51 protein-coding genes, 1 pseudogene and 1 riboswitch (1 of these 53 only partly in view) are annotated in these 56,076 nt (G+C 73.2%); of the genes and pseudogenes, 25 read left to right on the top strand and 27 right to left on the bottom strand.

Going from position 1 to position 56,076, the window contains the following annotated elements:
• Positions 1 to 12: the end of an aminopeptidase P family protein gene (locus tag BBH68_RS10590; protein ID WP_076972240.1), read on the top strand. 1,092 nt of this gene lie to the left of the window's left edge; 12 of the gene's 1,104 nt are visible here — the last part of the coding sequence; its start codon lies beyond the left edge, outside the window; the stop codon is at positions 10 to 12.
• Positions 13 to 309: 297 nt separating this feature from the next.
• Here the strand turns inward: BBH68_RS10590 and BBH68_RS10585 are convergent, their stop codons facing one another.
• On the bottom strand, positions 310 to 1,320 hold the full coding sequence (locus BBH68_RS10585) for a zinc-binding dehydrogenase (RefSeq protein WP_065961052.1): 1,011 nt from the start codon (positions 1,318 to 1,320) through the stop codon (positions 310 to 312).
• Positions 1,321 to 1,430: 110 nt separating this feature from the next.
• The gene (locus BBH68_RS10580; protein ID WP_065961051.1) at positions 1,431 to 2,597 is read right to left on the bottom strand and encodes an NAD(P)-binding protein; all 1,167 of its coding nucleotides are present in this window, start codon (positions 2,595 to 2,597) and stop codon (positions 1,431 to 1,433) included.
• Positions 2,598 to 2,769: 172 nt separating this feature from the next.
• Between BBH68_RS10580 and BBH68_RS10575 the strand changes: the two genes are divergently transcribed.
• Positions 2,770 to 3,507: a pentapeptide repeat-containing protein gene (locus BBH68_RS10575; protein WP_245737990.1), complete on the top strand. Its 738-nt coding sequence runs from the start codon at positions 2,770 to 2,772 to the stop codon at positions 3,505 to 3,507.
• Between the two features lie 163 nt (positions 3,508 to 3,670).
• On the opposite strand, the gene BBH68_RS10570 is transcribed toward BBH68_RS10575, so the two are convergent.
• From BBH68_RS10570 to BBH68_RS10550, 5 genes are all read right to left on the bottom strand, one after another.
• Complete coding sequence (locus tag BBH68_RS10570; protein ID WP_065961049.1) at positions 3,671 to 4,168, bottom strand: hypothetical protein; 498 nt, start codon at positions 4,166 to 4,168, stop codon at positions 3,671 to 3,673.
• Positions 4,169 to 4,759: 591 nt separating this feature from the next.
• Positions 4,760 to 5,398, bottom strand: coding sequence for an MBL fold metallo-hydrolase (locus BBH68_RS10565; protein ID WP_065961048.1), 639 nt, complete (start codon positions 5,396 to 5,398; stop codon positions 4,760 to 4,762).
• A complete protein-coding gene (locus BBH68_RS10560; protein WP_065961046.1) occupies positions 5,398 to 6,483 on the bottom strand; it encodes an S-(hydroxymethyl)mycothiol dehydrogenase in 1,086 nt (361 codons plus the stop codon). Before BBH68_RS10560 ends, BBH68_RS10565 begins: the two co-directional genes overlap by 1 nt.
• Before the next feature lie 94 nt (positions 6,484 to 6,577).
• Positions 6,578 to 8,191, bottom strand: coding sequence for a M4 family metallopeptidase (locus BBH68_RS10555; protein WP_065961045.1), 1,614 nt, complete (start codon positions 8,189 to 8,191; stop codon positions 6,578 to 6,580).
• Positions 8,192 to 8,548: 357 nt separating this feature from the next.
• Complete coding sequence (locus BBH68_RS10550; RefSeq protein WP_065961043.1) at positions 8,549 to 9,466, bottom strand: helix-turn-helix transcriptional regulator; 918 nt, start codon at positions 9,464 to 9,466, stop codon at positions 8,549 to 8,551.
• Between the two features lie 207 nt (positions 9,467 to 9,673).
• Between BBH68_RS10550 and BBH68_RS10545 the strand changes: the two genes are divergently transcribed.
• From BBH68_RS10545 to BBH68_RS10525, 5 genes are all read left to right on the top strand, one after another.
• The gene (locus BBH68_RS10545) at positions 9,674 to 10,435 is read left to right on the top strand and encodes an SDR family oxidoreductase (protein ID WP_065961042.1); all 762 of its coding nucleotides are present in this window, start codon (positions 9,674 to 9,676) and stop codon (positions 10,433 to 10,435) included.
• Positions 10,436 to 10,594: 159 nt separating this feature from the next.
• The gene (locus BBH68_RS10540) at positions 10,595 to 11,122 is read left to right on the top strand and encodes a DinB family protein (protein WP_065961040.1); all 528 of its coding nucleotides are present in this window, start codon (positions 10,595 to 10,597) and stop codon (positions 11,120 to 11,122) included.
• Between the two features lie 112 nt (positions 11,123 to 11,234).
• Positions 11,235 to 11,816: a Uma2 family endonuclease gene (locus BBH68_RS10535; protein WP_065961061.1), complete on the top strand. Its 582-nt coding sequence runs from the start codon at positions 11,235 to 11,237 to the stop codon at positions 11,814 to 11,816.
• 125 nt (positions 11,817 to 11,941) lie between these two features.
• On the top strand, positions 11,942 to 12,793 hold the full coding sequence (locus tag BBH68_RS10530; RefSeq protein ID WP_065961039.1) for a helix-turn-helix domain-containing protein: 852 nt from the start codon (positions 11,942 to 11,944) through the stop codon (positions 12,791 to 12,793).
• Positions 12,772 to 12,987, top strand: coding sequence for a DUF397 domain-containing protein (locus tag BBH68_RS10525; protein ID WP_065961038.1), 216 nt, complete (start codon positions 12,772 to 12,774; stop codon positions 12,985 to 12,987). Before BBH68_RS10530 ends, BBH68_RS10525 begins: the two co-directional genes overlap by 22 nt.
• A gap of 60 nt (positions 12,988 to 13,047) precedes the next feature.
• Here the strand turns inward: BBH68_RS10525 and BBH68_RS10520 are convergent, their stop codons facing one another.
• The gene (locus BBH68_RS10520) at positions 13,048 to 13,623 is read right to left on the bottom strand and encodes a TerD family protein (RefSeq protein WP_065961036.1); all 576 of its coding nucleotides are present in this window, start codon (positions 13,621 to 13,623) and stop codon (positions 13,048 to 13,050) included.
• 197 nt (positions 13,624 to 13,820) lie between these two features.
• On the opposite strand from BBH68_RS10520, the gene arfB reads away from it, so the two are divergent.
• Both arfB and BBH68_RS10510 read left to right on the top strand, forming a co-directional pair.
• Positions 13,821 to 14,249 (top strand): alternative ribosome rescue aminoacyl-tRNA hydrolase ArfB, encoded by a 429-nt coding sequence (gene arfB, locus BBH68_RS10515; RefSeq protein ID WP_065961035.1) that lies wholly within the window; start codon positions 13,821 to 13,823, stop codon positions 14,247 to 14,249.
• A 271-nt stretch (positions 14,250 to 14,520) separates the two neighbouring features.
• Positions 14,521 to 15,708: a serine hydrolase domain-containing protein gene (locus BBH68_RS10510; RefSeq protein ID WP_065961034.1), complete on the top strand. Its 1,188-nt coding sequence runs from the start codon at positions 14,521 to 14,523 to the stop codon at positions 15,706 to 15,708.
• A gap of 76 nt (positions 15,709 to 15,784) precedes the next feature.
• Here BBH68_RS10510 and BBH68_RS10505 read toward each other — a convergent pair whose 3' ends face one another.
• Positions 15,785 to 16,141, bottom strand: coding sequence for an arsenate reductase family protein (locus tag BBH68_RS10505; protein WP_065961032.1), 357 nt, complete (start codon positions 16,139 to 16,141; stop codon positions 15,785 to 15,787).
• 81 nt (positions 16,142 to 16,222) lie between these two features.
• Positions 16,223 to 16,723, bottom strand: coding sequence for a flavin reductase family protein (locus BBH68_RS10500; protein ID WP_065961031.1), 501 nt, complete (start codon positions 16,721 to 16,723; stop codon positions 16,223 to 16,225).
• Between the two features lie 392 nt (positions 16,724 to 17,115).
• Between BBH68_RS10500 and cdgB the strand changes: the two genes are divergently transcribed.
• Both cdgB and BBH68_RS10490 read left to right on the top strand, forming a co-directional pair.
• Positions 17,116 to 18,879: a diguanylate cyclase CdgB gene (gene cdgB / locus BBH68_RS10495; RefSeq protein WP_065961030.1), complete on the top strand. Its 1,764-nt coding sequence runs from the start codon at positions 17,116 to 17,118 to the stop codon at positions 18,877 to 18,879.
• A 198-nt stretch (positions 18,880 to 19,077) separates the two neighbouring features.
• Positions 19,078 to 20,052, top strand: a complete 975-nt coding sequence (locus BBH68_RS10490) for a carbohydrate-binding protein (protein ID WP_065961028.1) — start codon at positions 19,078 to 19,080, stop codon at positions 20,050 to 20,052.
• 73 nt (positions 20,053 to 20,125) lie between these two features.
• Here the strand turns inward: BBH68_RS10490 and BBH68_RS10485 are convergent, their stop codons facing one another.
• From BBH68_RS10485 to BBH68_RS10475, 3 genes are all read right to left on the bottom strand, one after another.
• A complete protein-coding gene (locus BBH68_RS10485) occupies positions 20,126 to 21,055 on the bottom strand; it encodes a 1-phosphofructokinase family hexose kinase (protein WP_065961027.1) in 930 nt (309 codons plus the stop codon).
• Between the two features lie 227 nt (positions 21,056 to 21,282).
• A complete protein-coding gene (nagA, locus tag BBH68_RS10480) occupies positions 21,283 to 22,557 on the bottom strand; it encodes an N-acetylglucosamine-6-phosphate deacetylase (RefSeq protein ID WP_065961026.1) in 1,275 nt (424 codons plus the stop codon).
• On the bottom strand, positions 22,557 to 23,489 hold the full coding sequence (locus BBH68_RS10475) for an ROK family protein (RefSeq protein ID WP_065961024.1): 933 nt from the start codon (positions 23,487 to 23,489) through the stop codon (positions 22,557 to 22,559). Before BBH68_RS10475 ends, nagA begins: the two co-directional genes overlap by 1 nt.
• A 214-nt stretch (positions 23,490 to 23,703) precedes the next feature.
• Between BBH68_RS10475 and BBH68_RS10470 the strand changes: the two genes are divergently transcribed.
• From BBH68_RS10470 to otsB, 3 genes are all read left to right on the top strand, one after another.
• Positions 23,704 to 24,984 carry an extracellular solute-binding protein gene (locus tag BBH68_RS10470; protein ID WP_065961023.1) on the top strand — a complete coding sequence of 427 codons (1,281 nt, stop codon included), beginning with the start codon at positions 23,704 to 23,706 and terminating at the stop codon, positions 24,982 to 24,984.
• Between the two features lie 2 nt (positions 24,985 to 24,986).
• Positions 24,987 to 25,295: a DUF3263 domain-containing protein gene (locus BBH68_RS10465; protein ID WP_425428803.1), complete on the top strand. Its 309-nt coding sequence runs from the start codon at positions 24,987 to 24,989 to the stop codon at positions 25,293 to 25,295.
• Positions 25,296 to 25,387: 92 nt separating this feature from the next.
• Positions 25,388 to 26,230, top strand: a complete 843-nt coding sequence (otsB, locus tag BBH68_RS10460) for a trehalose-phosphatase (protein ID WP_065961020.1) — start codon at positions 25,388 to 25,390, stop codon at positions 26,228 to 26,230.
• Between the two features lie 80 nt (positions 26,231 to 26,310).
• Here the strand turns inward: otsB and BBH68_RS10455 are convergent, their stop codons facing one another.
• Together BBH68_RS10455 and BBH68_RS10450 are read right to left on the bottom strand one after the other, a co-directional pair.
• Positions 26,311 to 27,771, bottom strand: coding sequence for an alpha,alpha-trehalose-phosphate synthase (UDP-forming) (locus BBH68_RS10455; protein WP_065961018.1), 1,461 nt, complete (start codon positions 27,769 to 27,771; stop codon positions 26,311 to 26,313).
• A 219-nt stretch (positions 27,772 to 27,990) separates the two neighbouring features.
• Positions 27,991 to 28,965, bottom strand: coding sequence for a glucosyl-3-phosphoglycerate synthase (locus BBH68_RS10450; RefSeq protein WP_065961016.1), 975 nt, complete (start codon positions 28,963 to 28,965; stop codon positions 27,991 to 27,993).
• Positions 28,966 to 29,148: 183 nt separating this feature from the next.
• Positions 29,149 to 29,292: riboswitch (SAM riboswitch) on the top strand.
• Between the two features lie 18 nt (positions 29,293 to 29,310).
• Between BBH68_RS10450 and thrC the strand changes: the two genes are divergently transcribed.
• The 4 genes from thrC to groL all read left to right on the top strand — a co-directional run bounded on the left by thrC (position 29,311) and on the right by groL (position 33,604).
• Positions 29,311 to 30,633, top strand: a complete 1,323-nt coding sequence (thrC, locus tag BBH68_RS10445; protein WP_065961015.1) for a threonine synthase — start codon at positions 29,311 to 29,313, stop codon at positions 30,631 to 30,633.
• 49 nt (positions 30,634 to 30,682) lie between these two features.
• Positions 30,683 to 30,961 (top strand): MoaD/ThiS family protein, encoded by a 279-nt coding sequence (locus tag BBH68_RS10440; protein ID WP_065961012.1) that lies wholly within the window; start codon positions 30,683 to 30,685, stop codon positions 30,959 to 30,961.
• Between the two features lie 442 nt (positions 30,962 to 31,403).
• Positions 31,404 to 31,610, top strand: a complete 207-nt coding sequence (locus BBH68_RS10435) for a cold-shock protein (RefSeq protein WP_009716982.1) — start codon at positions 31,404 to 31,406, stop codon at positions 31,608 to 31,610.
• A 368-nt stretch (positions 31,611 to 31,978) separates the two neighbouring features.
• A complete protein-coding gene (groL, locus tag BBH68_RS10430; protein ID WP_065961011.1) occupies positions 31,979 to 33,604 on the top strand; it encodes a chaperonin GroEL in 1,626 nt (541 codons plus the stop codon).
• Between the two features lie 103 nt (positions 33,605 to 33,707).
• On the opposite strand, the gene murQ is transcribed toward groL, so the two are convergent.
• Both murQ and BBH68_RS10420 read right to left on the bottom strand, forming a co-directional pair.
• Positions 33,708 to 34,643 (bottom strand): N-acetylmuramic acid 6-phosphate etherase, encoded by a 936-nt coding sequence (gene murQ / locus BBH68_RS10425; protein WP_065961009.1) that lies wholly within the window; start codon positions 34,641 to 34,643, stop codon positions 33,708 to 33,710.
• Positions 34,644 to 34,707: 64 nt separating this feature from the next.
• Positions 34,708 to 35,637, bottom strand: a complete 930-nt coding sequence (locus BBH68_RS10420) for a MurR/RpiR family transcriptional regulator (protein WP_065961008.1) — start codon at positions 35,635 to 35,637, stop codon at positions 34,708 to 34,710.
• A gap of 96 nt (positions 35,638 to 35,733) precedes the next feature.
• Between BBH68_RS10420 and BBH68_RS10415 the strand changes: the two genes are divergently transcribed.
• Complete coding sequence (locus tag BBH68_RS10415) at positions 35,734 to 36,087, top strand: hypothetical protein (protein WP_079150909.1); 354 nt, start codon at positions 35,734 to 35,736, stop codon at positions 36,085 to 36,087.
• 95 nt (positions 36,088 to 36,182) lie between these two features.
• On the opposite strand, the gene BBH68_RS10410 is transcribed toward BBH68_RS10415, so the two are convergent.
• Entirely contained in the window at positions 36,183 to 37,166 is a 984-nt protein-coding gene (locus BBH68_RS10410) for a GlxA family transcriptional regulator (RefSeq protein WP_065961001.1), read from the bottom strand.
• A 98-nt stretch (positions 37,167 to 37,264) separates the two neighbouring features.
• Between BBH68_RS10410 and BBH68_RS10405 the strand changes: the two genes are divergently transcribed.
• Positions 37,265 to 37,687 carry a cupin domain-containing protein gene (locus BBH68_RS10405; protein WP_065961056.1) on the top strand — a complete coding sequence of 141 codons (423 nt, stop codon included), beginning with the start codon at positions 37,265 to 37,267 and terminating at the stop codon, positions 37,685 to 37,687.
• A gap of 89 nt (positions 37,688 to 37,776) precedes the next feature.
• On the opposite strand, the gene BBH68_RS10400 is transcribed toward BBH68_RS10405, so the two are convergent.
• From BBH68_RS10400 to BBH68_RS10390, 3 genes are all read right to left on the bottom strand, one after another.
• Entirely contained in the window at positions 37,777 to 39,006 is a 1,230-nt protein-coding gene (locus BBH68_RS10400) for a Cmx/CmrA family chloramphenicol efflux MFS transporter (protein ID WP_065961000.1), read from the bottom strand.
• Between the two features lie 451 nt (positions 39,007 to 39,457).
• Positions 39,458 to 39,973 (bottom strand): GNAT family N-acetyltransferase, encoded by a 516-nt coding sequence (locus BBH68_RS10395; RefSeq protein ID WP_065960998.1) that lies wholly within the window; start codon positions 39,971 to 39,973, stop codon positions 39,458 to 39,460.
• A 268-nt stretch (positions 39,974 to 40,241) separates the two neighbouring features.
• Complete coding sequence (locus tag BBH68_RS10390) at positions 40,242 to 40,979, bottom strand: phosphatase PAP2 family protein (protein ID WP_065960996.1); 738 nt, start codon at positions 40,977 to 40,979, stop codon at positions 40,242 to 40,244.
• A gap of 321 nt (positions 40,980 to 41,300) precedes the next feature.
• Here BBH68_RS10390 and BBH68_RS10385 point away from each other — a divergent pair, with 321 nt between their 5' ends.
• Positions 41,301 to 42,827, top strand: coding sequence for a serine/threonine-protein kinase (locus tag BBH68_RS10385; protein ID WP_425428802.1), 1,527 nt, complete (start codon positions 41,301 to 41,303; stop codon positions 42,825 to 42,827).
• A gap of 42 nt (positions 42,828 to 42,869) precedes the next feature.
• Here the strand turns inward: BBH68_RS10385 and BBH68_RS10375 are convergent, their stop codons facing one another.
• Entirely contained in the window at positions 42,870 to 43,535 is a 666-nt protein-coding gene (locus BBH68_RS10375) for an HD domain-containing protein (RefSeq protein WP_065960992.1), read from the bottom strand.
• A gap of 58 nt (positions 43,536 to 43,593) precedes the next feature.
• On the opposite strand from BBH68_RS10375, the gene BBH68_RS39130 reads away from it, so the two are divergent.
• A complete protein-coding gene (locus BBH68_RS39130) occupies positions 43,594 to 44,337 on the top strand; it encodes a copper homeostasis protein CutC (RefSeq protein WP_076972235.1) in 744 nt (247 codons plus the stop codon).
• Positions 44,338 to 44,712: 375 nt separating this feature from the next.
• Here the strand turns inward: BBH68_RS39130 and BBH68_RS39125 are convergent.
• Positions 44,713 to 45,693: pseudogene (locus BBH68_RS39125) on the bottom strand (MFS transporter); the annotation flags it as partial.
• 98 nt (positions 45,694 to 45,791) lie between these two features.
• Here BBH68_RS39125 and BBH68_RS10370 point away from each other — a divergent pair.
• Positions 45,792 to 46,109: an ArsR/SmtB family transcription factor gene (locus BBH68_RS10370; protein ID WP_245737988.1), complete on the top strand. Its 318-nt coding sequence runs from the start codon at positions 45,792 to 45,794 to the stop codon at positions 46,107 to 46,109.
• A 67-nt stretch (positions 46,110 to 46,176) separates the two neighbouring features.
• Here BBH68_RS10370 and BBH68_RS10365 read toward each other — a convergent pair whose 3' ends face one another.
• Entirely contained in the window at positions 46,177 to 48,264 is a 2,088-nt protein-coding gene (locus BBH68_RS10365) for a HelD family protein (RefSeq protein ID WP_065960991.1), read from the bottom strand.
• Between the two features lie 225 nt (positions 48,265 to 48,489).
• Positions 48,490 to 48,987 (bottom strand): FBP domain-containing protein, encoded by a 498-nt coding sequence (locus BBH68_RS10360; protein WP_065960990.1) that lies wholly within the window; start codon positions 48,985 to 48,987, stop codon positions 48,490 to 48,492.
• Positions 48,988 to 49,127: 140 nt separating this feature from the next.
• On the opposite strand from BBH68_RS10360, the gene BBH68_RS10355 reads away from it, so the two are divergent.
• A complete protein-coding gene (locus tag BBH68_RS10355; protein WP_065960987.1) occupies positions 49,128 to 49,703 on the top strand; it encodes a TetR/AcrR family transcriptional regulator in 576 nt (191 codons plus the stop codon).
• 4 nt (positions 49,704 to 49,707) lie between these two features.
• On the opposite strand, the gene BBH68_RS10350 is transcribed toward BBH68_RS10355, so the two are convergent.
• Both BBH68_RS10350 and BBH68_RS10345 read right to left on the bottom strand, forming a co-directional pair.
• Positions 49,708 to 51,357, bottom strand: coding sequence for a DNA repair helicase XPB (locus BBH68_RS10350; protein ID WP_065960986.1), 1,650 nt, complete (start codon positions 51,355 to 51,357; stop codon positions 49,708 to 49,710).
• 81 nt (positions 51,358 to 51,438) lie between these two features.
• Entirely contained in the window at positions 51,439 to 54,426 is a 2,988-nt protein-coding gene (locus BBH68_RS10345; RefSeq protein WP_065960985.1) for a helicase C-terminal domain-containing protein, read from the bottom strand.
• A gap of 146 nt (positions 54,427 to 54,572) precedes the next feature.
• On the opposite strand from BBH68_RS10345, the gene BBH68_RS10340 reads away from it, so the two are divergent.
• Entirely contained in the window at positions 54,573 to 55,883 is a 1,311-nt protein-coding gene (locus BBH68_RS10340) for a hypothetical protein (protein WP_065960983.1), read from the top strand.
• The last annotated feature ends 193 nt before the right edge of the window (positions 55,884 to 56,076 follow it).

Genomic DNA, 56,076 nt, shown 5'->3' with positions numbered 1-56,076 from the left:
GTGGTGGCCTGAGGAACCCCGGCCCCGGCTCCGGCTCCGGCTCCGGCCCCGGCCCCGGCTCCGGCTCCGGCCCCGGCGCCGGCCCAGGCACCGGCCCAGGCCCCGGCACCGGCCCTCGACCCTGGCCCTCGGCACCGGCGCCGGCCCCGGTCTCAGCCCCGAACCCCGGCCCCCAGCCCCCGGCCCCCGGCCCCCGGCCCCGGCCCTGCCCAGGCCGGGCCGGCCCCGCTCTCCCCTCGTGGAGCGGGACCGGCCCGGTGGTGGAGGTTGGTTTTCGGGACTTCGGGACTTCGGGGCCGTACGGGGCGGTTATGGCACCAGGACGACCTTGCCCATGGTGGCGCGCGTCTCCAGGGCCCGGTGGGCGGCCGCCGCCTCGGACAGCGGGAAGCGGTGCACCGCCGGGACCAGGCGGCCGGCCGCGGCCTCGGCCATCGAGCGCTCCTCCAGGGTGCGGATCGGGTCCGGCCCGCCGGCCTTCTCCAGCATCACCGGGCCGAGCACGGACCGGGACGTGATGCCGCGCGCCGTCAGCTCCTCCTCGCTGAACTCCAGCGGGCCACCGCCGCCGGCCAGCAGCCCGCCCGAGGACCAGCCGTAGACCAGGTGACGGCCGCCGGGACCGAGCAGGTCCACGCCGGCCCGGCCGGGCTCGCCGCCGACCCCGTCGAACAGCACGGTCGCGGCCCGGCCGCCGAGGGCGGCGCGGACCTGGTCCGGCCAGGCCGGGTCGGTGTAGTCGACGGCGACGTCGGCCCCGAGATCCCGCACCCGCGCCACCTTCGCGGGGCCGCCCGCGAGGCCCACGACCGTGGCGCCGGCGTGCTTCGCGTACTGCACGAGGAGCTGGCCGATCCCGCCCGCCGCCGAGGTGACGACCGCGATGTCGTCGGCGGTCAGATCGGCGAACTGCAGGATCCCCATCGTGGTCCGGCCGGTGCCGATCATGGCGACGGCCTGGGCCTCGTCGAGGTTCGCGGGCACCTCGTGCAGCTTTCCGGCGGCGACCACGGCCAGTTCGGCGTAGCCGCCGGGGACCATGCCCAGATGCGCGACGACGCGCTTGCCCAGCCAGGCCGGGTCGGTGCCCTCGCCGAGCGCGTCCACCGTGCCCGCGACCTCGCGGCCGGGGATGGTCGGCAGCTCGGGCGCGGCGTGGACGGCGGTGGTCTGTCCCTGGCGCAGCGCGGTGTCGAGGAGGTGGACACCGGCCGCGGCGACGGCGATCCGAACCTCCCCGGGACCGGGCAGCGGATCGTCGGTCTTCTCCAGGACCAGGTTCTCGGCAGGGCCGAAGGCGTGCAGGCGTACGGCGTACATGGGGCTCCCCGGGCTTGTCGTCACTGTCTCGTGCCGCCACCCTCCAACTTCAACTTAACTTCAAGTCAAGCGGCTTCAAGTCAAGCGGCTTCACGTCACGCGGCTTCGCGTCACGCGGCTTCGAGCGGCGCGGAGCGGTGGCGGCGCCCGCCGAGGGCGAGCGCGGCGGCGGTGAGCGCGCTGTTGAACGACACCTCGCAGAGCACCCCCGGCGCGGCGACCTGGTCGCCCGCCAGATACACCCCGTCGCCCCGGTCGATCGCCGGCCGGTCCCGCCAGGTGGTGCCGGGCGCGTCCACCGCCCCCGTACGCCCGGTCGCCAGGGCCTCCCGCCGGAAGACCATGCGCTCGCGCCAGCCGGGGAAGCCCAGGTCCAGCAGGTGTTCGGCGCGGGCGATGCCGTCGGCCCTGGTCTCGTCCGGGGCGATGGGCACCTGGCCCTGGATCAGCTGCTCGCCGGGCGGGGCCAGCGAGGGGTCCTGGGCGGTGAAGCGTTCGACCCAGCCGGGGGAGTCGAGGTCGGAGACGGCGAACGCGTCGCCGCGCCGGGTGCGTACGGCCAGGTCGAGCAGCACCGTACGGCCGCTCGGCCAGGTGAGCGAGGCGTCGCCGAGGAGCGCGCGGGCGGCGGACAGCTGGGTCGCGACGATCACCGGGCCTCGGTCCGTGGGCAGCGCGTCCAGGCGGGAGCCGGTCTCGATCCGTACGCCGAGCTTCCAGGCGTGGTCGGCCATCCGGCCGATGACCTCGCCCCAGCCGCCGCGCGCGTAGTGGGCCTCCGGCGGCACCTTGGCGGCGCGCCGGAGGCGCTCCTGCACGAAGGCGGCGGACAGCTGCCCGGGGGCGTGGTGGAAGGTGGCGACGCCGACGTAGTTCGCGGCCGCGCGGGCCCCGGCAGCGCCGACGACGCCCGTCGCCCAGGTGGTGAAGTCGGCGTCGACCGGCGCGTTTTTGGTCAGCAGCAGCCTGAGCATGGCGGCCGGCGGGACGCGCCGCAGCCGCCCGTCGCGGTGGAAGCGCAGCCGGGCGGCTTCCAGCAGCGGGAGATCGGCGAGCGGGCCGAGCAGCCCCCGCTGCTTCAGCCACCCCCAGTGCGGCCCGCCCGCGTAGAGGGCGTGCGGACCCTCGTTGGTGCGGTACGGGGCGGGGGCGGTGCGGGCGCGGCCGCCGAGCGTGTGATGGGACTCGTGCAGGATCACCTCGGCCCCGGCCTCGGCGGCGGCGATGGCCGCCGTGAGGCCTGCCAGGCCGCCGCCGATGACGGTGATACGACGCATGGGCAGCACTCCTTGCCGTGCGGCGACCCGGGTCGGATCGCGCTTCACGAGTACGACGAGGCGGCGGGCCGGGGTGTGACATCGGGGCGTTGTCAGTGACGTGGTTCACGATGGGGGTGGGGAGACGGGGAAACGGACGGGGCAGTGGGCACGGCGAGTGGACGGAGCGGTGATGGCGGGGCGCGGCGGCAAGCGGACAGGGACGACAGGGGCGACGGGGGCAGCGGGCGTGGCAGGCGCGGCGGACGCGGTGCGGGCGGCGCGGCGGCCGGAGGTGTCGCTGCCCGAGCTGCGGCCTTACGGGGGCGGGGAGCTGGAGCCGGAGGGGGACTACGACGGGCTGGAGTTCGCCGACGCGGACTTCACCGGGCAGCGGGCGGGCGGCGCCCGCTTCCTGGACTGCGGGTTCGACCGCTGCGGGTTCGACGAGGCCGGGCTGTCCCGGGCCAGGTTCCTCGACTGTGTGCTGGAGGGCGTGCGGGGCGTGGGCACCGACGTGTCTGAGGCGCGGCTGAGGGACGTGGAGCTGGTGGACGCCCGGCTGGGCGGGGTCCAGCTGCACGGGGCGGTGCTGGAGCGGGTGGTGGTGCGCGGCGGGAAGATCGACTATCTGAATCTGCGCACGGCCCGGCTCACGGACGTCGTGTTCGAGGGGTGCGTGCTCGTCGAGCCGGACTTCGGCGGGGCGGTCCTGGAGCGAGTGGAGTTCGTGGACTGCGCGCTGCGCGGGGTGGACTTCAGCCGGGCGCGGATGACGGACGTGGATCTGCGGGCGGTCGCGGAGCTGGACATCGCGCGGGGCGTCGAGGACCTGTCGGGCGCGGTGATCAGTCCCCCGCAGCTCCTCGACCTGGCCCCGGCGCTCGCGGCCCGGCTGGGCATACGGGTGGCGGAGGCGCGCGGGATTTAGGGCGGCCGGGGGCCGGACGGGCGCGGCTCGGCGGGGCGGGGCTCGGCGGGATGGGAGCCAGCGGGATGTGGCCAGGGGGTGGGGGCCGGCGGGGCGGAACTCAGGGGGATGGGAGCCGGCGGGATGGAGGCCGACTGGGCGAGGGGAGTCAGCGGGGCGGGGGTCAGACGCGGGGGTAGCGGGCCTGGAGCTCCCACACCGCCGGGTTGTCGGCCAGCCCCTCGTGCATATCGGTGAGGTCGGCGATCAGGTCGTGCAGGAAGTCGCGGGCCTCCCGGCGCAGCGCGGCGTGGTTGAAGGTGAGCGGCGCCTCCTCGGCCGGCACCCAGTCGGCCGTGATGTCCACCCAGCCGAAGCGGCGCTCGAAGAGCATCCGGTCCGTCGACTCGGTGAAGTCCAGCTCGGCGTGGACGGGACGCGCGGAGCGGCTGCCGCGCGGGTCGCGGTCCAGCCGCTCCACGATGTCGCACAGCGCCCAGGCGAAGTCGAGCACCGGCACCCATCCCCAGGCTGTGGACAGCTCCCGGTCCGCTTCCGTGTCGGCGAGGTACACGTCGCCGCAGAACAGGTCGTGACGCAGGGCGCGCACGTCCGCGGTGCGGTAATCCGTCTGCGGGGGGTCGGGGAAGCGGCGGGAGAGGGAGTAGCCGAGGTCGATCACACGGTCGATGGTGTCACGCCCCCGGCCCCCCGGAGGCCCCGGCCCGGGGCCCCCGGGGCCGGCCCGGGGCCCCGGCCGCGAGGGGCGCCCGGGTCGCGCGGCAGGCGCCCAGGTTGCGCGGCGGGTGCCGGGGTCGCGCGGCGGGTGCCCTGGTCGCGGCGGCGGTGCCCCGCAGCGACCGGGTGCCCGGCCGCGCCAGGTGCCCGGGTGGCGCGGCGGGTGGCCCGCCCATCGTCGGCGAGGCCCAGGCGCCGACGGGGCCCAGGCGTCGGCGGTGCCCAGATGGTGGCGAGGCCCAGGCGTCGGCGGGGTCCAGGCGGCGGCGGGGCCCAGATGGTGGCGCCTCCCAGGCGTCGGCGAGGCCCAGGCGTCGGCGAGGCCCAGGCGTCGGCGAGGCCCAGCCGGCGGCGGGCCCCAGCCGGTGGCGGGCCCCAGGCGGTGGCGAGGCCCAGGCGCCGACGGGGTCCAGGCGGCGGCGGGGCCCAGATGGTGGCGCCTCCCAGGCGTCGGCGAGGCCCAGCCGGCGGCGGGCCCCAGCCGGTGGCGGGCCCCAGCCGGTAGCGGGGCCCTGGCGGCGGGCCCCAGCCGGTGTCAGTGGCCGCGGGCGATCCATTCCTCCAGGTGGGGGGCCTCGTCGCCGATGGTGGTGGGGTCGCCGTGGCCCGTGCGTACGACGGTCTCCGGCGGCAGCGACAGCAGCCGCTCCCGGATGGACTCGATGATCGTCGGGAAGGACGAGTACGACCGGCCGGTCGCCCCCGGACCGCCGTTGAAGAGCGTGTCCCCGGAGAAGACCGTGGTCAGCGCGGGCGCGTGCAGGCAGACCGCGCCCGGGGAGTGGCCGGGGGTGTGCAGCACCCGCAGCTCGGTGCCGGCGACGGTGAGGACGTCGCCGTCGGCCAGCGCCCCGTCCGGCTTCCGGTCCGGGTGGCGCATCCGCCACAGCACCTCGTCGTCCGGGTGCAGCAGGATCGGCGCGCCCGTGCGGTCGGCGAGGTCCGGTGCGGCGTCGATGTGGTCGTCGTGGCCGTGGGTGCACAGGATGCCGAGCAGCCGCCGGTCCCCGACCGCCCGGGCGATCGCGTCCGCGTCATGGGCGGCGTCGATGACGTACACCTCGCTGTCGTCCCCGATCAGCCAGACGTTGTTGTCCACCTCCCAGGTGCCGCCGTCCAGGGAGAAGGTGCCGGAGGTGACCAGCCGGTCGACGCGTACGGGCGGGGGAGTCATCACAGCGTCACCACCGAGCGCAGCACCTCGCCGCGGTGCATCTTCGCGAACGCCTCCTCGATGTCGTCGAGGCCGATCGTCTCGCTGACGAACGCGTCCAGGTCGAGCCGCCCCTGGAGATACAGGTCGATGAGCATCGGGAAGTCGCGGGAGGGCAGGCAGTCCCCGTACCAGGAGGACTTGAGCGCCCCGCCGCGCCCGAAGACGTCAAGCAGTGGCAGCTCCAGCTTCATCTCCGGGGTGGGCACGCCGACCAGCACCACGGTGCCGGCCAGGTCGCGGGCGTAGAAGGCCTGCCGGTAGGTCTCGGGCCGGCCGACCGCATCGATGACGACGTCCGCGCCGTGGCCCCCGGTCAGCTCCCGGACGGCCTCGACGACATCGGCCGACTTGCCGTTGACCGTGTGGGTGGCGCCCAGCGTGCGCGCCGTCTCCAGCTTGCGGTCGTCCAGGTCCACCGCGATGATCCGCGCGGCTCCGGCCAGCCGGGCCCCGGCGATCGCCGCGCCGCCGACGCCGCCGCAGCCGATGACGGCGACCGAGTCGCCGCGCCCCACCGCGCCGGTGTTGATCGCCGCGCCGAGGCCGGCCATCACGCCGCAGCCCAGCAGGCCCGCCGCCGCGGGGGACGCGGCCGGGTCCACCTTGGTGCACTGCCCGGCCGCGACCAGGGTCTTCTCGGCAAACGCGCCGATGCCCAGGGCCGGGGACAGCGGGGTGCCGTCGGTGAGTGTCATGGGCTGGGCGGCGTTGTGGGTGTTGAAGCAGTACCAGGGGCGGCCGCGGCGACAGGCCCGGCACTGGCCGCACACGGCACGCCAGTTGAGGATCACGAAGTCGCCCGGGGCCACCTCCGTGACGCCCTCCCCGACGGACTCCACGACGCCCGCCGCCTCATGGCCGAGCAGGAACGGGAACTCGTCGGTGATGCCGCCCTCCCGGTAGTGGAGATCGGTGTGGCACACCCCGCAGGCCTGTACCCGCACCACCGCCTCGCCGGGTCCGGGGTCCGGCACCACGATCGTCTCGATCCTGACCTGCTCGCCTTTGCCCGGGGCGATGACACCGCGTACGTGTTGAGTCATGGCAGCAGCGTAAGTGCTGATCAGGGGCGGGGACAGAAACGGGCCGCACCGGGTTGCGGTGCGGCCCGTCGCCGTGCCTGCGCTTTTGGCGCGCCTACTTCACGTTGATCGCGGTCCAGGCGGCCGCGACGGCCTTGTACTCGGTGCTGTTCGCCCCGTACAGGTCGGTCGCCGCGTTGAGCGTGGCGGTGCGGGCCTGCGCGTACTTGGAGGTGGAGGTCAGGTACGTGGTCAGCGCCTTGTACCAGATCTTGATGGCCTTGTCCCGGCCGATGCCGGTGACCGTGGAGCCGTCGTACGTCGGGCTGTTGTAGCTCACGCCGTTGATGGTCTTCGCGCCGCTGCCCTCGGACAGCAGGTAGAAGAAGTGGTTGGCGGGCCCGGAGGAGTAGTGGACGTCGATGTTGCCCAGCGTCGAGGACCAGTAGTCCCGGGACGCCCCGTCCTTGCTGGGCTTGTCCTGGTAGCGCAGCGGGGTGCCGTCGCCGTTGATGTTGATCTTCTCGCCGATGAGGTAGTCACCGACGTCGGTGGAGTTGGCGGCGTAGAACTCCACGGCGGAGGCGAAGATGTCGGAGGTGGCCTCGTTGAGGCCGCCGGACTCGCCGCTGTAGTTGAGCTTGGCGGTGGCCGCGGTCAGACCGTGGCTCATCTCGTGGCCGGCCACGTCCACCGCGGTGAGCGGGTTGGCGTTGCCGGAGCCGTCGCCGTAGGTCATGCAGAAGCAGGAGTCCTGCCAGAACGCGTTGACGTAGTTGTTGCCGTAGTGGACCCGGGAGTACGAGCCGACACCGTCGTTCCTGATGCCGTTACGACCCAGCACGTTCTTGTAGAAGTCCCAGGTCAGCGCGGCGCCGTAGTGGGCGTCGACGCCGGCGGTCTGGCGGCCGCCGCCCCACACGTCGTCGGCGTCGGTGAACAGGGTGCCGGTGCCCGAGGTGCCCTGGTTCAGGTCGTAGGTCTTGTGGTTGCCCCGTGTGCCGTCGGTGAGGCTGTAGGTGCTGCCGCTCTTGGTGGTGCCGAGGGTGACCGTGCCGCTGTACTTGCTGGTGCCGGTGCCGGTCTCGACGGCTTCCTCGGTGAAGAGCTTCTTGCCGGTGGCGGCGTCGGTGATGATGTGCAGCTCGCTCGGGGTGCCGTCCTTCTGTACGCCGGTGACCACGGTCTCCCAGGCCAGGACCGGCTTCCCGGAGGCCGCCCAGATGACCTTGCGCGGCGACTTGCCGGCCTTGTCCTCGGTGGTGGCCGCCTTGAGGGCGGCCGTCCTGGCGTCGGCGGAGGACACGTCGGCGGACGTGGTCGGCACGGATATCCGGGCCGAGGTCGCCTTGGTCACGCTGCGCGCGCCGTTCGCCTTCTCGTGGACGATCAGGTCGCCGCCGAGGACGGGCAGGCCGTCGTAGGTGCGCTCGTAGCGGGTGTGGACGGTGCCGTCCGCGTCCTTGATGACGTCCCGTACGACCAGCTTCTCCTGGGCCCCGAGCCCGAGGTGCTCGGCCTGGGCGGCGGCCTCGGACTGCGCGGCCTTGATCGCGGACGCGCGCTCGCCGGCGCTGAGCGGCAGCGCCGTCGCGCCGGCCTCACGGCCGCGCTCGGCCTGGGCGCTGGCCGGGCCGGACTGTACGCCGATGACGACCATCGCGGCGGAGGCGACGAGGGCCGCGGTGCGGATGGTCTTCTTGCGGGTGGCGGAAGCGATGGATCTCACTCGGTCTCCTTGCCTTGGGGCCGCTGGGTCGCGGCCCTGTGTAGGGGGTGGGGGCAGCCATGGGTGGGCCGCCCGGTGGTGCGAGGAGTGGTGCGAGAGTGGCGCCGTGCTTCGTTGGTGCGTGCTCCGGTGGTGCGTGCTTCCGTGCTCGTGCTCCGTTGGTGCGTGCTCCGGTGATGCGTGCTCCGGTGGTGCGACACCTGGCGTGCGGCTACCTGACAGCTACCTGACGTGTATCTGACACGCACTGGTGACCGAGCAGAGATTGTCATCGAACGATCGGTCGGGACAGGCCTGAAACAAGAATTTGACTTTGCGTTATCTCTTCAGGCGGGGATCCGGTCAGATTTTCGCCACTCAGCCGCGCCCGGAAGATGACGGATTTTCAGCCTTTGCGTGGTCGCCCTCCGCCGCCGTACCGAGCCCGTCCTGGCTCGCCGCCCAGCTCGAAAGCACCGCCAGCTTCTCCGCGGCCGCCGTCCCGGGCGCGGCCGTGTAGGCGACCAAGAGCTGGTCGGGCGCGCCGGGCAGCGCGAGGGTCTCGTATCCCAGCTCCAGGTCGCCCACGACCGGGTGGCGCATGCGCTTGACCCCGTGTGTCTTCTCCTTCACCGGGTGGTCGGCCCAGAGCCGGCGGAATGTCTCGTTCTTCATCGCCAGCTCGCCGATCAACGACGCCATCAGAGGGTCGTCCGGGTGCCGGCCCGCGTCCAGCCGCAGATAGGCCACGGTCTCCGCGGCCACGGCGGGCCAGTCGGCGTAGAACTCCCGGGCCGCGGGGTCGAGGAAGGTGTGCCGGGCGGCGTTGCGCTCGCCCTCGGGCATCGCGGAGAAGCCTGACACCGCGTCCGCGAGGGCGTTCCACGCCAGGACGTCCATGCGCCGCCCGAGGACGAACGCGGGCGTGCCGGTCATGGTTTCCATCAGCGTGCGCACCCCGGCACGGACCGTCCGCCCGGCGCCCTCGCGCGCCCCCGCCCCGCGGCCCCGGCCCCGGTCCCGCTTCGGCCGGACCAGGTCCCTGAGGTGGGCCGCCTCCGTATCGGTCAGCCGCAGCACCCGCGCGACCGCGTCGAGCACCGCGTCGGACACGTTCGTCCCGCGCCCCTGCTCCAGCCGTACGTAGTAGTCCACGCTGACCCCGGCCAGCTGGGCCACCTCCTCCCGGCGCAGCCCTGGCACCCGGCGGCGCCCATGGGAGACCAGGCCCACCTGCTCGGGGCGTATGCGGGCGCGCCGTGAGCGCAGGAAGTCACCGAGGGCGTCGTCGTTCATGCCCCGAGGGTAGGCGAGCCGGCCGCCGCCAACCTGGTACTGGCAGACCCAGGAAAAGCGCCACCCTGGGTACGGCGGCGCGGCGGCCGCAGTCTTGAGGACGTGACGGGGGGCTCCCGCACTACACACCGAGCCACCCCCACACGAGCCACCCCCACCCCGGACACACCACCCCGGACACACCCCACGACCTCAGGAGCACACGAGATGAACCAGACCGACTTCGCCGGGCGCACCGCCGTCATCACCGGGGCCGCGAGCGGCATGGGCGCCGCGACCGCCCGCCTGCTCGCCGCGCGGGGCGCCCGGGTGGCGCTGTGGGCGCGCCGCGCCGACCGGCTGGAGGAGCTGGCCGGGAAGATCGCCGCCGAGGGCGGACAGGCCCTCGCGGTCCCGGTCGACGTGACCGACGAGGCCGCGGTCGCCGCCGGCGCCGCCCGGGTCCGCGACGCCTTCGGCCCGGTGGACCTGGTGGTCAACGCCGCCGGGGTGATGCTGCCGAACCCGGTCGAGGCCGGCCGGACCGACGAGTGGACCCGCATGGTCGACACCAACCTCACCGGCGCCCTGCGCGTCGTGGGCGCCTTCACCCCGGACCTCCTCGCCGCGGCGGCGGACGGGCGCCGCGCCGACCTCGTCAACATCTCCTCCATCGGCGCGCACGTGGCGTTCCCCAACTACGCGGTGTACTCGGCGACGAAGGCCGCGCTCACCCAGCTGTCCGCGTCCCTGCGCGCCGAACTCGGCCCGCGGGACGTGCGCGTCACCAACCTCGAGCCCGGCCTGACCGAGAGCGAGCTGGCCGGCCACGTCGACAACGCGGAGGCGACCAGCCAGCTGGACGGCATGTTCGCCGCGCTCGGGGGGCTCTCCTCGGAGGACATCGCCGACCTGATCGCGTACATCACCAGCCGCCCCGCGCAGGTGAACCTGCGCCAGGTGATCGTCCTCCCCACGCGCCAGGCGTGACCCCGCGGCGGACCACCCGGCCGGTGCGGCAGGTCCGGCCCGCCCCAGGTCGCGGGGGCCGCTCTCGTAGCGCGGTCCCTCCTCGTGCAGGTCATGATCGGTGACCGGCATCGAGCATCGAGGACGGAATCTGACCTACATGACCTTTACGGTCAACCCATGACCACTTCGACGGAAACCCAGGCACCTTCTCTTACGGGCGAGCGCGGCGAGCTGCTGCGCGCCTTCGCGGAGCAGCGGGAGCTGCTGCTGATCACTGTCCGAGGCCTCACCGACGCCCAGGCCGCGCAGCGCACCACGGTGAGCGAACTCACCCTGGGCGGGATCGTCAAACACCTCGCCTGCGGTGAGCGGGTATGGGCGCAGATCATGCTCAAGGGCGACGGTGAGCTGCCGGAAGGCATGCTCGACATGGGGCAGTACCGCATGGCGGACGGCGAGACGCTCGCCGGACTGCTGGAGGAGTACGCCACCGCCGCGCGGACGACCGAGGAGACCGTGGCGGCCCTGCCGGACCTGGACCGGACGGTCCCCCTCCCCAGGACCCCGTGGTCCCCGCCGGAGACCGTCTACTGGTCCGCCCGCCGGATCCTGCTGCACCTGATCAGGGAGACGGCCCAGCACGCCGGCCACGCGGACATCATCCGCGAGACGCTGGACGGCGCCAACACCACGGCGCAGCGGTGATCGACGCCCCAGGGGTAATCCCCGTATGGGTGATGTCTGGCCCATCCCCGCCCCGGGGGCTCGCCTAGGCTGGGACTGTCGCTCCGTACGAAGGAGGTCCACCGTGGCACTGATGGCTCCCGAGCTCGCACCGCACACGGACACCGACGGGAACACCGTTTCATCGGTCGAGGACGCCTTCGAGGCGTTGAGCGCGGCAGCCCCCGAGGGATGGCGCGTGGAACTGATCGAAGGGAAAATCCACGTGGTGCCTCCCGCCAACGGCGAGCACGAGGAGATCGTGTCCGAAGTAACGGGGCAGATGCGCGACCATCGGAAGGACCTGGGGCGTTACACCGGAATCGGGCTTCTCGTCCCCGGTGCGTCCCCCACCGGCAAGGTCATCCCTGATCTCGTCATCGCCCCCAAGGGGAGCTTCAGCGACGCGCTGGAATATCACGACCCCGGCCCCGCCCTGCTCGTCGGCGAGGTCACCTCGGACTCGACGGCCGCGAACGACCGGGGGCCGAAGCTGCGCGGCTACGCCCAGGCGGGCATCCCCTGCTATCTCCTGATCGACAGGGAAAGGGGTCACGTCGTCGTGCACACCGAGCCCTCCGGGCAGCGGTACGCACGGCGGTCCGAGGCGGAGATCGGTAAGACGATCACCCTGCCGTATCCCTTCGAATTCGAGCTGGACACGGGCGAGTTCTGACCCACACCTTCGAGGGGTAATTACCCGTTGTGACCCTGAAGGTGCTACGAGTGTCCTAAATTGGGTGGCGCAAATACTCCCTTGCGCCGCCAAGGGGGCGGGAAACGGGACACAGGGGTGGGCACATGCCGTTCCAGCCGCGCGAACTCCAGCCGGATCGCTCCGCTCGCGATCTGCTCGGCTTCGAGATCCGGCGCCACCGGGAGAAGGCGGACATGTCGCTGCGGCGGCTCGCGGAGGTGCTGAACTACAGCAAGTCGCATCTCGCGCGGATCGAAGGGGCGGAGTGCCTGCCGGAGGACGATCAATTGCCGTCGAAGCTCGACACCTGCTTCGGCACGGAAGGGCTCTTCATCAGGCTGTACAGGCTGGCGAGAAAAGAGCCGTTCCCCGGCAAGTACCGCCGCGTGATGGAGATCGAGAGCCGAGCGGCGATGATCGAGGAGTACACGAGCGCTGCGGTGCCTGGTCTGCTCCAGACTTCGGCGTTCGCCACATGCTGGCTGCGTTGCGGCAACCTGGATGCGCCGGATGGAGAAATCGCGTCGATGGTGAAGGCGCGACTCGATCGGCAGGCGCCTTTGTGTGCCCCGAAGCCGCCGCGCTGCTGGTTCATCCTCGACGAGGCGGTGCTGCGACGCCGGGTCGGAGGGCCAGGAGTGATGCGCGATCAGATGGCGGCGCTGATCGAGCGCGCGGCCCAGCCGAACATCACCGTTCAGATCCTGCCCTTTGCGGCGGGCGAGCACCCGGACCTGGGCGGTTCATTGACTCTCTTCACACTGCCCGACCAACCGCTGGTCGCTTATCTGGAGGGCAGTCGCTTCGGGTCGATTGTCGAGGACAGGGAGGAGGTGATGAGGCGTCGTGAGTCCTACGATCTGTTCAGGGCGATGGCTCTCTCGCCTCGTGACTCCGAAGCGATGATCCGAGCGGCAATGGAGGACTGGAAGGCATGTCGACCACCCCGGACCTGACTACCACTGTCTGGCGCAAGAGCAGCTACTCGAACGCCGACCAGGGGACGTGCGTCGAGGTGGCCGACGGCCACCCCGGCATAGTGCCCATACGCGACTCCAAGCGCCCCCACGGCCCCGCCCTGGTCTTCCCCGCCCCCGCGTGGTCCGCCTTCGTGGCGGAGGTCAAGGGCGACGGCTTCCGTACGGGCTGACGCGGCGAGGGCCGCCCCGTGAGAACGGGGCGGCCCTCGGCGTCTTGCGTACTACGTGCGTCAGACGCTGACGCCGAAGTCCCGGGCGATGCCCGTCAGGCCCGAGGCGTAGCCCTGGCCGACCGCGCGGAACTTCCACTCCGCGCCGTTGCGGTAGAGCTCGCCGAAGACCATGGCCGTCTCGGTGGCCGCGTCCTCGCTCAGGTCGTAGCGGGCGATCTCGGCGCCGCCGGCCTGGTTGATGATGCGGATGAACGCGTTGCGCACCTGGCCGAAGTTCTGGCTGCGCGACTCGGCGTCGTAGATGGAGACCGGGAAGACGATCTTCTCGACGTCGGCGGGCAGGGCCGCCAGGTTGACGTTGATCTGCTCGTCGTCGCCCTCGCCCTGGCCGGTGACGTTGTCGCCGGTGTGGACGATGGACTGGTCCGGGGTGGACTTGTTGTTGAAGAAGACGAAGTGCTGGTCCGAGTAGACCTTGCCGCTCGGGTTCACGGCGATGGCGCTCGCGTCCAGGTCGAAGTCGGTGCCGGTGGTGGTGCGGACGTCCCAGCCGAGGCCGACCGTGACGGCGGTCAGGCCCGGTGCCTCCTTGGTGAGCGAGACGTTGCCGCCCTTGGACAGGCTTACAGCCATGGGGGTCCCTTTCGTGGTCGAGTCCTCGGGGCTTCGTACTCCGGACGAAGCTACCGTCACCCTCCCTAACGCCCTCAGCCGCCCACCGGTTCCAGGTCTCTTTACCTTCTTTGCCAAGCATCGGCGCCGAGCGGTTCGCCCTCGCCCCGGGCGCAAAAGCAGATGACGGAGTTCCGGCGGCGCGGGAACATGGGGGTATGTCCGGGCCCTATGTCATCCGTGGCTCGGTCTCCCTGCCGGAGGCCGAGCTGATGTGGCGTTTCTCGCGGTCGTCCGGGCCGGGCGGGCAGCATGTCAACACCAGCGACAGCCAGGTCGAGTTGCGCTTCGACCTCGCCGCGACCGAGGCGCTTCCGCCGGTGTGGAAGCAGCGGGCGCTGGAGCGGCTGGCGGGGCGGCTCGTCGGCGGGGTGGTGACCGTACGGGCGTCGGAGCACCGCTCGCAGTGGCGGAACCGCGAGACGGCGGCGGTCCGGCTCGCGTCGCTGCTGGCCGAAGCGACCGCGCCGCCGCCCAAGCCGCGCCGTCCGACCCGTATTCCGCGCGGCATCAACGAGCGGCGGCTGCGGGAGAAGAAGCAGCGCGGCGATACCAAGCGGGGGCGGTCCGGGCGCGACTGGGGTTAGCGGTCAGCGCGGCGTTTGTGGTGCGTAGGGGCGTTTGTGGTGAATATGGGACAGCGACACGCCGACACCATGGCGTGTCGCTGTCTCATATTCACCGCAATCTCAGCGGCTGTGCCCCTGAGGCCCGGCGAGCGGTTCCTTAGGGGTCTCATGAGGGGGACCCTCGGGTGATCACTGATGGCCGGGCGCCGGGGACGCGACAGGGTGGCTCACAGTCCACCCTCCAGCTGTCCGCCCCACCTGTGGGGCCGTCATTCCCGGGAGGCGCTTGATGCGTCGTCGTCCCTCCGTCTTCACCCGTTCGGCCGTGATCGGCGTGGCCCTGGCCGCGGTCACGGCGGGTGTGGTCCTGCCCGTTTCGGCGGCCGCCGCGGCTTCTCCGCGGGCCTCGCGGGCCGCTGCCGCCGCCCGGCTCGCCCCGTTCGATCCCGCTCCGATGCGGGAGCTGCTGGCCGGCCTGCCCGATCCGGTGGTGGCCGGTGCGCTCGTCGAGGTGAGGCACGCCGGTTCGGGGCGGCCGTGGGCCGGCTACGCGGGAGAGGTGCCGCGTGGTGCCCACTTCCGGATCGGCAGCGTCACCAAGGCCTTCACCAGCACGGTGGTGCTCCAGCTGGTCGCCGAGCGCCGGATCGCCCTCGACGCGCCCGTCCGGCGGTATCTGCCCGAGCTGATACCGGCCGCGTACGAAGAGGTCACCGTGCGTCAGCTTCTGGACCACACCAGCGGCCTGCCCGCCCCCGCGGGCATACCGGGGCCGGCTGACGGGCCCGGGTGGTGGCTGAAGAGCCTCTCGCCGGAGCAGGTGGTCCGCGCGGCGTTCGCGAATGCCGCGGGCGGGGAAAAGGGGCCGCGGCCCGGCGCCGTCCAGCAGTACAACGGCGTCAACACCTTTGTCGTGGGCCTGCTGGTGGAGAAGGTGACCGGGCACACCTTCACGGAGGAGCTGGACCGACGCCTCATCCGGCCCCTCGGGCTGCGGGACACCAGCCTTCCCGCCGCCTCGGACACCACCATCGCCGCACCTCACGCCCGCCCGAGCCTCGGCGGGGACGAGGTGACCGAGCAGTCCCCGTGGGCCTGGGCCGAAGGCGGAATGATCTCCACCGCCGCGGACCTGGACAGGTTTCTGACCGCCCTGTTCCGCGGCAGGCTGCTGCCCCCGGCCGAGCAGCGGCTTGCGTTCACCGTCCCCGACGCGGCCAACGGACCGGACAACAAGAACTGCGTCAACGGGACCGCCTGCTACAGCATCGGCGGGCTGATGCGGGTCACGCTCGACAACGGGGTGACCGTATGGGGCAAGACCGGGTCGCAGCCGGGCTGGACGACGGGCATGTTCGCCACCCGCGATCTGAAGCGCCGCGCCGTGTACTCGCTCAACCCCACGGGGGCCGCCTCGGAACGCCCGTACGTCATGGCCGTTCTCAAGGCCGCCTTCGCGGACGGGAGCGCCGCCTGAGGTCCGGGTGGCAGCCCTGACGGGCCGGCGGGAGCCCGACGGGCCGGGCGGGGGTCTCTGACGTTGCGGCCGGCGGCTACGGCAGGACCGAGCGGACCGCGTCCGGGGTGCGGCCCACGACCGCCGTGCCGTCGTCCGCCGTGATGATGGGCCGCTGGATCAGGATCGGGTGCGCGGCGAGCGCCTCGATCCACCGGGCGCGGGCCGGCTCCTCGCGCGGCCAGTCCGCCAGGCCCAGGTCGGCCGCGGCGGACTCCCCGGTGCGGGTGATGTCCCAGGGCTCCAGGCCGAGACGGTCCAGCACCTCCTCGATCTCCTGGGCGGTCGGCGGGGTCTCCAGGTAGCGGCGGACCGTGTACTGGGCGCCCTCGGCGTCCAGGAGGGTGAGTGCGGAGCGGCACTTGGAGCAGGCGGGGTTGATCCAGATTTCCATGGTGATTCGGGTCTCTCGGGTCTCTCGGTTCGCCGGGGGACGGACTGCGGAGGGGCGCGGGGGGTGGTCGCGCGCAGGACGTTACCCCAGGGTGTGGTAGCGGCCCCGGAAGTACATCAGCGGGCCGCCGTCCGCGCTGGGGGTGCCCGCCCTGAGGACCCGGCCCACCACGAGGGTGTGGTCACCCGCCGTCACCCGCTGCTCGGTGCGGCACTCCACGATGGCCAGCGCCCCGCCGACGAGGGGCGCGCCCGTGGCCTCGCCACGGGTATAGGGGATGTCCTCGAACAGCAGCCGGTCGCTGATGCGCCCCTTCATGGCGAAGCGCCCCGCTATGTGGCGCTGGCTCTCCGACAGGACCGACACCGCCCAGAGCGGCTGTCGGGCCAGGAGGTCGTCCATCCGCGAGCCGTTGCGAACGCTCACCATGACGAGCGGCGGGTCGAGTGACACCGACATGAACGCCGTGGCCGTCATGCCGACGTCCTCGCCGCGCGCCCCCTCCTCGGGGTCGTGGGCGGTCACCAGCACCACGCCCGCCGACAGGCGGGACAAGGCGGCGCGGAACTCGTCCTCACTCACCCCACCAGCATGGGGGATGGCGGGCTGCGCGGTGGTGGAAGGCGATGAGTGAGGCACGTACTGAACGCTAACCCGGACCCCCAGGGGCCCGCATCGGGCCCCGGGACCAGGACGGACCTAGGTCCCGGGCCGTAGCCGTCGTACGCCCGGGGCGGCAGGGGCGGCCTTCGGATGGATGGTCGAACACTGTCCGCCGATTTGCATTCACAAAATCAAGGAGCGCTCCCATGTTTGTCTCCAAGGCTTGAACACTGTCTGTGAAGTGAGTCACAGCAGGCAGTAATTGTTGACCCTGTGTACCGAGTGGGCAGCTCGCTGTGATTCAGTGGCCGTGGCAATCGGACGACAAGAAGCCAGGAGTTGCTGTCGAGGTCTCGGGGGAGTAGCGAGCGATGGAGACCGAGTCGGAGCCCTACATCCGCCTTGCGACCCTGCGGCTGTTGCACGAGGTGGTCGCCGATCTGAACACCGCCCGCAGTCTCGCCGACACCGTGCAGACCGTCGCCGACGGGGTGATCGCCGGGCTGGGCTACGAGCTGTCGGCCGTCAACCTGGTCCGCCCGGACGGCGACCTGATCGTCGCGGCCGTCGGCGGCAGCGCCGGGGCCGAGGCCCTGATGGCCGGGCGGGTCGGCTCCCGCGCCTCGTGGGAGCGCCGGCTGTCCATGGGCGACCGCTGGGGCGATCTGCGCTTCATCCCGTACACCGAGGGCTGGGTGCTCGACGAGGACGACGTCCCGGAGTGGCACACCCCCGGGCCCGCGCCCCGCTTCCCCGACGAGTGGCACCCCATGGACCGCCTGCTCGCCCCGATGTACACGGCGGGCGGCGCGGGCGGGGAGCTGATCGGCGTCATATCCGTCGACCGGCCGCGCAACGGGCGCCGCCCCGGGGCGTGGGGGCGCGAGGCGCTCCAGATGTACGCCTTCCACGCCGCCACCGCGATCGGCAACGCCCGGCTGCGCGCCAACATGCAGCGCGCGCTGCTGCGCCTGGAGCGCGAGCAGCAGGCCCTGCGCGCCAGCGAGGAGAGCTTCCGGCAGGCCTTCGAGTACGCGCCGAGCGGCATGGCCATCGCCGAGATGGGCGGCGACCATCACGGCCGGTTGCTGCGCGCCAACGACGCGCTGTGCCGGTTGCTGGGCCGCACCGCCTCCGCCCTGCGCCGCTGCTCCTTCTCCGACCTCGTCCACCCCGAGGACATGGGCACCCTGATGCGCACCTCCGCCGAGGGCGGCCGCGCCGAGCTGCGGCTGCAACGCCGGGACGGCAGCTATGTGTGGGTGAACCTGCGCAACTCCGTGGTCGCCGACGCGGCCGACGGCCCGCGCTTCCAGCTCACCCACGTCGAGGACATCGAGGAGCGCAAGCGCCACGAGCTACAGCTCGCCCACCGCGCCAGCCACGACTCGCTGACCGGCCTGCCCAACAGCGCCGAGCTGCGCGCCCGCCTCGGTAGCAGGCTGTGCGCCCACCCGCCGCGCCCCGGGGAGTCCGGGGCCGGCGACGCCGAGGCGGGGGGTCTGTCGCGCGGCTACGACGCGTTCGACGGGCCGGGCGGGGCAGGGGTGTTCGACGGGCCGGGTGCGGCGGGAGTGTTCGACCGGCCGGGCGGGTCAGGGGTGTTCGATGGGCCGGGCGGGTCGGGGGGACCGGGGGTGTTCGAGCGGCCGGGCGGGCCGGCCGTCGGCGGCATCCCGTACGAGCCCCATGTGCACGCCATCGCGCCACGGGAGGACGACGACGTCGACGACGGCCACAAGGGGCTGGCCGTCCTCTTCTGCGACCTGGACGGCTTCAAGTCGATCAACGACCGGTTCGGCCACCACGCGGGCGACGCCGTCCTCATCGAGGTCGCCCGCCGGCTGGCCGGCGGGGTGCGGGAGGGTGACACCGTGGCCCGCCTCGGCGGGGACGAGTTCGTGGTCCTCGCGGACGGCCTCGGCCGGGCCGACGCCCAGGACCTGGCCGTCCGGCTGCGCAACGCGATCACTCCGCCGATCCGGGTCGACGGCCGGGCCGTCCGGGTCGGGGCCAGTTTCGGCATCGGCTGGGCCAGTTGCGGGATGACGGCCGAGGAAGTGCTGCACTCGGCCGACCAGCGGATGTACGTCGAGAAGCGGTCCCGCGCGAAGGAGCGCCGCCGCGCCGGATGAGTGCGGTCGAACCCGGCCCGCCCCCGTCGCGGTAGGCTGCCCCGATGCGGCATCGCCGCCGACAGTGAATCGATCATGAATATTGGCCATCCGGACAGTGCATGCCCTGTTGCGGCCTCCCGGGCCCTGATATGAGCTGTCGTGGCGCGTAAGTACCTGAGCGCCGTTGGCCATATGCACAGGGGAGTGACGAGAGGGATGACGGCCGGCAACAACGGCTCGGACACGCCGGAGAACGACGACCCGTTCGCCTATCTGTACCGCTCGGAGGGCGGGCAGGGCGGCCAGTCGGGCCAGTCGGGCTCCGCCCCCCGGACCGGCGGCTACGGCTACCCGGGCCCGCACCAGCCAGGGGTTCCCCGCACCTCGTACAACCACGTCCGCGCGGTCGGCGAGCGTACCTACGGGCAGCAGAACCAGCAGCAGTACCAGCAGGGTCAGCAGATCCCGAATCAGTCGGCGTACGGCGGCCAGGGGCAGCAGAACCCCCACTACGCCGCCCCCGAGACCCTCCCCGGCGGCGCCCCGCGCCGGGCCGCGCCCTCGCGCGGCACGGGCGGCCGCGGCCCCAACAGCAAGGGGCTGCTCATCGGCGCGCTCGCCGTCGTCGCCGTGGTCGTGGTCGGCATCGGTGTCGCGATGATCACCAACAACGACGACGACAAGAAGGACGACAAGGCCCAGCCGACGGCCTCGTCCACCGCCGCCTCGAGCGTCGAGCCCAGCAAGACCCCCGAGCCGTCCAAGAAGCCCTCCCCGCTGCCCACCGAGGACGCGTCGGGCATGCGCCTGGAGGGCGGCGCCACCCCCGCGTCGGACATCCCCGGCGCCAAGGCCGCCGGCGGTAACTACGTCGCGGGCCTCAACGCCCCCGGCGCCTCCGCGACCTGGAGCGTGGACGTCGACAAGGGCGGCTCGTACAAGCTGTACGTGCAGTACGGCGTGCCCGGCGAGGACCAGGGCCTCTCCCTCAGCGTGAACGGCAAGCCGGCCAACGAGCCGCTGCGCATGAAGAACTACGCGAACGCGAAGAAGGGCGACTGGGAGCACGGCTGGACGTACACCTGGACCCTCGTCAACCTCAACCCGGGCACCAACACGGTCAAGGTGTCCTGCGAGGCGGGCAACAAGTGTGACGTCAACCTCGACCAGATGTGGCTCAAGAACGGCTGACTGAGCGGCAGGGCGGGCTGAGGGAGGGCTGTCAGGGCTGTCGGCTGTCAGGGCTGTTGAGAGCGGGGCGGCCTCAGGCCGCCGGGTCCTCGGTGATCTCGATCCGCCCCTGCAGCTCGTCATACGTGCCGCGGTCGAACTCGCCCGCCACCGGCGCCCGTACGGCCGCCGCCGACAGCGCCACCGCGCGCGCCAGCCGGTCCGGCCACGGAACCCCCTCCACCAGCCCGGACAGCAGCCCGGCCACCGCGGCGTCCCCCGCCCCCGTCGGATTGCCCGCCAGGCGGCGCGGCGGGGCGGCCCGCCAGGTGCCCTCGGCGGTGACCGCGAGCATGCCCTCCGCGCCGAGCGAGGCGGCGACCGCGCGCGCCCCGCGCCGCCTGGCGTCCCGTGCGGCGCGCAGCGGCTCGGTGGAGCCGGTCAGCCCGGCCAGCTCGTCGGCGTTCGGCTTGACGATGTCGGGGCGGGCGGCGATGCCGCGGCGCAGCGGTTCGCCGCTGGTGTCCAGCAGCGTGGGCACGCCCGCCGCGTGCGCCTCCCGGATGAGCTGCGCGTACGTCCCCACGGGCACGCCGGGCGGCAGGCTGCCGCACAGCGCGACCGCCGACGCCTCGCGCAGCAGCTCGGTGTAGGCGCCCAGGAAGGCGGACCACTCGGGTGTGGTGACGAGCGGGCCGGGCTCGTTGAGCTGGGTGGTGTCGCCGGAGGTGGAGTCGACGACGCCGACGGTGCGCCGCGTGGCCCCGGCGATGGGCACGAGGGCGTCCGTCACCCCGCCGCCGAGTTCGGCGAGCCGCTCCCGCAGGACCGCCCCGGTCACGCCGCCGGCGAAGCCGGTGACGACCGTGGGATGGCCGAGGGCGGCCAGCACCCGGGCGACGTTCAGGCCCTTGCCGCCGGGCCGTTCGGTGACCTCGGTGACGCGGTGGGAGGTGTGGGCGCGCAGGCACGGCACCTGATAGGTGATGTCCAGAGCGGTGTTGAGCGTGACCGTCAGGATCACCCCGGCGTCCCCTTCTTTCCGTCCCCAGGCCCCAGCAACCCAGGCCCCCGCATCCCAGCCCCCCGCATCCCAGGCACCAGCAACCCAGCCCCCGCAACCCAGGCCCCAGTGCCCGGGACGAGTTCTGCGTGTGTCCTGCGTGTGCACGGCTGTGAAGGATCATGCCAAAACGGCGGCGGCGGGCCCAGCCCCCCACCGAGGCCGGCCCGCCGCAGCGCGGTGTCGAATCAGCCCACTTCGGGATCGATCACCCAGGTACCCCGGCGCATCACGCCCACCACGCCGAAGTCCTCCCCGAGCACGACGAGGTCGGCGTCCTTGCCCGCTTCCAGCGAGCCCACCCGGTCGTCCAGGCCGAGGACCCTCGCGGGGGTGGTGGACAGCGCCCGTACGGCCTCGGGGACGCTCAGCCCGTCCACGGTCACGGCCCGGGCGAAGGCGCGGTCGAGGGTCAGCGTGGAGCCCGCGATCGAACCGGCCGTCGGGCCGGTGCTGATCCGCGCGACCCCGTCGGTGACCTCGACCTCCATCGGGCCCAGCGGGTAGGTGCCGTCGCTCATGCCGGCCGCGCCCATCGCGTCCGTGATGAAGGCGACCCGGTCGGCGCCCGCGCGGCGGAAGGCCAGCCCCAGCGCGGCGGGGTGCAGATGCGTGCCGTCGTTGATCAGTTCAATGGTGACCCGCTCGTCCTCCAGCAGGGCGGCGACCGGCCCCGGCTCGCGGTGCAGCAGCGGCGGCATCGCGTTGAAGAGGTGCGTCGCCACGGTCGCGCCCGCCTCCACGGCCTCCAGCGCGGCCTCGTACGCGGCGTCGGTGTGGCCGACCGCCGCGATGACCCCGCTGTCGGCGAGCAGCCGTACGGAGTCCAGGCCGCCCGGCAGTTCGGGCGCCAGCGTCAGCATCTTCGCGGCGCCGCGCGCGGCGTCGATGAGCTTGCGCACGTCCGCGGGGTCCGGGTGGCGCAGCAGCGACGGCTGGTGGGCGCCGCAGCGGTGGGGGGAGATGAAGGGGCCCTCGAAGTGGACACCGGCCAGCTCGCCCTGCTCGACCAGCTCGGCGAGGGCGGCGGCCTGCCGCGCGAGGTCGTCGAGGTCGCCGGTGACGGTGGAGGCGAGCATGGTGGTGGTGCCGTGGCGGAGGTGCGTACGGACCACGGTGAGGGCTTCCTCGTGGGTGCCGGCGGAGAAGGAGGCGCCGCCACCGCCGTGGACGTGCATGTCGACGAAGCCGGGGACGATCCAGTGGCCGGTCAGGTCGAGCACGGCGCCACGGTCGGGCGCGCCGCTGTCTGCCGTGCTGTGGTCTGCCGCGCTGTGGTCTGTTGTGGTGCCGTCCGCCGAAGGCGCGCCGTTTGTCCCCGCCCCGCCGTTCGTCCCCGCCGCGACGCCGGCCGCCTCGACGATGTGCCGTCCCTCGACGGTCACCCGCCCGTTGTCGACCACGCCGGTCGGCAGCACCACCCGGGCGCCCGTGAGAACCTTTCGAGCCGTTCGTCCGACCATCAGGCGCTTACCTCCGTGGAGAGAAGATCCCAGGCGAGCAGGCCCGCGCCCAGGCATCCGGCGGTGTCCCCGAGGGCCGCCGGGACGATAGAGGGCAGTCGCTGGAACGTGATCCGCTCCCGGACCGCCGTGCGCAGCGGCGCGAACAGCGTCTCGCCGGCCTCCGCCAGCCCGCCGCCGATGATCATGACCCCGGGGTCCAGCAGGGTGAGCCCGGTGACCAGGCCGTCGGCGAGGGCGCTCACGGCCTCCTGCCAGACCGCCGCGGCCCGCGGGTCCCCGGACTCGACGGCCTTGGCGCAGTCAGCGGCGTCCGCCTCGGGGTCGCCGCTGGCCAGGGCCCAGGCGCGGCCCACCGCGGAGGCGGAGGCGACGGTCTCCAGACAGCCGTACTGGCCGCATCCGCACACCGGGCCGCCCGGCCGTACGACGATATGGCCGATCTCGCCGGAGGAGCCGTGGGCTCCGGGGTCGACCCGGCCGTCGATGCCGATGGCCCCCGCGATGCCGGTGCCCAATGACACGAACAGAAAGCGCCGCGCCCCCTCGCCCGCTCCTATCCGGCCCTCGGCCAGCCCGCCCATGCGTACGTCATGGGCCAGCGCGACGGGTGTCCCGGCGAGCCGTTCGGCGAGCAGGGCGCGCAGCGGCACATCGCGCCAGCCGAGGTTGGCGGCGAAGACGGCGATGCCGCGCTCCTCGTCGAGGACGCCGGGCACGCCGACCCCGGCCGCGGCGGCCGGCTGTCCGTAGCGCTGTTCGCCGATGGCGCGCAGTTCGGCGGCGAAGTCGAGGATCGTGGCGACGACGGCCTCCGGCCCGCGCTCCCGGCCCGTGGGCCGTCTCTCCTCATGGAGGAGTGCGCCGTCCGCCCCCACGAGGGCGGCCTTCATGCCGGTGCCGCCCACATCGAGGGCGATGACGTGTTTCACGCGACCAGTCTGGCGCGATCCACCGCGAGAGGTCTAGTCCACTCGCCGTTCGGGCGGTGGACTACGCTCCGGGTGTCCGCGAAAAGGTGAAAGTCGATACCGAAGCGATATCCGTATGGTGTAGACCCTGTGGAGGTATCCGGGGCAGACTCGCTCGACCTCCATTGCGGACGGGCCAGGAGGTCGAGCCAAGCCACGAGGGTGGGGAAGTGCAGTGCAGCGTCGGCGGTTCTTGGGTCTGACGGCGGCGGGTGCCGCGACGGCGGCGATATCCCCCGCGCTGACGGCATGCGGAAGCGAAGGTTCGGGCTCCGGGGACGTCACGTTGAAGGTGGTGGCGGCCGACTACGGCGACAGCTCCGCCAACAGCTCCCAGAAGTACTGGGACAGGCTGGCCCGGGCGTTCGAGGCCAAGCACGAGAACATCAAGGTCGATGTCTCGGTCCTGAGCTGGACCGAGATCGACAAGAAGCTCGCCGACATGGTCAAGCGGGGCCAGGCCCCGGACATCGCGCAGATCGGCGCGTACGCCGACTACGCCGCCGCGGGCAAGCTCTACCGCGCCGACCAGATGCTCTCCATCCCCACCCAGGCCGGATTCATCGACTCCATCGTCGGCGCGGGCGAGGTCAACCGGGTGCAGTACGGGCTGCCCTTCGTCTCCAGCGCCCGGCTGTTCTTCTACAACAAGAAGCTCTTCGACGAGGCCGGCGTCCTCTCCGTCCCGGAGACCTGGGCCGAGCTGAAAGACGCCGCGGTCAAGCTCAAGGCGATCGGCGTGAAGATCCCCTATGGGCTGCCGCTGGGCCCCGAGGAGTCCCAGGGCGAGACCCTGATGTGGTTGCTCGGTGGCGGTGGCGGTTACACCGACAGCAACGGCAGCTACACCATCGACTCCACGCAGAACATCCAGACCATGGAGTGGCTGCGCGACGAACTCGTCGGCGAGGGCCTCACCGGCCCCGACGCCCCCGCCCGCACCAACCGCCAGGACATCTTCGACGCCTTCACGCGCGGCGAGGTCGGCATGCTCAACGGCCACCCCACCCTGATGCAGCAGGCGGACGGCCACGGCATCGAGTACGGCACCGCGCCGCTGCCCGGGCGCCACGGGAAGTCCAAGGCCACCATGGGCGTCGCCGACTGGGTCATGGCCTTCAAGCAGAACGGCAACCGCCGGCAGGCCGGCCTCTTCCTGGACTTCCTCTACGAGGAGCAGAACGTCCTCGACTTCGCCACCCAGTACGACCTGCTGCCGGTGACCACCAAGGCCTCCAGGACGATGCGCGGGGACCGCAAGTACAAGCGGCTGTGGAAGTTCCTCGACGAGCTGGGGACCGCCGAGTTCTACCCGGTGAACAAGACGTCCTGGGCGACGGTCCAGACCAGCCTGAAGAAGAAGATCGGCTCGGTCGTCACCAAGGGCGGCGACCCCGCGGGCGTGCTCAGCGAGGTCCAGCGCCAGGCCGACGCGATGGAGACCGCGGCGGGTTAGTGGTGTCCGGCGAGCGAGGCGAGCGCGACGAGCGCGCGGACGAGCGGGGCGGCGCACCCAGCGGCGGGGCCGGGGAGCCCGCCGGGGGCGGCCTGTCCGAGCGGGACCGGGCCGTGCTCGCCGTGGAGCGGCGCGGCTGGCCGGGGCCCGGCGCGAAGGAGCGCGCGATACGGGAGCGGCTCGGCATCTCGCCGACCCGCTACTACCAGCTCCTGAACGCCCTCCTGGACGATCCCCGGGCCCTGGCCCACGACCCGGTGACCGTCAACCGCCTCCGCCGCCTGCGCGAAGCACGCCGCGGACGCCGCTGACGCGGGAGCCGTGGCGCCGCGGACGCGGCCGCCGTGGCGCCGCGACGGTGCCCGTTGCCCGCAGTTCACCCCACGGCGATAGGGTCGGCCGCATGGGCAGCCACCCTCTTCCCGTACCCACGACAGCAGCCGGCCGTGAGGGCCTGGCGGCGATCCTCCAGCGGCCCGGGGAGGCCGTCTTCGCCTTCGACTTCGACGGGACCCTGGCCGACATCGTCCCCGACCCCGACCAGGCGCGCGCCCACCCCGGGGCCGTGCCCGCGCTCTCCCGCCTCGCCCCACGGCTGTGCTCCGTCGCGGTGATCACCGGCCGGCCGGCCGCCCTCGCCGTGGAGTACGGCGGCTTCGCCGAGGCGGCGGGCCTCGACCGCCTCCTGGTCCTCGGCCACTACGGCGCCGAGCGCTGGGACGCCGCCGACGGCGAGGTCGCCACCCCGCCCCCGCACCCGGGCGTCGCGGCGGTCCGGGCCGAACTGCCGGACGTGCTCGCGGCGGTCGGCGACGTGCAGGGCGCCACCGTGGAGGAGAAGGGGCGCGCCGTCGCCGTCCACACCCGCCGCGCCGCCGACCCGCAGGGCGCCTTCGAGGCGCTGCGCGAGCCGCTTCGCCTGCTCGCCGAGCGGCACGGGCTGATCGTCGAGCCTGGCCGCCTCGTGCTCGAACTGCGGCCGCCGGGCATGGACAAGGGCGTCGCCCTCACCGAGTACGTCCGGCAGACCGGGGCCGGAGCGGTGCTGTACGCGGGCGACGACCTGGGTGACCTGGCCGCCTTCGCCGCGGTGGAGCAGCTCAGGTCGCGGGGCGTGCCCGGCGTCCTGGTGTGCAGCGGCAGCAGCGAGGTCACCGAACTGGCCGAACGAGCCGACCTGGTGGTCGCGGGCCCCACGGGCGTGGTCGACCTCCTGACCGCCCTGGCCGAGGCCCTCGGGGACTGACGGCGGGCCCGCCCGCGCAAGGCACCGCCCGCCCGCGCCGGGCGGGACCTGGCGCGGCGCGCCCGCCCCGCCCCGGGGGGTTACGGCGTCGTCGTCAGTTCGCGCAGCTGCGCCAGGAACCACTGCGCGGGCGGCAGCGCGGTCGCGGCGGCCGCGAGGCGTTTGGTGCGCTCGGCCCGTTCGCCGTCGGGCATGGAGAGGGCGTCGTGGAGGGCCCGGGCCGTCGCTTCGATGTCGTACGGGTTGACCACGAGCGCGTCGGCGCCCAGTTCCGCGTACGCGCCCGCTTCGCGGGAGAGCACCAGCGCGCAGCCGCGCTCGGAGACCACCGGGACCTCCTTGGCGACGAGGTTCATGCCGTCCCGGATGGGGTTGACGAGGGCCACGTCGGCGAGGCGGTAGGCCGCGAGCGACCGGGCGAAGTCGTCTTTGACGTGGAGGGCGACCGGCTGCCAGCCGTCCGTGCCGTACTCGGCGTTGATCTCGCCGGCGACCCGCCGCACCTGCTCCGTGTAGTCGCGGTAGACGGCCAGGTCCTGGCGGGAGGGGTAGGCGAAGGCGACGTGGACCACGCGCTCGCGCCACTCGGGGTGGGTTTCCAGGAGCCGTCGGTAGGCCAGCAGCCCGCGGACGATGTTCTTGGACAGCTCCGTGCGGTCCACCCGGACGATGGACTTGCGGCCGGGGCCGATCTGCGCGCGCAGGGCGGTGAGCCGCTCGTCGACGTCCGCCGCGCGCGACCGCTGCCGCAGGAAGTCCGCGTCCGCGCCGAGGCCGTGGACGCCCAGCCGGGTCTCGCGCCCTTCGAAGCGCACGGACAGCCGGGCGCCGTCCCGCACCACCTCCGCGCCGAGCACGGCCGCGGCGCAGTCGGCGAAGGCGAGGGCCCAGCGCTCGGTGAGGAACGCGGCGCGGTCGCCGCCCAGGATGCCGCGCAGCACGCTCGCCGCGACGTCGTCCGGCAGCAGCCGGTAGTAGTCCGGCGGCGCCCAGGGGGTGTGGGAGAAGTGGCCGATCCGCAGGTCGGGGCGGCGCTCGCGGAGCATGGCGGGCACCAGCGCCAGGTGGTAGTCCTGGACCAGCACGGCGGCGCCCTCGGCAGCCTCCTGCGCGAGCGCGTCGGCGAAGGCCGTGTTGTACGCCTGGTAGGCGGCCCACTGGTCGCGGAACTCCGCGCCGAACGCCGGCTCCAGGGGGGTCTGGTAGAGCAGGTGGTGGACGAACCACAGCACCGAGTTCGCGATGCCGTTGTACGCGGCGTCGAAGACCTCGGGCGCGATGTCGAGCATCCGCACCCGCTGCCCGCCGGTGTCCCCGGGGTCCAGGTGCCCGGGCCCGGCCCGCCGGGCGGCCTCGCGGTCGCCGTCGCCCAGCGCCGCGCAGACCCATACCGCGTCGGTGTCCGGGCCTATGGCGCTGAGGCCGGAGACCAGCCCGCCGCCGCCGCGCTTGGCGTCGAGCGAACCGCCCTCCCGCAGGGTGTACGAGACCGGGCCGCGGTTGGACGCGACGAGGACCTGTGCACTGTGCTCGGAGGCCATGTCGCGAGCCTAGCCACCCGGCGCCGTGCGCAAACGTGCGTGCGGTTTCTTGCCCCCGTCGGCGGTCGGCCGACGGGCCGGGAGCGCCGGCACGCAGGCGACGGGGCCGGGTGGTAGGGGGCAGGGGGGCCGCGCGCCCCGGCAGCAGGCGGCCGGCGCGCCACGTAGTAGGCGACCGGGCCGGGCGCGCCAGGCCTCAGGTGACGGGGCCCGCGCGCGTCAGGCCGCGCGTCGCTCCACGTACTCCGGGATCTCGATCATCGGCGGCCGCTCCTCCGTGTCCACCGCGCTCGTCCGGGGCACGAAACCGCTCTCCCCCCGGTCGAACTGGGTCAGCCGCGGCCGCACCAGATGGCCGCGGGCCAGCCGCAGCTGGGCCGTGCGGTAGATCGTGGCCGCCATGCGGCCGAGCGCCTGCGCGTCCTGGTGCCGGTGCTTGCGCACGCCGATGTCGACCTGGGCGAGCGCGTCGAGCCCGACCGTGTGCAGCGAGTCGATGAGCAGGGCGAGCTCCACCCCGTACCCGACCGGGAAGGGCAGCCGCTCCAGCAGGGAGCGGCGCGCCGCGTACTCGCCGCCGAGCGGCTGTACGAATCCGGCCAGCTGGGGCCAGTGCAGATTGAGCAGCGGCCGGGCGACCAGCTCGGTGACCCGGCCGCCCTGGGCCGCGGCCGCGCCGGGGGCGAGCGGGCCCTGTCCGCCGCCGAGCGGCCGGTCGTACATGCCCTTGACGAGGTGCACGTCCGACTCGGTCAGCAGCGGGCCGACGATCCCGGAGACGAAGCGCGCGTCGAACTCCCGCAGGTCGGCGTCGATGAAGCAGATGATGTCCCCGCTGGTGGCCAGCAGCGAGCGCCACAGCACCTCGCCCTTCCCCGGCAGCGCCGGCAGCTCGGGCAGCAGGGAGTCGCGGTGGACGACCCGCGCGCCGGCGGCCGCGGCGACCTCGGCGGTGCGGTCGGTGGATCCGGAGTCCAGCACCACCAGCTCGTCGACCAGGGGCGCGGCCTCGCTCATCAGTTCGCGGTGGATGGTGGCGGCGATCTCGCCGACGGTCGCCTCCTCGTCGAGGGCGGGCAGGACGACGCTCACGGTCCTGCCCGTGGCGCGCTTCGCGGCCAGCAGGAGGTCGAGCGGACGGTCGTCGGCCGACCAGGACCGCTCCTTCAGCCAGCGCTCCACCTCTTCCAGCACGTCCCTGCCTCCCTGTTGTGCTCCTGCTGTGCCCGCGAGTACGGCGGACTGTGATCCATCTCGCGCTTCGGACGACTATCTCAACCATCCACGCCTTCGGTTACAGTCTTGAACAACGCACGTGACCGCCATATGTCGGGGGTCGAGTGCGACAAACGCGCCGGGCCGGGTCCGGCGCCATACCGCTCATCCAGAGGGGCAGAGGGAACGGCCCGTTGAAGCCCCGGCAACCCTCCAGCCGGTCCTGATTCTCATCGAAGCGGGGCCCCGGCTAGGGAAGGTGCCAATTCCGGCTCGCGACGAGATGCGTCGCGAGGAAGATGAGGAGAAAGGGCCTCGCCATCCATGGCTGTGCAAGCTGTCGAAAGCTCAACCACTTCTTCCGGTCCCGCCGACTCCGCCGCTGCCGCCGGATCCTCCGTCTCGCTGGGCCCCGCCGTCGCGCTGTCCTGTCGTGAGTGCGGGGAACGCTTCCCCCTCGGTCCCATTTTCGCCTGCGCGGAGTGTTTCGGACCGCTCGAGGTCGCGTATGACCTGCCGACCGGCGACCCGGAGGGGCTGCGCCGGCGGATCGAGGCCGGCCCGAACAACATCTGGCGCTACGCCCCGCTGCTGCCCGTCCCGGCGGACGTGGCCGACAAGCCCAATCTGAACCCCGGCTTCACCAAGCTGGTCAAGGCCGACAACCTCGCCCGAGAGCTGGGCGTGACCGGCGAGCTGCACATCAAGGACGACTCCGGGAACCCGACGCACTCCTTCAAGGACCGCGTCGTCGCCCAGGCCGTCGAGGCCGCCCGCGCCTTCGGCTTCACCACCCTCTCCTGCTCCTCCACCGGCAACCTCGCGGGCGCGGTCGGCGCCGCGGCCGCCCGCGCCGGGCTGCGCTCGTGCACCTTCATCCCGCACGACCTGGAGCAGGGCAAGGTCGTCATGGCCGCGGTCTACGGCGGCGACCTGGTCGCCATCGAGGGCACGTACGACGACGTCAACCGCTTCTGCAGCGAGCTGATCGGCGACCCGGCGGGCGAGGGTTGGGGCTTCGTCAACGTCAACCTGCGCCCGTACTACGCGGAGGGGTCCAAGACCCTCGCGTACGAGATCTGCGAACAGCTCGGCTGGCGGCTGCCGGACCAGCTCGTCATCCCGATCGCGTCCGGCTCGCAGCTCACGAAGATCGACAAGGGGCTGAAGGAGCTGATCGAGCTGGGCCTGGTCGAGGACAAGCCGTACAAGATCTTCGGCGCCCAGGCCGAGGGCTGCTCCCCGGTCTCCACCGCCTTCAAGGCCGGCCACGACGTGGTGCGCCCGCAGAAGCCGAACACCATCGCCAAGTCGCTGGCCATCGGCAACCCGGCGGACGGGCCGTATGTGCTGGACATCGCGCGCCGCACGGGCGGGGCGGTGGAGGACGTGAACGACGAGCAGGTCGTCGACGCGATCAAGCTGCTGGCCCGTACGGAGGGGATCTTCGCGGAGACCGCGGGCGGGGTGACCCTGGGCGTGACGAGGAAGCTGCTCGAGAACGGGGTGCTGGACCCCACCCTCACCACCGTCGTGCTCAACACGGGCGACGGCCTCAAGACGCTCGACGCGGTCGCCCCGACGAGCGGGCCCACGGCGGTGATCCGACCCAGCCTCGACGCGTTCCGCGACGCCGGTCTGGCTTGATTTCGTCCCTCGCTTCCCGCCGCACTTCCCACGAGAAGGTGAAACCCTCATGAGCGTCAATGTCCGGATCCCGACCATCCTCCGCACCTACACCGGCGGTCAGGCGGAGGTCAGCGCCGAGGGGGCGACCCTCGCCGAGGTCCTCTCCGACCTGGACCGCAACCACCAGGGCATCGCGGCCCGGGTGCTGGACGACACCGGCAAGCTGCGCCGGTTCGTGAACGTCTACGTCAACGACGATGACGTGCGCTTCGCCGACGGCCTGGAGACCGCGACGCCCGACGGTGCCGGGATCTCGATCATCCCGGCGGTCGCGGGCGGCTGCTGACCCGGTCGTACGCCGCGTCCCACCCGGGAACCCCACCCCCGGCATAAACGGAATCGCCTCGTCCTGATAGAAACGGACGAGGCGATTCCGTGTGTTGAATCGCGATACAGTTGAAGCGATCCCCATCTGCTTCGGTCGGCTTCGGCGCCGACCGCATATGAGAACTCGTCAACTTGTGCGCTGAGTGCGCGTACGAATTGTCGGGTTGATCCCCTATGTCCGGCCCGGGTTGCCCTGAATTCACGGGAATTCGCCACTTATTACCGATCGACCCTCGCCAGAATTCTCGTCCGATTGACCTGTTGCAGAGGGCAGTGGGACAGATACATTCAGCGGCGGTCGACGCGTTCCGGCGCACACCCCCCTCGACTCGGGGGGTGAGGTCTGACCCGGGTCCGCGGAGTGCGGTCCTGCGCAAGGGCCAGCAATAGGGGAGTTAGGAATGGCTCAGGGCACCGTCAAGTGGTTCAACGCGGAGAAGGGGTACGGCTTCATCGCGGTCGACGGTGGTGCGGACGTGTTCGTCCACTACAGCGCGATCCAGATGGACGGGTACCGCACCCTCGAGGAAGGCCAGCGGGTCGAGTTCGAGATCTCGCAGGGCCAGAAGGGGCCGCAGGCGGACATGGTCCGCGTGGCTGTTGGCTGAAGCGCCGACGCGAGGCAGCTGACTGGACCGTTCAAAGGGCCCGTACCCTCCCGGGGCACGGGCCCTTTGGCATGAGCGCTGACGATCACTTACGACCACCTTGTCCCCCACTGTCACCCGCCCCACGCTTGCGCCCACCCGTCGCCCGACCACCACCCCCCACGGACGCCCTTCGGGCGCTTGCACTCTCGGGGGTCGAGTGCTAATCATTGGCGTTAGCACTCTGAGAGTGAGAGTGACAGAAGGATCGGGTCGGTGAGGTCCGTCAGGCCGTGCGGGGCAAGGAACCGCGGGGCAGGCAGACCGTCCGTCGCGGGCGCCAGGCGCGGTCCGGAGCAATCCACCCCGTCTTGGGAGGACCACTTCACATGGCCAAGATCATCGCGTTCGACGAGGAGGCGCGGCGCGGCCTCGAGCGCGGGATGAACCAGCTCGCCGACGCCGTCAAGGTCACCCTCGGCCCCAAGGGCCGCAACGTCGTCCTCGAGAAGAAGTGGGGCGCCCCCACGATCACCAACGATGGTGTGTCCATCGCCAAGGAGATCGAACTCGAGGACGCGTACGAGAAGATCGGCGCCGAGCTGGTCAAGGAGGTCGCGAAGAAGACGGACGACGTCGCCGGTGACGGCACGACGACCGCGACCGTCCTCGCCCAGGCGCTGGTCCGCGAGGGCCTGCGCAACGTCGCCGCCGGCGCCAACCCGATGGCCCTGAAGCGCGGCATCGAGAAGGCCGTCGAGGCCGTCTCCGCCCAGCTGCTCGAGCAGGCCAAGGACGTGGAGACCAAGGAGCAGATCGCCTCCACCGCCTCCATCTCCGCCGCCGACACCCAGATCGGCGAGCTCATCGCCGAGGCGATGGACAAGGTCGGCAAGGAAGGTGTCATCACCGTCGAGGAGTCGCAGACCTTCGGGCTCGAGCTCGAGCTCACCGAGGGCATGCGCTTCGACAAGGGCTACATCTCCCCGTACTTCGCCACCGACATGGAGCGTATGGAGGCGTCGCTCGACGACCCGTACATCCTGATCGTCAACTCGAAGATCAGCAGCGTGAAGGACCTCCTGCCGCTGCTGGAGAAGGTCATGCAGTCGGGCAAGCCGCTGCTGATCATCGCCGAGGACATCGAGGGCGAGGCCCTGGCGACCCTGGTCGTCAACAAGATCCGCGGCACCTTCAAGTCCGTCGCCGTCAAGGCCCCGGGCTTCGGTGACCGCCGCAAGGCCATGCTCGGCGACATCGCCATCCTCACCGGTGGCACCGTCATCTCCGAGGAGGTCGGCCTCAAGCTGGAGAACGCCGGCATCGACCTGCTCGGCCGCGCCCGCAAGGTCACCGTCACCAAGGACGAGACCACCATCGTGGACGGCGCCGGCGACACCGACCAGGTGCAGGGCCGCGTCAACCAGATCCGCGCCGAGATCGAGTCCTCGGACTCGGACTACGACCGCGAGAAGCTCCAGGAGCGCCTGGCCAAGCTGGCCGGCGGCGTGGCCGTCATCAAGGCCGGTGCCGCCACCGAGGTCGAGCTGAAGGAGCGCAAGCACCGCATCGAGGACGCGGTGCGCAACGCCAAGGCCGCCGTGGAGGAGGGCATCGTCGCCGGTGGTGGCGTGGCCCTGCTGCAGACCGTCTCGGTCTTCGAGAAGCTGGAGCTGGACGGCGACGAGGCCACCGGCGCCCAGGCCGTGCGCCTGGCGCTCGAGGCCCCGCTGAAGCAGATCGCGGTCAACGCCGGCCTCGAGGGCGGCGTCGTGGTGGAGAAGGTGCGCAACCTGACCCCGGGCCACGGCCTGAACGCCGCGACCGGCGAGTACGTCGACCTGATCGCCGAGGGCATCATCGACCCGGCCAAGGTCACGCGCTCCGCGCTGCAGAACGCCGCGTCGATCGCCGCGCTGTTCCTGACCACCGAGGCCGTCATCGCCGACAAGCCGGAGAAGGCCGCCGCGGCGGGCGCTCCGGGCGGCATGCCGGGCGGTGACATGGACTTCTGATCGACTGCTCGAGTCGATTGGCTGTTCCGCCCGATACATCGGGTACGTCGGGGCGGCACCCTCTCCCAGGGTGCCGCCCCGACGGCGTTTCAGCGCCCGAGGGCTACCCCTGCGCGGCCTCCAGGGCGGCCCGCAGATGGCCGTCCGACTCGCTCAGCAGCCGGGCTGCGGTGGCGGCGTCCACCTGGCCGAGGATGGCCAGGATGGCGTGCTTCGTCTCGCCGTCGCTGGCCGCCAGCGCGGCCTCGATCTGCGGGTCGGGGGCGCCGGTGGCCAGGGAGACGATGCGGCGCGAGCGGGCGCGCAGCTTCTCGTTCGAGGCGCGCACGTCGACCATCAGATTCCCGTAGGTCTTGCCCAGCTTGATCATGGTGATGGTCGAGATCATGTTGAGCACGATCTTCTGGGCCGTGCCCGCCTTGAGCCGGGTGGAGCCGGTGAGCAGCTCGGGCCCGACCACCACCTCGATTCCGTGCTCGGCGGCCGCCGCGAGCGCGGAGCCCGTGTTGCAGGACAGCCCGACGGTGAGCGCGCCGAGCCGGCGGGCGTGCTCGACGGCGCCGACCGCGTACGGGGTGCGGCCGGAGGCGGAGATGCCGACGACGGAGTCGTCCGGGCCGACGCCGAGCGCGTCGAGGTCGGCGGCGGCCAGTTCCTTGCTGTCCTCGGCGCCCTCGGCGGAGGTCACCATGGCGGCGGGCCCGCCCGCGATCAGGCCGACGACCTGGCCGGGGGCGGTGTTGAAGGTGGGCGGGCACTCGCTGGCGTCGAGCACGCCGAGCCGCCCGGCGGTGCCCGCGCCCGCGTAGACGAGCCGGCCGCCGCGGGCCATGCGCTCGGCGATGCCGTCGATCGCGGCGGCGATCCGGGGGAGCTGGGTGGCGACGGCCGCGGGCACGGCCGCGTCCTCGCCGTTCATGACGCGGGCGATCTCGAGGGTCGCCAGTCGGTCGATCTCGGCGAGCTCGGGGCGGAACGCCTCGGTGGTGAGCGTGTCCAGCTGGGCGCGCAGCTGTTCCTGGTCAGCGGCGGAAGTCATGGCGAAGCGGCTCTTTCCGGTACGGGGTTCAACGGGGGTGTGTCCCGACTCGGTCGGCGCTCGGTCAGCGGGGTCCGGGCCGGGGGTCATGCCGGTGGGCGAGAGCTTCGTACGAGGCGGCCAGCGCGGGCGCCGCCGCCTCGTACGTACGCTGCGCCACACCTATGAAGAGGCAATCCACGACGAGAAGTTGACTCGTGCGGCTGGACATCGCCGCCGGGCGCAGCTCGCTCTCCCGGGCGGTGGAGGTGGTGAGCACCAGATCCGCGTACTGCGCGACCTCGCCGTCGGGGCGGCCGGTGATCGCGACGGTGGTGGCGCCGTGCTCGAAGGCCACGCGCAGGGGCTCGATGACGTCGGTGGTGCGGCCCGAGTGGGTGATCGCGAGGGCGACGTCCCCGGAGTGCAGCTGCACGGCGTTGGTGACGGCGAGGTGCGGATCGGCGTGCGCGTGGGCTATCAGCCCGATACGCAGCAGCTTCTGGACCAGGTCCTGGCCGACCAGGCTGGAGGCGCCGACGCCGTAGACGTCGATCCGGCGGGCGGCGGCGAGCGCGGCGACGGCGGCTTCGAGCTGGGCGGTGTCCAACCCGGCGGCGGTGTCGGCCAGGCACTGCTGCTCTTCCTGGGCGAGCTTGGTGACGACGTCGGCGATGGGGTCGTCGACCGCGATGTCGGCGGTGACCGCCGGGGCGCGGCCGGCCGCCTGCTGGGCGGCGAGCGCGGCGAGCGCGAGGCGCAGATCGCGGTAGCCGGGGTAGCCGAGCAGCCGAGAGGTGCGGACCACGGTGGCCTCGCTGGTGCCGGTGCGCTCGGCGAGCCCGGTGACGGTGAGCGCGGCACAGCCGGCCGGATCCCCTGCCACGGCCTCGGCGACGCGCTGCATGGAGCGGGTCATCGAGGGCGCGAGGGTACGGACCTTGGCCGCGAGGGCGGCGGGGGCGGGCGGAGTGGCTTCGGGCGTATTGAAAGTTTCCTTCAGCTTGCTACTCACTACTGAAAGGTATTTTCGGCGCCAGGGGGCCGTCAAGGGGCCCGCCGCGGGCTCACCGACGCGCGCTCGGTGTGGTCAAAGGTGACAATGGGTCCCATGAAGCTCGAACAGGCACTGCACGCGGCACGGGCGCTCGTACTCGCGGACCTCGCGGCGGGGGAGGTCGCCCAGGCGGACATCGTCTCGCTCGTGGAGGACTCCATCGCGCACCGGCGATGGTGGGTCGAGCAGTGGCCGGAGGGCGCCGCGTACCTGGCCGGCCTGGTCGCCCAGGACGTCCAGGACGCCCTGCTCGAGCGGTACGGGCGGTGGCCGCTGTGCCCGGTGTGCACCGAGGGCGGCGATCTGCACGCGCTGGACGTGGAGCCGGAGTTGGGCCCGGATCCGCACTGGGTGTGCGGCAAGACGGCGGTCTCGGTGGCGCGGGTGGGGGCGCTCGGGACGGTGTGACGCTCTCAGGGGGCGAGGCTCTCAGGCGGTGACGCTCTCAGGGCGTGAGGTTCTCAGGGGTGTGAGGGGTGTGAGGCTCTCAGGGCGTGACGCTCTCAGGGCCCGAAGCGGCGGCGGTACGCGGACGGGGTGAGGCCGGTCTCGCGCCGCATGAGCGCGCGCAGGTTGGCGGCGGTGCCGAGCCCGCTGTGGCGCGCGACCACCTCGAAGCGCGACTCGTCCCGCTCGATCAGCCGGCAGGCCAGCGCGAGCCGCTCCCCCGTGAGCCAGGCCAGCGGTGTCGTGCCCAGCTGCGTACGGAAGCGGCGGTGCAGCGTCGCCGGGCTGACCGCGGCGCGCGCCGCGAGGTCGGACACGGTGAGCGGCGCGTCGAGCCGCTCCTGGGCCCAGGCCAGGACGGGGGCCAGGGACTCGTCCGGGAGGTCGGGCACCGGGCGTTCGATGAACTGCCGCTGACCGCCGTCCCGGTGCGCCGCGAAGACCAGCCGGCGGCTGACCGAGTTGGCCACTTCCGCGCCGTGGTCACGGCGGACGATGTGCAGCCCGAGATCGAGCGCGGCCGCGCTCCCCGCGGCGGTGAGGATGTCGCCGTCGTCCACGAACAGCACGTCCTCTTCGAGCCGGACGGACGGGAAGCGGGCCCGGAAGGAGCCGGCCCACTGCCAGTGCGCGGTGGCCCGGCGGCCGTCGAGGACCCCGGCCTCGGCGAGCGTGAAGGCGCCGCTGCAGAAGCCCACCAGCCGCGCACCGCGCCGGTGCGCCCGCCGCACCGCGGCCAGCACGGCGGGGCGGCGGGCCACCTCCACATCGGGCCGGTTGGGGACGATCAGGGTGTCCGCCGTGTCGGCCGCGTCCAGCTCGGCGACCCCGGTGAGCGTGAAGAAGCCGTCTCGCATCAGGGTGCGGGGGTCGGGCGAGCACAGCCGGAAGTCGTAGAGGTCGCGGCCGATCTCGGGCCTGCGCAGGCCGAAGACCTCGGTCGCGCAGCCGAGCTCGAAGGGGTTGGAGTTCTCGTCGACGATCACGACGACCCGGTGCGGGCCCGCTGTCCGATCCGGCTGCGAGGATCCTTGCGTCATATGCGATTCCTAGCACTCACGGGTGGCGTGCTCAACCGGCGAGGATCGCACTCGTGAGCAACGCACCCGTGAGCAACGAACTCGTGAGCAACGAACTCGTGAGCAGGACACCCGCGAGCAACGAACCCATCGCCCTCAGCCAGGCCCTCGCCTCCTTCGACGCGCTGTGGAGCCCCCGCATCGTCACCCGCGTCAACGACTACGACGTGCGCGTGGCCAAGGTCGAGGGCGAGCACATCTGGCACGTCCACGACGACACCGACGAGTTCTTCCTGGTGCTCGACGGCGAACTGCGCATCTCGCTGCGCGAGGCCGCGGGGGAGCGCACCGTCCGGCTCCCCAAGGGGGCGGTGTTCACCGTCCCCCGGGGCACGGAGCACAGGCCGTACGCCCCCGAGGGGGCGGCGATCCTCATGTTCGAGCCCACGGGGACGCTGTCGGTCGGCGACCGGCACGAGGGGATCCCCGGTCACGTCGACGCGACGACAGGGCACGCGCTCGACGTCCAGCCGTCCCCGTAGCCCGCCCGCCGACCCGCCCGCGCCGGCCCCCGCCCGCGCCGGCCCCCGCCCGCGCCTGTCCGGCGGGGTGAGCCCCCGCCCGGCGCGTTTCAGCCCGCCTGCTCCACCGCGTCGTGCCGTTCCTGCTGCTCGGGGGCGGCCGAGCCGGTGACCACCCGGGAGCCGCCCCGCGCGTGGTGCAGCCGGGAGGCGGCGGCCGTCATCCCGATGGCGGCCGCCGCGAGCGCCGCGCCCGTCCAGGCCACGGCCGGGTAGCCCCAGCCCGCGTCGATGACGAGCCCGCCGAGCCAGGGGCCGAGGGTGTTGCCGATGTTGAAGGCGGACGTGTTGGTGGCGCCGGCGAGCGTCGGGGCGGCGTTCGCGACGTTGAACATCCGGGCGTTGAGCGCGGGCGCGGTGAAGAAGGCCGTCACGCCGAGCAGCAGCGCCAGGGTCACGGCCGCGACCACGTGGTGCGCGGTCAGCGCGAGCGCGGTCAGTACGAGCGTCGAGGCGGTGATGCCGCCGTAGAGGGTGCCGAAGAGATGGGCGTCCGCGATCCGCCCGCCGACCGCCGTCCCCACGAGCGCCCCGACGCCGAACAGCGCCAGCACGGTCGGCACCCAGCCCTCGTCCATCCCGGCCACGTCCGTCAGCAGCGGCGCGAGGTAGGAGAAGAGGCAGAAGACGGCGCCGCCGCTGAGTGCGGTGGTGGCCAGCGCCAGCCACACCTGCCCGTCGCGGTAGATGGCCAGCTCCGTGCGCAGCCGCGGCCGGTCCTGCCCGGACCGCGCCTCCGTACGCGGTACGAACGCGAACACGCCCACCAGGCCGAGCGCCGACAGCCCCGCCACCGCCCAGAAGGCCGCCCGCCACCCGGCGTGCTGCCCCAGCAGGGCCCCGGCGGGCACCCCGACGACGTTCGCGATGCTCAGCCCGCCGATCATCATCGCCATCGCCCGCGCCCGCGCGTTCACCGGCACCAGCGACACGGCCACCGCCGCCCCCACCGCCCAGAACCCCGCACACGCGAGCGCGCTGACCACCCGCGAGGCGAACAGCACCTCGTACGAGGGCGCCACCGCCCCCGCGACCTGCCCCAGGCCGAACACCGCCAGCAGCGCGATCAGCGTCGTCCGCTGCGGCAGCCGCAGCGTGGCGGCGGCGAGCAGCGGCGCGCCGACCACCATTCCGATGGCGAAGGCGGAGATGAGCAGCCCGGCGGTCGGTATGGACACGTCCATGTCGCGGGCGATGGGTTGCAGCAGCCCGGAGAGCATGAACTCCGAGGTGCCGAGGGCGAAAACGGACAGGCCGAGGATGGAGACGGCGAGGGGCATGCGGGTGCGAGCGTGATCAACCGGGGGCATGCACGGAGTCAACGCCTGGCTGGATCTTGCTATTCCGCATCGGCTGCCGTCCTTCACCGGACACCTGGTGGCCCCCGTCCGGCCAGGGGAGACGTTCCCTAGGCGGCGGTCGGGCGGTAGGTGGTGATGGTCCCGCCGTGGCTGAAGGTGAGCGTCTCCACGGGGGAGAAGGGGCGCGGGGCGAACCCTTCGGCGAAGGCCGGCTTCCTGGCCCTCGTGGAGCTGCGCCGGGACCCTCCCCGGCCTCTTCTCCGAGGAGCAGCGCCACGACCTGGTCGCCACGCTGGTCGACCGGCTCCTGGCCGGGGAGGCGGGCGGCCGGTGACATGGGAGGTGCACAGCGGCCGGTGACTTTGCGGTGAAAATGGGACAGCGACACGCCGTGGCGTCGGCGTGTCGCTGTCCCGTACTCACCGCACCATCAGACCCCGAAGGGCGCCGCGTAACGGACGGTGCCGCTCGGCAGCGGGCGGTCCTCGTCCAGGGCGAGGGCCATCATCGCCTCGTCCGGGACATCGAGGGTCACGCCGATGCCGTGGGCGGAGGCGCGGGTGAAGCCGAAGCGCGGGTAGTACGCCGGGTGTCCGAGGACGGTGACGCAGGACTCGCCCAGCCCCCTGGCCGCACTCAGTGCGGCGCGAATGGCCGCCGAGCCGGCGCCGCTCTTCTGGTGTGCGGGCAGCACGGACACCGGGGCCAGACACAGCGCCGGGGTGTCGCCGATGTGGCAGCGCGTCAGCAGCGCGTGGCCGACGGGCCTGCCGTCCTCATCGGTGCTGACGACGGACAGGCCCTCGATCCACGAGGCGTCGGCGCGCAGGGCGTCGACGAGATCGGCCTCGTACGGGGTGTCGAAGGCGGCGAGCACGATCTCGCGGACGGCGGGGATGTCGGCCTCGGTCTCGGCGCGGGTGAGCCACTGGTGGTGGTTGGGCATGACGGGATGAGGATCCGTTTCATGGTGAGGTTCGTGTACAGGACTGCCTCGCGAGCTCACGCTCCCGGCGAGGCGGGCGACTGGGTCAGGCCGTCGCCCGGGACGTGAGGACGGTCCGGGCGCTGCGCGGCGCAGTGGCCTTCGGCGCGGCCATCAACTCGCCCTCCCTCTCGTCCCCGGCCTGTGACAACACGGCCTGTGCCAACACGAACCGCTGGAGCGTACCAAATCCCTTGGTCGGCCGGCGCTTTCGAGGCTGCCGGGCAGCTCATGGCCTCCGTGCCGGCCCGGTTTCCGCCGCTCCCCGCCGCTCGACCAGCACCGCCACGGCCCGGGTGGCGGGCGGGCCGACCGACCACATGAGCGCGGCGACGACGGCGGCCCCCAGCGCCGCGCCGGCCAGCACGTCGTGGGGGTAGTGCACGCCCGCGGCCACGCGGGCCACCGCCACCACCGCCCCCAGCGGCAACGCGAGGGCCGCCAGGCGGGGGAGCAGTACGGCCAGGCCGACGGCGAGCCCGACAGCGAGGGTGGCGTGGTTGCTCGGGAACGACCAGTCACCCGCCGGCGGACAGTCGGCCACCGCCTCCACCCCGCCCACCGCACGGCACGGCCGCTCCTCGTCCACCACCAGCTTCAGCGCCTCGCTGGACGCGTACGCGACGACGGTCCCGACGCCGACCAGGACCGCCCCCGCGAGGTCACGGGCACTGCGCCGTCGCACGGCCGCCCACCCCGCCCACGCCAGCAGCAACCCGAGGACGACCAGGAGCCCGTCGGCGGCGAGGTCCAGCACCGCCCCCGTCCACGACGGCCCGTCGGCCACCACCCCGTTCACCGCCCGATACACCGCCGCCGAAGGCCCGCCGGTCACCTCCACCGGCCCGGCCTTCCCCAGCCCGCCCGGGTACAGCAGCACGAGAGCCACGGCCCCCGCGCCCAGTGCCATCAGTGAACGGAGCCACCGGCGGTCGTGGCCGGCGTCGTGGGGAGATCTGTAATCCATGCGCCCGACGCTAGGCACGAAGGCCCGCGAACACCCGACCCGAAGGACACCTCCGACCCCTGACGATCGTCAGGTCCGACACCCCACGTCAGGCGTCGTCGGTGTGGCGTACCCATGTCGAGTTGCGGCGCCTCGATCGCGTCTGCCCTCGGTCTCAGCCCTCGTACGCGGGGAGTTCCCGCCACCTGACCCGCGCATGCAGCCAGTTCGGGCTGCAGCGGGTAGGCAGAGGTTATGCCAGCATTTCAGCGTGCCCACGCCGCGTTCACCGATCCACTGCGCCGTGCGTCGGCCGGGGTTGTCGAGGCGGGGAGATGATCTGTGCGAGACCAACTTCTGGCAGGGCGTTACCGGTTGGTGCGGCAGATCGGCGAGGGAGGCATGGGGCAGGTCTGGGAGGCACAGGACGAGTCGCTGAGCCGACGCGTCGCGGTGAAGGTGATCTCCCTCCTCGCCGGTGACGGGAGACAGAAAGCCGAGGCACGCGCCAGGTTCCTGCGCGAAGCGCAGATCACAGCCGGCCTCCAGCACCCCAACATCGTGACCGTTTACGACCTCGGTGAGACGGGCACGGGCGAGGACCGCGTCCCATTCCTGGTCATGGAACTGGTCCGGGGCGAGGGTCTCGACGCGTTGCTGCGCCGAGGCGCCGTAACCCGCCCGGACGCAGCGCGTTGGGGTGCGCAGATCTGCGACGCGCTCAGTGAGGCGCACGCTGCCGGTGTGATGCACCGGGACATAAAGCCGTCCAACATCCTCATCTCGCCGTCCGGCACGGTGAAGGTACTCGACTTCGGCGTCGCGAGGGCAGTTGGCCCTCAAGCGACGGCGGCCCGGCTCACACAGACCGGTTTCATCGTGGGCACCCCCGCGTACATGGCGCCGGAGCAGGCGCGCGGCCACCCGGAACCCAGCAGCGACCTGTACGCCCTCGGCTGTCTCCTCTTCGAGCTGATGACGGGCCGACTGCCGTTCTCCGCCCCCGACACCGCGGGTTGCCTGGCGGCGCACCTTACTCAGGACCCGCCTGCCCCCAGCTCCCTCGCCCCTGGCGTTCCACCCGCCTGGGACGACATCGTGCTGACGCTGCTTCGGAAGGAGCCCGGCGAACGGTACTCGGACGCGGCCGGCCTCGCCCAGGCGCTACGCGGACTCGACCACACCTACGTTTCCACCGTGCCGGAGCCCCGCAACCCGCGGCCCGCTCATGCGGACGGCCCGTTCGCCATCTCGTGGACGGGAAAGGAACCTCTGTCCGCGTACGCCACCTCCCGGGAGCGCCGCTGGATCGTCGGGCTCGGCGTTCCGGGGGCCGTGTCGCTGGCCGGCTTGCTCGTCTCGCTCGCGATGAGCCCGGACGCGCTGAGTCAGGACGACGCGTCCGGCTGGGCGCTCGGGGCTCAGGTCCTCCTCGTCGTCGTAAGCCTGGTCCTGCTGCCTCTGCTGTGGCTCCTCATCTATTTCCCCCTCTCGCATGACAGATCCGCCTGGTCCGTGCAGGTGGGGCCCCTGGGCATCAGAACCACGAACGGCCTCGACAGGCGCGAATACAAGTGGAGCGAGATAAAGACCCTCGCCATCGAAGAAGTCGTCGGCAACAAGGTCCGGTGTGCCGCCGGACTCCACGTCAAGTTCAGGAAGGGCGCCGAACCGTCCGCGCACCGGCCCGCCGGCTGGCCGTACCGGTTCGGCGACCAGGCCCGTGTCCGTAACGGGCGGGTTCCCATCTGTGTCTTCGGTCCTATGACGGACCGGCAATGGGCCCTGCTGACGGAAACTCTTGCCCGATACGGGCAGGGCAGGTGGGAGGACGAAGCCTGGCCCTGCCGGGCCGGACCCATGACCTGACGGCTGCCCGCACGCACCATCTGCCCGTGCACGATCACGCTCTTACGCCCCGAGCAGCCGCAGCTCCGTGGCCATGTTGTGGCGCGCCGCCTCCTCCCAGCGGTCGTGGCCCGCCGGTGTGCGGAACAGCCGGAGCAGGTCCAGGAGTTCGCGGAGGGCGGCTGAGCGGCCCTCGCGGAAGGCGTCGTCGGGGACGAAGGCGTACTCCTCGCGGACGGCGGCGGCGTAGGCGGCGTAGTCCTCGGGGGTGCCCGCGAGGACCGAGAGGTCGGCGTCGCACAGGACTTCGCCGTTGGTGTCGCCGGGGGCGGGGTCGTGGGTGCGGGTGAGGCGGACCAGGCGGGCCACTTCGGCGGTGCGGGACGCCGGTACGCCCGCTTCGGGGAGGGCGCGTTCGGCGAGGCGGGCGCTGCGCTCCTCATTGGTGGAGCGGTCGGGGAGGTAGACGGCGTCGTGGAACCAGGCGGCGAGGCGGACGGCGTCCGGATCGGCGGCGTGGTCGATGAGTTCGTCGACCCGGTCGAGGATGGCGATCAGGTGGTCGGTGGTGTGGTAGCGGCGATGGGCTTCGGCCCAGCGGGCGAGGAGGTCATCGGCGTACGGCCACGGGGAGGGGTGGCAGGCGCCCTCGCGGGCGGCGTTGAGGTGGACCGCCCAGCGGGTGCGGAGCGTGGCGTGGGCGGGGTGGCGGGGAGCGGGATCGGCCATGAGCCAATTGTGTGGGGTGTGGGTTTCGGGGCGGGCCGGGTGTGGCAAGCTGTTCGGCATGTCTAGACCACTTCTCGAGGTGATCGCCCTCGACGTGGCCGATGCGGTCGCGGCGCAGGCCGGCGGGGCGGACCGGCTCGAGCTGGTCACCGATATGGCCGCCGACGGGCTCAGCCCTTCCCGTGAGACCTTCGCCGCGATCCGCTCGGCCGTGGACATCCCGCTGCGGGTCATGCTGCGCGCGTCCGACGGCTTCGCCGCCGGGGGCGCCGCCGCGCTCGACGCGCTGTGCGCGCGGGCGGAGAAGCTGCGGACCGAGGGGGCGGACGAGTTCGTGCTCGGCTTCCTGGCTTCCGACGGGCTGGCCGACCTGGCCGCAGTCGGGGCGCTTCTGGACGTCATCGGCGCGGGGCCCGGGCTGGACGAGAGCCGGTGGACGTTCCACCGGGCCATCGACCACGCCGCCGACCGCGACGCGCTCCGCCGCCGGCTCGCGGGGCTTCCGGGTCTTGACACGTTCCTCACCGCCGGGTCGGCCGCCGGGGTGGACGACGGGCTTCCGGTCCTGCTCGCCGAGGCGGCGGGCGGGGTTGCGGACGGGGCGGCAGGCGGGGCGGTCGCGCCCCGGATCATGGTGGGCGGCGGGCTGCGGCTCGACCACCTGCCCGCGCTGCGGGCGGCGGGGATCGACGCCTTCCACATCGGCGGCGCGGCCCGGCCCTCGGGGTGGGGCGGGCCCGTGGACATCGCGTCGGTGGAGGAGTGGCGGGCCGCGCTGGACGAAGTGGTGCCGGTGGGCTGAGGCGCCCCGGCGCCCCTGTAGCTCCTGCCTCGGTGCCCGGCTCCCTGCCCTGGCTTCGCGGCCCGGTGCCCGCTCCCTTCCCCCCGTCAGGTCCGCTACCGCGAGGGGACGGTCACCTCTGTGGGCGCGGCGGCGGGTGTCGGGGGCGAGGGCTCGCGTGGGGGGGCGGGTCGTGGCGAGGACCGTGGCCGTGGCGAGCAGGGACAGCAGGGCCGCCGTCAGCGGGAACCACCGGTCGCCCAGCAGCGCGACGGAGACGCTGCCCGCGCCGCCGCCCGCCGCCATGCCGAGGTAGAGGGAGCTGCTGTTGATCGAGATCAGCAGCGGCGCGTTGGGCGGGTCGATGGAGGCCAGCCGGTGCGGGAGGGCGACCGCGACGGCCCAGCCGGCGACCGGGACCACCAGGGCGTAGAGCAGCGCGCCCGGCATGGTCCGGCCGAGCCAGGGGAGGGCCACGAAGGCGAGGGCCGGGATCACGCTTCCGGTGAGCATGACGCTCCGTACGCCCCAGTGGTCCACGGCCCGGCCGCCCAGCCAGCTGCCGGCCACCGAGGCGACGCCCATGACCAGCATCACCAGGCTCAGCCGCCCGGCCTCGCCGCCCGTGGCGGGGGCGACGGCCGTGGCGATGTAGATGTACACGGAGTTCCAGGCGAGGAAGAAGAGGAAGGTGGTCGCCGCCGCCCCGACGACCCGCCGGTCGCGCAGCGGGGCCAGCCGCTCGCGCAGGCCGGGCGGCGTGGTGGCGGATCCCGTGGTAGGCAGGCCGGTGGGCAGGTCGCGCAGCAGCAGGGCCTGGCCCGCGAGGGCCGCCGCGCCGAGGGCGACGACGAGCCACATGGTCAGCCGCCAGTCCGCGCGGCCGATCCAGGTGCCCAGGGGGACGCCGAGCGCGGTGGCGACCGTCATGCCGCCCAGCACGGTGGCCAGCGCCCGGCCGCGCCGCTCCGGCGGGACGAGCGAGGTGGCGACGGCGTTGGCGGTCGGGGTGTAGAGGGCGGCCCCGGCGGCCGCCAGCACGCGGGTGGCGAGCAGCAGGGGGTAGGTGGGGGCGAGCGCGCTGAGCGCGTTGGCGGCGGTGAAGAAGGCGAGCGCGGTGAGCAGCAGGCGGCGGCGCGGCCAGCGGGCGGTGACGGTCGCGAGGACGGGTGCGAGCAGCCCGTACGAGAGCGCGAAGACGGTGACCAGCTGCCCGGCGGTGGGGACCGAGACGCCGAGGTCGCGGGAGATCAGGCCGAGGATCCCGGCCATGACCATGGAGTCGGTGCCCACCGCGAAGGTGCCGAGGGCGAGCAGGAGCAGGCGTAGCCGCACGGGTGTCCTCCCCGAGAGATTGTTTGACGACAGTCCAACCATAGGCATCGTTGGATGAGTGTCAAACTGTTTCTCGTATGTCGGGTGGACGGATGTCAAACTGTTCGAAAGAAGGCGGGACGAGCGAGAGGGAGCAGGGCGTGGTGGACGAGCGGCTGCCCCAGCCCGATGCCGAGGACATCGAGCTGGTCAAGGTCATGCACGCGCTCGGCGATCCCGTGCGCATAAGGCTCCTGGGCGTCTACGCCGACGGCGGGGAGCACAGCTGCGCGCCCGAGGCCGTGGGCCTCGGGCATCTCCACAAGTCCACCGTCTCGCACCACATGCGCGTGATGCGCGAGGCCGGGATCACCACGACGCGGGTCGCCGGGCGCAACCGCTATGTGCGGCTGCGCCGGGACGAACTCGACGCCAGGTTCCCCGGCCTCCTCGACGCGCTGCTGAAGTCCCTGCCGTAAAAGCCTCCCCGGGGCGCGCGGCTCGCCTCCCTGCCGTAAAGGGGCTTGAAGGGGCTTGAAGGGCCTGTCAGACCAGCTGCTCCGGCAGCGGCGCCGCGTGGACCACCGTGAGCCCCGACACCGCCCGGGTCAGCGCCACATACAGGCGGCGCAGACCGGTGCGCTCGTCCGGCTCGCCGTCCACCACGGCGGCCGGCTCGTCCAGCACCACGTAGTCGTACTCCAGACCCTTCGCGAGCGTCGCCGGTACGAGCGTGAGGCGGGCCTCGGCGCTGGTCTCCTCGCCGGGGGCCAGGTACGCCAGGCCCGCCGCGTCGAGGGCGCCGGCCAGCACGGGGATCCGCGCGTCGGCCGCGATCAGGCCGATCGAGCCCTCGTGGCCCAGCGCCTCGCGGCACGCGGCGATCACGGCGGAGTCCAGCGCGGCGGGGTCCACGGCCCGTACGGAGAAGTCGCCCGCCGCCTCGCGGATCGAGGTGGCCTCCGACAGGCCGGGGGCAACCGCGGGCAGCAGCCGGGAGGCGTACGCGATGACCTCGCGCGGCACCCGGAAGCCCTGCGTCAGCTCCTCCACCGTCGCCCCCGGCTTGCCGAGGTGGGCCAGGGCCTCCTCCCAGCTCGCGGTCGCCCACGGGGTGGTGCCCTGCGCGATGTCGCCCAGGATGGTCGCCGAGCCGGTGGTGCAGCGGCGGCCCACCGCCCGGTACTGCATCGGGGACAGGTCCTGCGCCTCGTCCAGGACCACATGGCCGAGCGAGGGGGTGCGCTCGATCAGGTCGGTGGCCTCGTCGATGAGCACCGCGTCCGCCGGGGACCACGCCGCCGACTTCACGCCGCGCGGCGGCTTGGCCCACAGGATGGTCTTCTGCTCGTCCGCGTCGAGGATCCCCGCCGCCTGCTCGGCCAGGAAGTCGGCGTCGGACAGCAGCCGCAGCACCAGCTTGGCCGGGTCGACGGGCGGCCAGATCGCCTTGACGGCCGCCTTCACGGCCGGGGTGCGGGCCACCGCGTTCTGCACCCGGTCGTCGGGCGCCTCGCCGGCCTGTTCCATCCGAACCAGCACGGCGTGGGCGATCCGCTGCGGCAGCGCCTCGCGGGCCGCGCCGTACCGGATGTCGCGGTCCAGCAACTCGCGGACCATCTCCTCCAGTTCGTACGCCGGCACCCGCCAGCGGCGCGAGCCGCGCACCACCACGCACGGCTCGGTCGGCAGGGTGACGTGCGAGCGGACGGCGCGGCGCAGCACCTCCGCCATCCGCGCGTCGCCCTTGATGCCCGCCGCCTCGGCGCTGTCCGTGCCGCGCACCTCCACATGCGCGACGAGGTCGTCCACCGTGGCCTGGCCCACCTGCAACTCGCCGAGCGCGGGCAGCACTTGCTCGATGTAGTGGAGGAAGGAGCGGTTCGGGCCGATGACCAGGGTGCCGGAGCGGGCGAGCCGCTCCCGGTGCGCGTACAGCAGATACGCCACCCGGTGCAGGCCCACCGCCGTCTTCCCGGTGCCCGGCGCCCCCTGCACGCAGACCGTGCCGCCGATCCCGGCGCGCACGATCTCGTCCTGCTCGGGCTGGATGGTGGCGACGATGTCCCGCATCGGGCCCACGCGCGGCCGCTCGATCTCGGCCTGGAGCAGCTTGCCGGTGCCTTCCTCCTCGGCCGGGTCGGTGAGGTGCTCGTCCTCGTACGCGGTCAGCTCGCCGCCGGTGTAGCCGAAGCGGCGGCGCAGTCCGACGTCCATCGGCGCCTTCTTCGACGCCTGGTAGAAGGCCTGCGACACGGGCGCGCGCCAGTCGATGACCATCGGGTCGCCGTCCGCGTCGTGCACATGCCGCCGCCCGACATAAAAAGTGTCCGTTGAGCCGCCTCCGGCGGCGGGCTGCTCACCCTCCGCGCCCTCCGCCGCCTCCGCGCCCGGCGCGTGCAGATAGTCGAGCCGGCCGAAGAACAGCGGCGTGTGGGCGAGGTCGGCGAGCGCCTTGATGCGCTGGTCGACCTGGTGCTGGAGCGCTTCGGCGTTCACCCAGTTGGCGGTGACGTCCTTGAGGTCGAGCGCCTCGACGTCGGCGCGCATGGCGCGCAGGGCGGCACGGGAAGCGGCGAGGTGGGCGCGCTCCCGCTCCAGCGGGTCGGGGTGGTCAGGGGCGTGCGAGGGCACGGCGTAGCCTCCGGCGGGTACGGCAGAGCGAGTACGGGATGGAGCGAGAAGCCGCCCGGTTTCCGTGCGGGCGGCGGCTCTCCCTGAGCGGGAGGCGGCAAGACGCGCGATTGTAGCCAGCGCCCCGCGTCCCCGCGAATGGATTTCCGCCGCCTCCGCACCCGGCGCCCCCCGCCCCCACGGCCCCCGCCCCCGCGGCCCCGCTGTCCCGTCACCCTGTTCCCGTCACCCCTGGAGGCTGTCCAGGAAGTCGAACAGCTTGGTCGTCAGCCGGGCCGTCTGCTCCTCCAGGGTGAGGGATTCGGAGATGCGGCTGCCGCCCGGATCCGGGGTCTTCTTGCCCCGCAGATACAGCGAACACTGCAGGTCGGCGCAGATGTAGAGGCCCGCCGAATTGCCCTCGCGCCCCGCCTTCCCCGCCTTGCGGGCCGTCATCAGGGACACGCCGCTGCCGGGGTGCGTGGTCAGACACAGCGAGCACATGCCGCGGTGCAGATGGCCGCGCTGCTGCCCCGGGGTGCGGAGGGCCACGCCGACGAGCCTCCCGTCGCGTTCCACCACGGCATAGCCGCGGTCCGGTGCCGCCGGGTCGCGCCACCCGAGGAAGTCCAGGTCGTCCCAGGGTCGCTCGTCCAGATCGCGCGGCACGGCGAGGCGCTTGGCCTCCCCCTTGGAGCAATTCACGAACGATCCGCGGATTGCCTGCTCAGTCACAGCCTTCATGCAGGGGAAGCTAACAACGCCTAATCCGGCTAGGCAAACGATTAATGGTTTTAGGTTTCGAGGCCCCGGGTCTTCCCGCCTGGTTGGATGCTGCCGGAGGCGCCGCAAAGACCCGGCGCCGAAGGAGAAGGAGGTGGCGCATGCCCCGTGCGGGTCTGACGCCTGAGCGGGTGGCGGAGGCGGCCGCGGATCTGGCGGACTCCATCGGGCTGGAGAACGTCACGATCTCCGCGCTGGCGCGGAACTTCGGCGTGGCCGACGCGAGCCTGTACTCGCACGTCAAGAACATCCGGGACCTGCGGGTGCGGGTCGCGTTCCTCGCGGCGAGCGACTTCGCCGACCGCATCACGGCCGCCGTGGCCGGGCGGGCCGGGCGCGACGCCCTGGTCGCCTTCGCCAACGCCTACCGGGACTTCGCCCTGGCCCACCCCGGGCGGTACGCGGCCACCCACATCGAGATCGCCCCCGAGGAGGCCGTCCGGTCCACGGGCGGCGCCCGCATCATCGGGGCCACGTACGCCGTCTTCCACGCGTACGGGCTGAAGGAGCCCGACCTGACCGACGCCGTACGGCTGCTGCGCAGCACCTTCCACGGCTACGTCAGCCTGGAGGCCATCGGCGCCTTCCGCGACCCGCGCGAGGTCCAGGCATCCTGGGACCGCGGCGTCGAGGCCCTGGCCACGCTGCTGGAGAACTGGCCCTCCAGCAACTCCTAGGCGGTCACACGTCCTCGCCCGCCGGCAGATCGCTCGCGTCCACGATCCGGTAGGCGTACCCCTGCTCGGCGAGGAACCGCTGCCGGTGGGCGGCGAAGTCCTGGTCGATCGTGTCGCGCGCGACGACCGAGTAGAAGACCGCCTGGTGGCCGTCCGCCTTCGGCCGCAGCACCCGGCCGAGGCGCTGGGCCTCCTCCTGCCGGGACCCGAACGTCCCCGACACCTGGATGGCGACCGTGGCCTCCGGCAGGTCGATCGAGAAGTTGGCGATCTTGGAGACGACGAGGACCGAGATCTCCCCCTGCCGGAAGGCGTCGAACAGCTTCTCGCGCTGCGCGTTCGTCGTCTCGCCCTTGATGACGGGCGCGTCCAGGTGCTCGCCCAGCTCGTCCAGCTGGTCGATGTACTGGCCGATGACCAGGGTCTGCTGGCCCTTGTGCCGCGCCACCAGCGCCTCGGTGACCCGGCGCTTGGAGGCGGTCGTGGCGCAGTAGCGGTACTTCTCGTCGGCCTCGGCGGTCGCGTACGCCAGGCGCTCGGTCTCCGTCAGGTTGACCCGGACCTCGACGCAGTCGGCGGGCGCGATGTAGCCCTGCGCCTCGATCTCCTTCCACGGCGCGTCGAAACGCTTGGGGCCGATGAGGGAGAAGACATCGGACTCCCGCCCGTCCTCCCGCACCAGCGTCGCGGTCAGCCCCAGCCGGCGGCGCGCCTGGAGGTCGGCCGTGAACTTGAAGACCGGCGCGGGCAGCAGATGCACCTCGTCGTAGACGATCAGGCCCCAGTCGCGGGAGTCGAAGAGCTCCAGATGCGGGTAGATGCCCTTCCGCTTGGTCGTGAGCACCTGGTAGGTGGCGATGGTGACCGGGCGGATCTCCTTGCGGGTACCGCTGTACTCCCCGATCTCGTCCTCGGTGAGGGAGGTGCGCTTGACCAGCTCGTGCTTCCACTGGCGGGCCGAGACGGTGTTGGTCACCAGGATCAGGGTGGTCGACTTGGCGGTGGCCATCGCCCCCGCGCCCACCAGCGTCTTGCCGGCGCCACAGGGCAGCACGACGACCCCGGACCCGCCGTGCCAGAACCCCTCCACGGCCTGCTTCTGGTACGGCCGCAGCGCCCAGCCGTCCTCGGCCAGCTCGATCGGGTGCGCCTCGCCGTCCACGTACCCGGCCAGGTCCTCGGCGGGCCAGCCCAGCTTCAGCAGCACCTGCTTGATCTGCCCGCGCTCGGACGGGTGGACGACCACCGTGTCCGGGTCGATGCGCTGCCCGACCAGCGGCTGGATCTTCTTCGAGTGCAGCACCTCCTGGAGCACCGGGCGGTCGGTGGTCTCCAGCACCAGGCCGTGGGTGGGGTGCCTGAGCAGCCGCAGCCGGCCGTAGCGCGCCATCGTCTCGGCGACGTCCACGAGGAGGGCGTGCGGGACCGGGTAGCGGGAGTACTGCACCAGCGCGTCGACGACCTGCTCGGCGTCGTGCCCGGCGGCGCGGGCGTTCCACAGGCCGAGCGGGGTCACCCGGTAGGTGTGGATGTGCTCCGGGGCCCGCTCCAGCTCGGCGAAGGGGGCGATGGCGCGGCGGCAGGCGTCGGCCTGCTCGTGGTCGACCTCGAGCAGGAGCGTCTTGTCGCTCTGGACGATCAGCGGTCCGTTCACGCGCCGGGGCCCTTCATACGGGGGTGGGTGGGCAAGCATCCAGTGTTACGCACTCGGGCGGGTGAACGGGAATGGTCACGTTCACGCCGAGTCGTCCGCCAGCTCCGCGACCCCCGTGATCCGGTGCAGCGGGTACGTCCGCACCTCGTCGGCCGTGTGGTCGTACGCCGTCACGAAGCCGCCCTCCACCCGCACCGGGGCGATGACGCGCTGGCTGGCCGCGCCGTCCGCGTTGACGTAGCCGATCCAGACGGCCGAGCCGGTGAGGGCCGCGGCCTGCATGGTGGCGAGGGTGTCGGCGGAGGTGGTGCGGGGCAGCCGGCCGGCCGCCGTGGCGCCTGTGGGCACCGGCTTGTGCGGGGTCGTGGCGGCGCGGTCACCGGCGCGGATGGCGCGCACCGCCGCGCCCAGCAGCGTGTCGTCGGGCACCGGCGGGCCCTCGGGCACCGGGGTGGGGGCGGAGCGCGGCGGGGTGCGGTGGGCCTCGGCGCGGGTGATCAGCACATCGCCCTCGGCGGACTCGGCGGCCGGCGCGTACCCCATCGCGCGCAGGCCCTCCAGCAGCGCGTCCGGCGCCGCCTGCGCGGCCAGCACGGTCGGCGCGAGTCGGCGCAGCCGCAGGCCCGCCGAGCGGCGGTCGGCGAGGATCTCGGCCAGCAGCGCGTCGTCGTCGCAGCGCACATAGGCGGACGCGGCGCCGACGCGGAGGTGGCCGTGCTTCCGGGCCACGTCGTCGATCAGGTAGGCGAGCGGCTGCGGCACCGGGGTGCGGGAGTGCTCGGCGAGGAAGGCGTGCAGGTCGGACGCCGCCTGCCCGGCGTCCAGCGCGCGGCGTACGGAGGCGGGCGTGAAGCGGTAGACCGTGGCGCCGCCCTTGGACTCCACCTCGGCGAGGACCCCGAGCATCGCCGCGAGCGGCCGCTCCAGCGGGCCGGGCGCGACGGCGGTGAGGTCCGCCTGGAGCAGGACGTGGTCGAGCGGCTGCGGCAGCAGCGGCGCGAGCAGCCGCGCGGCCGCGGCCGCGGCGGTGGCGGCTTCGGCGGGGGAGGGGGGCCGGCCGGGTGCCGCGGTCCGGATCTCCGCGGCGGCCGCTCCCGCGGCCGGTCCGCCGGCGGTGGGGGTAGGGGCGGTTACGCGGTCGGCGGCTTGGCGGTCGGGCCCGGCGGCCTTGGCTGGGGCGGCTTGCGCGCCGGCGGCTCCTGCTCCGGGGGCTCCTGCTTCGGGGGCTTGCGGGCCGGTGGCTCCCGCACCGGTGGCCCGAGAGTCAGCCGCCCGCGGGCCGGCGCCCCGGCGCTTGGAGCCGATGCCGCCCGCCTCCCCGGCCGAGGGGCCCGCCGGGGACGGGACCGTGGGCTGGGGCGGGCCCAGGAGGGCCCGGCCGTGGGTGGACAACGCGGCGCGTCCGGTGACGCCGAGCAGCTCGGCCTCGGTCAGCGTCCACTGCGCCAGCCGCGACCGCAGGTCCTCGGCCGGGGCGCCGCGGTGGGGCGGGCGCTCCCAGCGCAGGCGGGCCAGCAGCCCTTCGGCGGTGGGCGGGGCGCCGGCCGGGAGGGCGGCGAGGAGTTCCAGCACGCGGTGGCGCACCTCGGGGGCGGGGGAGCGGTCCAGCTCCGGGCCGAGGGCGGCGAGCGTGCGGCCTTTGGCGTCGCGGCCGCCGACCAGGCCCGCCGCGCGCGTCGCGGTCAGCCAGGCGGAGGCGAGCCGCGCCCAGCGCTCCTCGTCGGGCAGGCGCAGCCAGTCGTCGTAGGCGGGGGTGGGCGCGTAGCGCTCGTCCGTCTCGCCGTCCGAGGCGAGCAGCCCCGCCGCGTACGCCAGCTCGGCCCAGAACGCGGCCGCCGGCTCCGGCACGTCGAGCGCCGCGGCGGCCCGCTTGAGGTCCCGTACGCTCAGGCCGCCCGCGCGCAGCACGGCCGGGCCGGCGGTCTCCCACTGGCTCAGCAACTCCTCGACGGTGGCCAGGGCGGTGAACGCCTGGCCCGCCGCGGTCGCGTCCACAGCCTGTGGATCGTGTCGCGCCGCGGGCTCGAGGGGCGGCGGCAGCGGCTCGGGCGCGCGGTGCGCGCGGCCGCCGCGCAGGTGCAGGGCCACCTCGCGGGGCAGCACCACGTTGCGCGGCCCGGACGGCAGCAGCAGGCCCCGGTCCAGCAGCCACCCGACGGGCGGACTGGGCGCCGCCACGGACGCCTCCCCGTACGGCGGCCCCCAGGCCAGCTTGGCCAGGACCTGCGTCGCGGCGGCGGGGGCCCGCGCGAGCAGCGCCGCCATGCGGGGGCGGTCCGCGAAGAGCGCGGTGAGCGCGGCGACGGCGGTGACCGGGTCGTGGGTCGGCGGCAGCCCGGCCGCCGCCAGGATCTCCTGCAACCGCCCGGGCGACATCCCGGCCGTCGCCTCGTGGGCGGTGGGGCCGAGACCGGTCGGGGAGGGGGCGGTGGGCGAGGGCGCCAGCAGCTCGCGGACGGTGCGGACCAGCCGCAGCCGGTCGTCGCCACCCCAGACGAGGGCCTGGTCGCGGAGGGTGGCGACGGCGCGGGGGAGTTCGGCGAGGATCTGGTCGCGGGTCTCCGGGGCGATGCCGTCCTGCGCGCGGGGGGCGGCGGTCGGGGTGTCGGGGTCGCCAGGGGCGCTCGGGTAGCCGGGGGTGCCTGCGTAACCGGGGGTGCCTGCGTCATCCGGCCTTTCCGGACCGCCGGGCCCGCCCGGGCCCTCCGGGCTGCCGGGGCCGCCGGGGCTGCCGGGGACACCTCCGCCGCCCGAGCCGCCCGGGCCCTCCGGCGCGGCGCCTGCCATCAGGGCGGCCAGCGTCTCGTACGGGCACGGGTCCGGCGCTACGGCCAGGGCCTCGGCGGTCTGGAGCGCGAACCGGTCGAGCCGTTCCACGGCGCGGACGACCGAGGCGCGGGTGCCCGCCCGGGTGGCGAGTTGGGTGAGGTCGTTGGGGACCGGGGACAGCAGGTCGGGGCGGGCGCGCAGAAGGGTGGCGAGGGCGCCGTCGGGGCGGGTGCGCAGCTCTTCGGCGAGCGTGCGCGGCGCTCCGCGGCCGCTGTCCCGTGGGCCGGTCTCTGCAGGCACGTGTGCCTCCCGATTCCGCTAGCTGGTCATTCGATCCACAGTACCGGGGGGTGGTGAACTGCCGGAGGTGCGGCGGGCCGCCGGTCCGGCGCGGTACCGTCGGAACGGTTCTGATACGCCAGCGGTGCGCATTCTCAGGGGTCTTGGTGGGGATCGAGAGCGAGCAGCTCGTCTACGACTATCTGAGCCGTGTCGGCGATCTGGCACAACAGGGGGGCCTGCCGTCCGGCGACCGGATGCGGCTGGTCGCCGAGTTGCGCGCCGACATCGACCGGCGGCGCGCGTCCGCCGGTACGGACAGCCCGGCCGGTGTGAAGCGGATCCTCGCCAAGCTCGGCACACCCGCCGACGTGGTGGCCGCCGCCGGGGGCCGGCCGCCCGCGGGCGGCGCGCCGGACGGTGGCGCGGCGGGCCCGGGGAGCGCCGGCGGGACGTACGCGAGCGGCGGGCCGCCGCGCGGGGCGTACGGGACCGGAGAGCCGCGTGGGGCGTACGGGACCGGGGAGCCGCCGCGCGGGGCGGGCGCGGCCGGGATGGCGCGCGCGGCGCGCGAGAAGCTGTCCGGGCTCGCCGAGCGCAGCGGGCTGACCGGCAAGGTGCCCACCCCGCGCGACGGCGACGCCCCGGCCGGGCGGCGGCCCGGGGCCCCGGGCGAGTCGTCCTCCACCGGGGCACCCCCCGCCGGGGCGTCCCCCGGGCAGCCGGCGGCCGACCACGGCAAGCCGCCGCGCGTGCCGTCGCCCGCCCGGAGGTCGCCCTCCGCCGCGTCGCCGCCCCACCTCGCGGGCGAGGACGAGCTCGGCCCCCGCGAGTCCAATCCCGACTGGTGGCACGTCGAGCCGGGCCCGTTCGCGCAGCCCGAGCAGCGGGACTCGCCGTTCGGGCAGGTGGAGGGGTTCACCGGCGGGATCGAGATCCCCGAACTGCTCGGCATGCCGACCGAGGCCGACCAGGAGAAGGACGCCAAGGAAGCCGCGGGGGCGGACCCGGACCAGGGCGCCGGGGAGGGGGCGGCCGATGGCGGCGGCAAGGAGGCGCGCCGGCCGGGGCTGCTGCGCCGTGCGTTGCGGCGGCGGCGCGGCGGGGACGCCGAGGCCGCCGCCGAGGGGGCCGAGCGGCCCGGCTCCCTCAGCCCGCTGCTTCTGCTGGCGGCCGCGCTGCTCGTGGCCGGCGCCGTGCTGGGCAACCTCATCGTGATGGCGTTCGGCTGGGTGCTCGCCTACAGCACGCGCAAGCTGTCGCGCGCCGAGGCGAAGTGGGCCGCGCTGGGCATGCCCGGCCTGGTCGCGGCCGTGGCCATGACCTGGCTGTGGGGCCGGGCGACCGGCAAATGGGGCGAGCCGATCCCTCAGGACGGCATGAAGGACGCGCTGCGGGCGGCCTGGCCGGTCGTGGTGCGCTCGGCGGCCATCGCGTCGGCGCTCTTCCTCGTATGGCGCGCGAGGCGCCGCAGCTGACCCGAGGGCTGCCGCGCCCAGGCTTCCGGGCCCCGGGGCAGGCGGGTCCCGGCCCCTGGTCCCCCGCTCCGGCCCCGGCCCCGGGCAGGCGGGTCCCGGCCCCCTGGCCCCCGGCTCGGGGCAGGCGGGCCGAGGCCCACGGTCAGGCGGTTTGGGGCCGCCGGCGAGGCGGCCCCCGGCCCCCCCGGCCCCC

The sequence above is a fragment of the Streptomyces sparsogenes genome (genome assembly GCF_001704635.1).
GTDB lineage: Bacteria > Actinomycetota > Actinomycetes > Streptomycetales > Streptomycetaceae > Streptomyces > Streptomyces sparsogenes.
Note: the sequence above shows the minus strand (reverse complement) of the source record. Positions and strands in the feature narration are given on the sequence as shown.

Excerpts from the sequence above, each read along its gene's own strand:
- thrC (WP_065961015.1), top strand. The coding sequence starts at position 29,311 with ATGGCTGTGCAAGCTGTCGAAAGCTCAACCACTTCTTCCGGTCCCGCC.
- BBH68_RS10530 (WP_065961039.1), top strand. The coding sequence starts at position 11,942 with ATGCCGTTCCAGCCGCGCGAACTCCAGCCGGATCGCTCCGCTCGCGAT.
- BBH68_RS10375 (WP_065960992.1), bottom strand. The coding sequence starts at position 43,535 with ATGGCCGATCCCGCTCCCCGCCACCCCGCCCACGCCACGCTCCGCACC.
- BBH68_RS10360 (WP_065960990.1), bottom strand. The coding sequence starts at position 48,987 with ATGAAGGCTGTGACTGAGCAGGCAATCCGCGGATCGTTCGTGAATTGC.
- murQ (WP_065961009.1), bottom strand. The coding sequence starts at position 34,643 with ATGACTTCCGCCGCTGACCAGGAACAGCTGCGCGCCCAGCTGGACACG.
- cdgB (WP_065961030.1), top strand. The coding sequence starts at position 17,116 with ATGGAGACCGAGTCGGAGCCCTACATCCGCCTTGCGACCCTGCGGCTG.
- BBH68_RS10535 (WP_065961061.1), top strand. The coding sequence starts at position 11,235 with ATGGCTCCCGAGCTCGCACCGCACACGGACACCGACGGGAACACCGTT.
- BBH68_RS10505 (WP_065961032.1), bottom strand. The coding sequence starts at position 16,141 with ATGGAAATCTGGATCAACCCCGCCTGCTCCAAGTGCCGCTCCGCACTC.
- BBH68_RS10415 (WP_079150909.1), top strand. The coding sequence starts at position 35,734 with ATGAAGCTCGAACAGGCACTGCACGCGGCACGGGCGCTCGTACTCGCG.
- BBH68_RS10580 (WP_065961051.1), bottom strand. The coding sequence starts at position 2,597 with ATGCGTCGTATCACCGTCATCGGCGGCGGCCTGGCAGGCCTCACGGCG.
- BBH68_RS10440 (WP_065961012.1), top strand. The coding sequence starts at position 30,683 with ATGAGCGTCAATGTCCGGATCCCGACCATCCTCCGCACCTACACCGGC.
- BBH68_RS10400 (WP_065961000.1), bottom strand. The coding sequence starts at position 39,006 with ATGCCCCTCGCCGTCTCCATCCTCGGCCTGTCCGTTTTCGCCCTCGGC.
- BBH68_RS10435 (WP_009716982.1), top strand. The coding sequence starts at position 31,404 with ATGGCTCAGGGCACCGTCAAGTGGTTCAACGCGGAGAAGGGGTACGGC.
- BBH68_RS10510 (WP_065961034.1), top strand. The coding sequence starts at position 14,521 with ATGCGTCGTCGTCCCTCCGTCTTCACCCGTTCGGCCGTGATCGGCGTG.
- BBH68_RS10390 (WP_065960996.1), bottom strand. The coding sequence starts at position 40,979 with ATGGATTACAGATCTCCCCACGACGCCGGCCACGACCGCCGGTGGCTC.
- BBH68_RS10585 (WP_065961052.1), bottom strand. The coding sequence starts at position 1,320 with ATGTACGCCGTACGCCTGCACGCCTTCGGCCCTGCCGAGAACCTGGTC.
- BBH68_RS10565 (WP_065961048.1), bottom strand. The coding sequence starts at position 5,398 with ATGACTCCCCCGCCCGTACGCGTCGACCGGCTGGTCACCTCCGGCACC.
- BBH68_RS10525 (WP_065961038.1), top strand. The coding sequence starts at position 12,772 with ATGTCGACCACCCCGGACCTGACTACCACTGTCTGGCGCAAGAGCAGC.
- nagA (WP_065961026.1), bottom strand. The coding sequence starts at position 22,557 with ATGGTCGGACGAACGGCTCGAAAGGTTCTCACGGGCGCCCGGGTGGTG.
- BBH68_RS10410 (WP_065961001.1), bottom strand. The coding sequence starts at position 37,166 with ATGACGCAAGGATCCTCGCAGCCGGATCGGACAGCGGGCCCGCACCGG.
- BBH68_RS10540 (WP_065961040.1), top strand. The coding sequence starts at position 10,595 with ATGACCACTTCGACGGAAACCCAGGCACCTTCTCTTACGGGCGAGCGC.
- BBH68_RS10545 (WP_065961042.1), top strand. The coding sequence starts at position 9,674 with ATGAACCAGACCGACTTCGCCGGGCGCACCGCCGTCATCACCGGGGCC.
- otsB (WP_065961020.1), top strand. The coding sequence starts at position 25,388 with ATGGGCAGCCACCCTCTTCCCGTACCCACGACAGCAGCCGGCCGTGAG.
- BBH68_RS10550 (WP_065961043.1), bottom strand. The coding sequence starts at position 9,466 with ATGAACGACGACGCCCTCGGTGACTTCCTGCGCTCACGGCGCGCCCGC.
- BBH68_RS10490 (WP_065961028.1), top strand. The coding sequence starts at position 19,078 with ATGACGGCCGGCAACAACGGCTCGGACACGCCGGAGAACGACGACCCG.
- BBH68_RS10395 (WP_065960998.1), bottom strand. The coding sequence starts at position 39,973 with ATGCCCAACCACCACCAGTGGCTCACCCGCGCCGAGACCGAGGCCGAC.
- arfB (WP_065961035.1), top strand. The coding sequence starts at position 13,821 with ATGTCCGGGCCCTATGTCATCCGTGGCTCGGTCTCCCTGCCGGAGGCC.
- BBH68_RS10575 (WP_245737990.1), top strand. The coding sequence starts at position 2,770 with ATGGCGGGGCGCGGCGGCAAGCGGACAGGGACGACAGGGGCGACGGGG.
- BBH68_RS10560 (WP_065961046.1), bottom strand. The coding sequence starts at position 6,483 with ATGACTCAACACGTACGCGGTGTCATCGCCCCGGGCAAAGGCGAGCAG.
- BBH68_RS39130 (WP_076972235.1), top strand. The coding sequence starts at position 43,594 with ATGTCTAGACCACTTCTCGAGGTGATCGCCCTCGACGTGGCCGATGCG.
- BBH68_RS10520 (WP_065961036.1), bottom strand. The coding sequence starts at position 13,623 with ATGGCTGTAAGCCTGTCCAAGGGCGGCAACGTCTCGCTCACCAAGGAG.
- BBH68_RS10455 (WP_065961018.1), bottom strand. The coding sequence starts at position 27,771 with ATGGCCTCCGAGCACAGTGCACAGGTCCTCGTCGCGTCCAACCGCGGC.
- BBH68_RS10355 (WP_065960987.1), top strand. The coding sequence starts at position 49,128 with ATGCCCCGTGCGGGTCTGACGCCTGAGCGGGTGGCGGAGGCGGCCGCG.
- groL (WP_065961011.1), top strand. The coding sequence starts at position 31,979 with ATGGCCAAGATCATCGCGTTCGACGAGGAGGCGCGGCGCGGCCTCGAG.